General features: G+C 35.8%; 49 protein-coding genes (2 of these 49 cut by a window edge). 12 read left to right on the forward strand and 37 right to left on the reverse strand.

Annotation, left to right across the window (positions count from 1 at the left end):
• The 6 genes from rbsA to B5P42_RS17100 form a co-directional block, all read right to left on the reverse strand.
• Positions 1-1,132, reverse strand: partial view of a ribose ABC transporter ATP-binding protein RbsA gene (gene rbsA / locus B5P42_RS17075; RefSeq protein WP_113734749.1) — the 5' portion only. 353 nt of this gene lie to the left of the window's left edge; only the first 1,132 of its 1,485 coding nucleotides appear in the window; its start codon is at positions 1,130-1,132; its stop codon lies beyond the left edge, outside the window.
• An 18-nt stretch (positions 1,133-1,150) separates the two neighbouring features.
• A complete protein-coding gene (gene rbsD, locus B5P42_RS17080; protein WP_113734750.1) occupies positions 1,151-1,546 on the reverse strand; it encodes a D-ribose pyranase in 396 nt (131 codons plus the stop codon).
• Positions 1,543-2,439 (reverse strand): ribokinase, encoded by an 897-nt coding sequence (gene rbsK, locus B5P42_RS17085; protein WP_044444496.1) that lies wholly within the window; start codon positions 2,437-2,439, stop codon positions 1,543-1,545. The genes rbsD and rbsK overlap by 4 nt, the downstream gene beginning before the upstream one ends.
• Positions 2,440-2,452: 13 nt before the next feature.
• A complete protein-coding gene (rbsR, locus tag B5P42_RS17090; protein ID WP_113734751.1) occupies positions 2,453-3,424 on the reverse strand; it encodes a ribose operon transcriptional repressor RbsR in 972 nt (323 codons plus the stop codon).
• 138 nt (positions 3,425-3,562) lie between these two features.
• Complete coding sequence (locus B5P42_RS17095) at positions 3,563-5,176, reverse strand: MDR family MFS transporter (RefSeq protein ID WP_044444494.1); 1,614 nt, start codon at positions 5,174-5,176, stop codon at positions 3,563-3,565.
• A gap of 19 nt (positions 5,177-5,195) precedes the next feature.
• On the reverse strand, positions 5,196-5,654 hold the full coding sequence (locus B5P42_RS17100; RefSeq protein WP_002125240.1) for a MarR family winged helix-turn-helix transcriptional regulator: 459 nt from the start codon (positions 5,652-5,654) through the stop codon (positions 5,196-5,198).
• A 271-nt stretch (positions 5,655-5,925) separates the two neighbouring features.
• Between B5P42_RS17100 and glpT the strand changes: the two genes are divergently transcribed.
• Positions 5,926-7,275, forward strand: a complete 1,350-nt coding sequence (gene glpT / locus B5P42_RS17105) for a glycerol-3-phosphate transporter (RefSeq protein ID WP_044444493.1) — start codon at positions 5,926-5,928, stop codon at positions 7,273-7,275.
• A gap of 130 nt (positions 7,276-7,405) precedes the next feature.
• Here the strand turns inward: glpT and B5P42_RS17110 are convergent, their stop codons facing one another.
• From B5P42_RS17110 to B5P42_RS17125, 4 genes are all read right to left on the reverse strand, one after another.
• The gene (locus B5P42_RS17110) at positions 7,406-7,522 is read right to left on the reverse strand and encodes a DUF4027 family protein (RefSeq protein WP_002125236.1); all 117 of its coding nucleotides are present in this window, start codon (positions 7,520-7,522) and stop codon (positions 7,406-7,408) included.
• 319 nt (positions 7,523-7,841) lie between these two features.
• A complete protein-coding gene (locus tag B5P42_RS17115; protein WP_044444492.1) occupies positions 7,842-8,264 on the reverse strand; it encodes a universal stress protein in 423 nt (140 codons plus the stop codon).
• A 65-nt stretch (positions 8,265-8,329) separates the two neighbouring features.
• Positions 8,330-9,781, reverse strand: a complete 1,452-nt coding sequence (locus B5P42_RS17120) for a SulP family inorganic anion transporter (protein ID WP_113734752.1) — start codon at positions 9,779-9,781, stop codon at positions 8,330-8,332.
• Between the two features lie 155 nt (positions 9,782-9,936).
• Complete coding sequence (locus B5P42_RS17125; RefSeq protein ID WP_113734753.1) at positions 9,937-11,184, reverse strand: cell wall-binding repeat-containing protein; 1,248 nt, start codon at positions 11,182-11,184, stop codon at positions 9,937-9,939.
• A 174-nt stretch (positions 11,185-11,358) separates the two neighbouring features.
• On the opposite strand from B5P42_RS17125, the gene B5P42_RS17130 reads away from it, so the two are divergent.
• Together B5P42_RS17130 and B5P42_RS17135 are read left to right on the forward strand one after the other, a co-directional pair.
• Positions 11,359-12,036 carry a response regulator transcription factor gene (locus B5P42_RS17130; RefSeq protein WP_113734754.1) on the forward strand — a complete coding sequence of 226 codons (678 nt, stop codon included), beginning with the start codon at positions 11,359-11,361 and terminating at the stop codon, positions 12,034-12,036.
• An 11-nt stretch (positions 12,037-12,047) separates the two neighbouring features.
• The gene (locus B5P42_RS17135) at positions 12,048-13,418 is read left to right on the forward strand and encodes a sensor histidine kinase (RefSeq protein ID WP_107887579.1); all 1,371 of its coding nucleotides are present in this window, start codon (positions 12,048-12,050) and stop codon (positions 13,416-13,418) included.
• A 38-nt stretch (positions 13,419-13,456) separates the two neighbouring features.
• Here the strand turns inward: B5P42_RS17135 and B5P42_RS17140 are convergent, their stop codons facing one another.
• A complete protein-coding gene (locus B5P42_RS17140; protein ID WP_107887580.1) occupies positions 13,457-13,981 on the reverse strand; it encodes a dihydrofolate reductase family protein in 525 nt (174 codons plus the stop codon).
• 65 nt (positions 13,982-14,046) lie between these two features.
• Here B5P42_RS17140 and B5P42_RS17145 point away from each other — a divergent pair, with 65 nt between their 5' ends.
• Entirely contained in the window at positions 14,047-15,042 is a 996-nt protein-coding gene (locus B5P42_RS17145) for a helix-turn-helix transcriptional regulator (protein ID WP_181458806.1), read from the forward strand.
• A gap of 41 nt (positions 15,043-15,083) precedes the next feature.
• Here the strand turns inward: B5P42_RS17145 and B5P42_RS17150 are convergent, their stop codons facing one another.
• The 16 genes from B5P42_RS17150 to B5P42_RS17225 all read right to left on the reverse strand — a co-directional run bounded on the left by B5P42_RS17150 (position 15,084) and on the right by B5P42_RS17225 (position 34,240).
• Positions 15,084-16,508, reverse strand: a complete 1,425-nt coding sequence (locus B5P42_RS17150; RefSeq protein WP_113734756.1) for a DUF4367 domain-containing protein — start codon at positions 16,506-16,508, stop codon at positions 15,084-15,086.
• Positions 16,474-17,031 carry an RNA polymerase sigma factor gene (locus B5P42_RS17155; RefSeq protein WP_002090957.1) on the reverse strand — a complete coding sequence of 186 codons (558 nt, stop codon included), beginning with the start codon at positions 17,029-17,031 and terminating at the stop codon, positions 16,474-16,476. The genes B5P42_RS17150 and B5P42_RS17155 overlap by 35 nt, the downstream gene beginning before the upstream one ends.
• Before the next feature lie 179 nt (positions 17,032-17,210).
• Complete coding sequence (locus B5P42_RS17160; protein WP_060751664.1) at positions 17,211-17,645, reverse strand: HIT family protein; 435 nt, start codon at positions 17,643-17,645, stop codon at positions 17,211-17,213.
• Positions 17,646-17,707: 62 nt separating this feature from the next.
• Entirely contained in the window at positions 17,708-18,085 is a 378-nt protein-coding gene (locus B5P42_RS17165; protein WP_113734757.1) for an OsmC family protein, read from the reverse strand.
• The gene (locus B5P42_RS17170; RefSeq protein ID WP_002029755.1) at positions 18,069-19,487 is read right to left on the reverse strand and encodes an amino acid permease; all 1,419 of its coding nucleotides are present in this window, start codon (positions 19,485-19,487) and stop codon (positions 18,069-18,071) included. The genes B5P42_RS17165 and B5P42_RS17170 overlap by 17 nt, the downstream gene beginning before the upstream one ends.
• Before the next feature lie 204 nt (positions 19,488-19,691).
• The gene (locus tag B5P42_RS17175) at positions 19,692-20,336 is read right to left on the reverse strand and encodes an amino acid ABC transporter permease (protein ID WP_002188305.1); all 645 of its coding nucleotides are present in this window, start codon (positions 20,334-20,336) and stop codon (positions 19,692-19,694) included.
• A complete protein-coding gene (locus B5P42_RS17180; RefSeq protein WP_002188304.1) occupies positions 20,337-20,993 on the reverse strand; it encodes an amino acid ABC transporter permease in 657 nt (218 codons plus the stop codon).
• A gap of 62 nt (positions 20,994-21,055) precedes the next feature.
• Positions 21,056-21,886 carry a glutamine ABC transporter substrate-binding protein GlnH gene (gene glnH, locus B5P42_RS17185; RefSeq protein ID WP_113734758.1) on the reverse strand — a complete coding sequence of 277 codons (831 nt, stop codon included), beginning with the start codon at positions 21,884-21,886 and terminating at the stop codon, positions 21,056-21,058.
• A 12-nt stretch (positions 21,887-21,898) separates the two neighbouring features.
• Entirely contained in the window at positions 21,899-22,753 is an 855-nt protein-coding gene (locus tag B5P42_RS17190; RefSeq protein WP_309251503.1) for an amino acid ABC transporter ATP-binding protein, read from the reverse strand.
• Between the two features lie 10 nt (positions 22,754-22,763).
• Complete coding sequence (locus B5P42_RS17195; protein WP_002029764.1) at positions 22,764-24,224, reverse strand: alanine/glycine:cation symporter family protein; 1,461 nt, start codon at positions 24,222-24,224, stop codon at positions 22,764-22,766.
• Between the two features lie 159 nt (positions 24,225-24,383).
• A complete protein-coding gene (locus B5P42_RS17200) occupies positions 24,384-25,355 on the reverse strand; it encodes a phosphotransferase enzyme family protein (protein WP_113734759.1) in 972 nt (323 codons plus the stop codon).
• 23 nt (positions 25,356-25,378) lie between these two features.
• Positions 25,379-26,065 carry a CPBP family intramembrane glutamic endopeptidase gene (locus tag B5P42_RS17205; protein WP_113734760.1) on the reverse strand — a complete coding sequence of 229 codons (687 nt, stop codon included), beginning with the start codon at positions 26,063-26,065 and terminating at the stop codon, positions 25,379-25,381.
• A 198-nt stretch (positions 26,066-26,263) separates the two neighbouring features.
• A complete protein-coding gene (locus tag B5P42_RS17210) occupies positions 26,264-26,863 on the reverse strand; it encodes a TasA family protein (RefSeq protein WP_113734761.1) in 600 nt (199 codons plus the stop codon).
• Positions 26,864-27,121: 258 nt separating this feature from the next.
• Positions 27,122-31,363, reverse strand: coding sequence for a S8 family serine peptidase (locus tag B5P42_RS17215; RefSeq protein ID WP_113734762.1), 4,242 nt, complete (start codon positions 31,361-31,363; stop codon positions 27,122-27,124).
• A gap of 401 nt (positions 31,364-31,764) precedes the next feature.
• Positions 31,765-32,406: a response regulator gene (locus B5P42_RS17220; RefSeq protein WP_044444480.1), complete on the reverse strand. Its 642-nt coding sequence runs from the start codon at positions 32,404-32,406 to the stop codon at positions 31,765-31,767.
• 1 nt (position 32,407) lies between these two features.
• A complete protein-coding gene (locus tag B5P42_RS17225; protein WP_107887591.1) occupies positions 32,408-34,240 on the reverse strand; it encodes a GAF domain-containing sensor histidine kinase in 1,833 nt (610 codons plus the stop codon).
• A 408-nt stretch (positions 34,241-34,648) separates the two neighbouring features.
• On the opposite strand from B5P42_RS17225, the gene gerKA reads away from it, so the two are divergent.
• Genes gerKA through gerKC form a run of 3 tightly spaced genes read left to right on the forward strand, consistent with a single transcriptional unit; the run spans position 34,649 to position 38,343 of the window.
• Entirely contained in the window at positions 34,649-36,151 is a 1,503-nt protein-coding gene (gerKA, locus tag B5P42_RS17230; protein ID WP_113734763.1) for a spore germination protein GerKA, read from the forward strand.
• A complete protein-coding gene (locus B5P42_RS17235; RefSeq protein WP_044444477.1) occupies positions 36,132-37,238 on the forward strand; it encodes a GerAB/ArcD/ProY family transporter in 1,107 nt (368 codons plus the stop codon). The genes gerKA and B5P42_RS17235 overlap by 20 nt, the downstream gene beginning before the upstream one ends.
• On the forward strand, positions 37,219-38,343 hold the full coding sequence (gene gerKC / locus B5P42_RS17240; protein WP_113734764.1) for a spore germination protein GerKC: 1,125 nt from the start codon (positions 37,219-37,221) through the stop codon (positions 38,341-38,343). Before B5P42_RS17235 ends, gerKC begins: the two co-directional genes overlap by 20 nt.
• Positions 38,344-38,375: 32 nt before the next feature.
• Here the strand turns inward: gerKC and treC are convergent, their stop codons facing one another.
• The 3 genes from treC to treR form a co-directional block, all read right to left on the reverse strand.
• The gene (gene treC, locus B5P42_RS17245) at positions 38,376-40,037 is read right to left on the reverse strand and encodes an alpha,alpha-phosphotrehalase (protein WP_113734765.1); all 1,662 of its coding nucleotides are present in this window, start codon (positions 40,035-40,037) and stop codon (positions 38,376-38,378) included.
• Between the two features lie 13 nt (positions 40,038-40,050).
• Positions 40,051-41,478 (reverse strand): PTS system trehalose-specific EIIBC component, encoded by a 1,428-nt coding sequence (treP, locus tag B5P42_RS17250; protein WP_002010521.1) that lies wholly within the window; start codon positions 41,476-41,478, stop codon positions 40,051-40,053.
• 294 nt (positions 41,479-41,772) lie between these two features.
• Positions 41,773-42,483 carry a trehalose operon repressor gene (gene treR, locus B5P42_RS17255; RefSeq protein ID WP_061689221.1) on the reverse strand — a complete coding sequence of 237 codons (711 nt, stop codon included), beginning with the start codon at positions 42,481-42,483 and terminating at the stop codon, positions 41,773-41,775.
• 438 nt (positions 42,484-42,921) lie between these two features.
• Between treR and B5P42_RS17260 the strand changes: the two genes are divergently transcribed.
• Positions 42,922-44,319 (forward strand): amino acid permease, encoded by a 1,398-nt coding sequence (locus tag B5P42_RS17260; RefSeq protein WP_002010500.1) that lies wholly within the window; start codon positions 42,922-42,924, stop codon positions 44,317-44,319.
• 31 nt (positions 44,320-44,350) lie between these two features.
• On the opposite strand, the gene B5P42_RS17265 is transcribed toward B5P42_RS17260, so the two are convergent.
• Entirely contained in the window at positions 44,351-46,054 is a 1,704-nt protein-coding gene (locus B5P42_RS17265; protein ID WP_113734766.1) for a putative bifunctional diguanylate cyclase/phosphodiesterase, read from the reverse strand.
• Between the two features lie 824 nt (positions 46,055-46,878).
• A complete protein-coding gene (locus B5P42_RS17270) occupies positions 46,879-47,178 on the reverse strand; it encodes a cobalt transporter (protein WP_113734767.1) in 300 nt (99 codons plus the stop codon).
• A gap of 343 nt (positions 47,179-47,521) precedes the next feature.
• Here B5P42_RS17270 and B5P42_RS17275 point away from each other — a divergent pair, with 343 nt between their 5' ends.
• From B5P42_RS17275 to B5P42_RS17285, 3 genes are all read left to right on the forward strand, one after another.
• Positions 47,522-49,051: a cardiolipin synthase gene (locus tag B5P42_RS17275; protein WP_113734768.1), complete on the forward strand. Its 1,530-nt coding sequence runs from the start codon at positions 47,522-47,524 to the stop codon at positions 49,049-49,051.
• 127 nt (positions 49,052-49,178) lie between these two features.
• Positions 49,179-50,072 carry an ATP-binding protein gene (locus B5P42_RS17280; protein WP_000892986.1) on the forward strand — a complete coding sequence of 298 codons (894 nt, stop codon included), beginning with the start codon at positions 49,179-49,181 and terminating at the stop codon, positions 50,070-50,072.
• Positions 50,073-50,075: 3 nt separating this feature from the next.
• Positions 50,076-51,959, forward strand: a complete 1,884-nt coding sequence (locus B5P42_RS17285) for a vWA domain-containing protein (RefSeq protein WP_002029726.1) — start codon at positions 50,076-50,078, stop codon at positions 51,957-51,959.
• Positions 51,960-51,999: 40 nt separating this feature from the next.
• Here the strand turns inward: B5P42_RS17285 and B5P42_RS17290 are convergent, their stop codons facing one another.
• Genes B5P42_RS17290 through B5P42_RS17300 form a run of 3 tightly spaced genes read right to left on the reverse strand, consistent with a single transcriptional unit; the run spans position 52,000 to position 54,683 of the window.
• Entirely contained in the window at positions 52,000-52,422 is a 423-nt protein-coding gene (locus tag B5P42_RS17290; protein ID WP_113734769.1) for an NUDIX hydrolase, read from the reverse strand.
• Positions 52,423-52,482: 60 nt separating this feature from the next.
• Positions 52,483-53,448 carry an L-threonine 3-dehydrogenase gene (locus B5P42_RS17295; protein WP_002125175.1) on the reverse strand — a complete coding sequence of 322 codons (966 nt, stop codon included), beginning with the start codon at positions 53,446-53,448 and terminating at the stop codon, positions 52,483-52,485.
• A 44-nt stretch (positions 53,449-53,492) separates the two neighbouring features.
• Entirely contained in the window at positions 53,493-54,683 is a 1,191-nt protein-coding gene (locus B5P42_RS17300) for a glycine C-acetyltransferase (protein WP_000095918.1), read from the reverse strand.
• 212 nt (positions 54,684-54,895) lie between these two features.
• Between B5P42_RS17300 and B5P42_RS17305 the strand changes: the two genes are divergently transcribed.
• Positions 54,896-55,627: a class I SAM-dependent methyltransferase gene (locus B5P42_RS17305; protein ID WP_113734770.1), complete on the forward strand. Its 732-nt coding sequence runs from the start codon at positions 54,896-54,898 to the stop codon at positions 55,625-55,627.
• 184 nt (positions 55,628-55,811) lie between these two features.
• On the opposite strand, the gene B5P42_RS17310 is transcribed toward B5P42_RS17305, so the two are convergent.
• Positions 55,812-56,633: an ABC transporter ATP-binding protein gene (locus B5P42_RS17310; protein ID WP_002167083.1), complete on the reverse strand. Its 822-nt coding sequence runs from the start codon at positions 56,631-56,633 to the stop codon at positions 55,812-55,814.
• 12 nt (positions 56,634-56,645) lie between these two features.
• Positions 56,646-57,671 carry the 3' portion of a FecCD family ABC transporter permease gene (locus B5P42_RS17315; RefSeq protein ID WP_113734771.1) on the reverse strand. It continues 33 nt past the right edge of the window, so 1,026 of the gene's 1,059 nt are visible here — the last part of the coding sequence; its start codon lies beyond the right edge, outside the window; the stop codon is at positions 56,646-56,648.

The raw sequence follows: 57,671 nt of genomic DNA on the forward strand, positions 1-57,671 counted from the left end.
TCATATCCTCTGTAAATTGCCGTTCTAAACCTTTATTAACAACGCTTCCCTTTGAAAGACTTTCTAAATTTGGTAAAGCTAAATTTTCACGAATCGAAAAATCTAACACAAGCCCTTCAGATTTTCTATCCTCTGTAATAAAGGCAATTCGTTGTCTAATCGCATCAATTGGACTATCAATTTTTACTTCTTGTCCATTCATAAAAATTTTTCCTGAATCGAGCGGTTCATATCCAAATATTGCTTTCATAATATCCGTGCGACCAGCTCCCATCAAGCCCGCAACACCAAGGATTTCACCTTTTCTAACTTGAAACGAAACATTTTCAAATTCCCCCTTTTTCGTTCCGTTTCGCATTTCAAAAATCACTTCGCCAATTTGACTATTTCGTTCTGGATAACGTTCACCAATACTGCGGCCCACCATCATGCTAACTACTTCATCAAATGACGTTTCTGGAATTAATCTTTTCCCTACATATTCTCCATCACGCAAAATCGTAATAGCATCACATATTGAAAAAATTTCTTCCATCCGGTGTGAAATATAAACGAATGAAACGCCCTCTTTACGTAATTTATTAATAACAATAAACAGCGTTTCAATTTCGCGATCTGTTAATGCTGCTGTAGGTTCATCCATAATAATAACGCTCGCCTTTGTCATTAATGCTTTAGCAATTTCAATAATTTGCTGTTGTCCAACTGATAATTCACCTGCTAGCATAGCACCTCTCACATGTAGACCAAGATCTGCTAATTGTTGCTGGGCAATCGCATTCATTTGACACGTACGTAAAATGCCCGTTTTCCCATACATTAACTCTTTTCCAAGAAACATATTTTCAGCTACCGTTAAATTCGGTAATATGTTCAACTCTTGATGGATAAATGCAATACCATACTCTTCAGCTTCTTTCGCATTTTTAAAAGTTCGTTCTTTCCCATCAATCATGACTGTTCCACTGTCCTTTTTATATACACCTGTTAAAATCTTCATGAGCGTCGATTTCCCCGCTCCATTTTCCCCCATCAATGCATGGACTTCTCCTGTTTCAATCATAAACTGTGCGTTTTTTAGAACAGGATTACCACTGAACGCTTTTGAAATGTTCTTCATTTCAATATGCATTCTCATCACATCCCTTTATTAAAAAATCACGCCTGCATGTAAAATAACATTCGCATAAGGCGTTGCTTCTCCTGTACGAATAATCGCCTTCGCTCTCTTTGTATGCTCTTTAAATTCCTTATGAGACACATATTCAAATGCTGGCTCTATTAATCGCATCTCAACTTCTTTATTTACCTCTGCATTATTTATAATAACTTCTTCTGCTAACGTCACTTTTTCAATTGCCATATCATCAGCAACTACTTGTAATACGTCTAAAAAGCTAGGCTTTCCGATTTCAACTGCTAAATCAATTCGTTTTACTCCATCAGGAATAGGTAACCCACAATCAGCAATTACAATCGTATCTGTATGTCCAAGTGAAGCAAGGACTGCCGCGATTTCGCTATTTAATACACCGTGCTTTTTCATCCGACAATCACCTGCACTTCACGTACTCTATCTCTCGTTGGCATACCGCCCTGTGCCCCAAGTTTCGTTACAGAAAGACCACCAGCAATATTTGCAAAACGAATTGCCTTTTGAAGTGTTGCTCCTTCAGAAAGCGCAACTGCTAACGCACCGTTAAATGTATCACCTGCTCCAGTCGTATCTACTACATCTACAGCAATACTTGGAACTTGAACAACTTCCGTTCCATTATGGAAACGAACACCATTAGACCCTTCTGTCATCAATAGCTTATTTGGATATTTAGCCAGTAACTCTTCAATTGGTGATGTGAAATCATTTAATACGATGCGACATTCATGTTCATTCGGCGTAATATAAGTCGCTTTTTCTAAAATATCTTCTGATAAAAATTGTGCTGGAGCCGGATTCAACATAACTGGAATTTTATGTTCCTCACAAATAGCCAGAACGTATTTTACTGTTTCAAGCGGAATCTCTAGTTGAAGAACAACCATATCTGCTTTTACAAGAAGGTCTTTTGAACGATCTACAACCGACTCATTTACAAGAGCATTTGCTCCTTGTACGACAACAATACTGTTATCCTCTTCTGCTAAAACGATATGAGCGATTCCTGTCGTCCTATCTGTAACCGGTACCACATAGTCGATAAAAATGCGTTCGTTCTCCAAGTTTTTTCTAACTACTGTTCCGTAATCATCATTTCCTACTGCACCAACCATCGCTACATTTGCTCCTAATCTAGCTGCAGCAACTGCTTGGTTTGCCCCTTTTCCTCCTGGTATCGTATGAAACGCTTCACCAATTACTGTTTCTCCTGCTTTCGGCCGTATTTTTGAAACAGCCACTAAGTCCATTGAAATGCTACCTACTACTGCAATATTTGGCATCTGTCTCATCTCCTTACTTCGTTGTATTTCGTTCTATAATTTCAATCGGTAAACGATAGTGTTTCTCTTCTAATGGATTTCCTTCCATCTGCTCTAACAACAATTCTGTTGCAATTTTCCCCATTTCATAAATTGGCTGTGCAACAGTCGTAATAGATGGATACATCATTTCAGTTAAAGAAATCCCATCGAATCCAATAATTTGTAAATCGTCTGGAATAGAAATTCCCTTTTGAAGTGCAGCCTTTACAATACCAATTGCAATTAAATCATTCCCAGCAACAATTCCATCAATATGCGGATATTCTTCTAATAATTCCACCGCTACCCGTTCACTATTAGCTGGATCGAATGTACTCTCTGCAATCATATAAGAAAGATTATTTTGCGTAATAACGTCTACAAAACCTTCAAAACGTTCATTAGCTGCGCTCACATCACGCGGTCCACGAATATGTGCAATATGTTTACACCCTTTGTCTATTAATAACTTTGTCGCCGCCTGGCCCCCTGCATAGTTATCTGCATATACAGTAGGAATGCGCTCATTAAATATACGGTCAATCGCAACAACTGGAATAGACAAATTCATGTAATTAACACTATTTTGTGGATTCGTTGCTACAATAAATCCGTCCACATTATTTTGTCTAAGCACATCAATGTATTGCTTCTCTTTTTCTAAATTTTCATCAGAGTTACAAAGTACAACTGTGTATCCTTGCTTATGTGCTACATCTTCTACAGCACGTGCAACTTCCGGAAAGAATGGATTCACGATATTTGGAACAACTAAGCCAATTAAACGAGATTTTTTATTATATAAAGAACGCGCTACTGTACTAGGCTTATAATCTAGCATTTCAATTGCTCGCTCTACTTTCTTTAATGTATCCTCATGGACATATCCATTTTTATTTAACACTCTGGAAACGGTCGCAACAGATACCCCTGCTAATTTTGCAACGTCTTTAATCGTACTCATTCTCTTTTCTCCTCATTTCATGTAACCGTTTACATAAAATAATATAACGCATTTATAAAAATACGTCAATCATTTCTAACTAAAAAGCTTTTAAGGTTATACTCAAAAAAAGCATCGCCATAAGGCGATGCTTTTTTATTACGAATATGATACAGTTTTTTCCTTTTCTTCTACAGCAGGCTCTTCAGCATCTTTTTTACGATCAGACAGTTTAATTTTCTGTAAGAAAATCGTAAAGATAGCACCTACTACGATAAATACCAATCCTGTTAAGAATACAGTATGAAGTGAGTCCACTAAAGAGCTTTTCAAAATTGGTACGATGCTATTAGAAAATGCTTCTGGCATTTGTTTTAATGCCTCTGGACTAAATAGCATAGAATATAAACTTTGTGGATCTGTATGAATCATATCTTTAAATTTTGTTACCATTTGTCCCGCTTCTTTTGGGAATGTGTCTAATACAGGTACTAATTTATTTGTTAACGTTGTGCCTGAAGTATTATTCATAATTGATCCTAAAATTGTAATCCCAAACGTTCCACCGATTTGACGGAAGAATTGACTTGATGATGTTACAACGCCAAGATCTTTTTTCGGGAAGCTTTCTTGTAATGCTAATGTTAATATCGGCATAACAAGACCCATTCCTAAACCGATAACCATCATATAAGAAGTAGCGGTAAGCTTAGTTGTGTGCATATCCATCGTTGTTAATAACCAGAAACCACTAGCCATAATAAGCATCCCTGTAATAATTTGTGGTTTCACACCAATTTTTAATACAAGCTGACCACCAATAATACTCATAACGATCATTGTAATCATCATCGGTGTCATAATCGTTCCTGATTCAGCAGCACTTACGCCTACAATTCCTTGCATAAAGAACGGTACGAACATAATTGCTCCAAACATTCCGATACTCATAAAGAAACCGATCGCATTCAGTAGTGTAAATGTGCGGTTTTTAAAGAAGTGCATCGGTAAAATTGGTTCTTCAGCCTTCGTTTCAACGATAACAAAGCTAACAATACCAATGGCAGCTAGTGCAAATAACCCGATAATTTGCCAAGAACCCCATGCATAATCTTTTCCGCCAAACGTTAACGCAAGTAATAAACTTACAACACCGAGAATCATCGTGAAGATTCCAGCGATATCAATTTTAATTGGTCCTGTTTGTTTATGTGCTTTTAATCCCATTGCAATGAAGATTGTCGCTAAAATACCAACTGGTAAGTTAATATAGAATACCCATCTCCAGTTCACTGCGTCTACAATCCAACCACCAACTTGTGGTCCAATTACAGAGGCAAGACCGTATAGAGCTCCAAAAATACCTTGCCATTTAGCACGTTCTTTTCCCGTGAACATATCTCCTATAATAATCATAGCCATTGGCATCATAATACCGCCACCAAGACCTTGAATACCACGGAAAATAATTAATTCTGTCATACCGTTTGCCATACCACATAACGCTGAACCAACCATAAAGATAATTAATCCTGCTATATATACGTTACGACGCCCAAGTAAATCCGCTAATTTACCTGCAATCGGTACAACCGTTGTTGATGTTAACATGTAAGCTGTTGTTAACCATGTCATTAAACTTAATCCACCTAGTTCACCGACGATACGCGGCATTGCTGTACCAACGATTGTTCCGTCCAATGCAGCAAATAGCATTGCGATTACTAAACCGATTAACAACAACTTTCTATTCTGATTTTCTTGTTGCTCCATGTAATCTCCTCAATTCCTCTTAGTTTTTCTCTTTTTTCTCTGGTTTCCCGCAAATAATTGTTTCTAGCTTTTCAAAGAGGCGCAACAAATCTTCCCTCTCTTGTAATTCTAAGTGTGAGAAGTATTTTGCAATATGCTCATTACGAGCCGCCATCGCTTCTTCTACTGTAGCTTTCCCCTTCTTCGTTAGCTCAATGACAACAACGCGGCGATCATTATCGTCGTGATAGCGCTCTACTAACCCATGATCAATTAAACGATCAGTCATTACTGTAATCGCACTCGGTTTCACGTACATTTTCTCCGCCAATTGTGTCGCTCTTGAAGCTCCGTAATGATCTAAAATCTTTAAAATATAAAACTGCGGTGGTGTAAGTCCTGATGCTTGCATTTGTTCTAATAGCTCTGTTTGCATTTTCTTTCCTATAGCGAATGTAAGAGCTTGAATCTTATCAATATGAGTCATATCATTTGGCATGTTATCCACCTCTTATTTAAGCAATAAAATATTTAACGTATTTAAATATTAATCCCACAAACAAAATACGTCAACAACTTTCTTTATAAAAACGTTTACATTCTTGTCACAAAGTTGTATAATTTTCGTCGAAGTTAATATTGACAGTCACGGAGAATCGGAGTATATGGCTATGAATCATAAAAAAGGGAACTTTTTTATATTTCATAGCCTTTTTGTATTCTCTCTGTCTTAAAACGCTTTCAATTAATTAGGGGAGGATTTTCATTTTATGTTTTTCACACAATTATTTAAACCTGCGCCCCACGCAGAACGCTTACCAGCTGATCGCACTGATAGCGAATACCGCAAATTGCGTTTGCAAGTATTCTTAGGCATCTTCATCGGTTATGCGGGTTACTACTTTGTTCGAAAAAACTTTTCACTCGCAATGCCATACTTAATCGAACAAGGCTTTAGTAAAGGGGAACTTGGGGTTATCCTTTCAGCAGTATCTATCGCTTACGGATTAAGTAAATTTCTTATGGGTATCGTATCCGATCGTTGTAATCCTCGCTACTTTTTAGCAGCTGGGCTATTTTTATCCGGTATCATTAATATTATTTTCGGCTCATTTTCTTTCATTACAACGAGCATTATACTTATGTTTGTACTTCAGTTTTTAAATGGATGGGTACAAGGTATGGGATGGCCTCCTTGTGGTCGTACGATGGTTCACTGGTTCTCCGTTAGTGAACGTGGTACAAAAATGTCTATTTGGAACGTCGCTCATAATGTCGGCGGCGCGCTTATGCCCTCTCTCGTTACATTAGGCTTATATTTCTTTGCAAATGACTGGAAAAGTATATTTTACTTCCCAGGTATTCTTTCAATTTTGGTGGGGATTTATGTATTAATTACGATGAGAGATACACCTCAATCTTGCGGATTACCTTCTATTGAAGAACATACTGGGGAATATCCATCAGATGAAAAAGTAGCGGACCGTGAACGCGAACTTTCGGTAAAGGAAATTTTATTTACATACGTATTAAACAATAAGTTTTTATGGTACATCGCTATCGCTAATGTCTTTGTTTATTTCGTTCGTTACGGCGTTGTAGACTGGGCTCCTACTTATTTAGTAGAAGAAAAAAGCTTTACTCACAGTAGCTCACGTACAGCTTATGCTCTATACGAATGGGCTGGTATTCCAGGTACACTTCTTTGCGGATGGATGAGTGATAAACTATTTAAAGGGCGCCGCGCACCTGCTGGCATTCTATTTATGGTCGGTGTATTCATTGCCGTTCTTGTTTACTGGCTAAATCCTGCTGGGCATCCAATCATTGATAGTATCGCACTTGTTTCCATTGGATTTTTAATTTACGGACCTGTTATGCTAATTGGTCTTCACGCGCTTGACTTAGCACCCAAAAAAGCTGCTGGAACTGCCGCTGGGTTAACTGGGTTCTTCGGTTACCTAGGGGGAGCTACTTTTGCTAGCGCAGCTATGGGCTTTATTGTAGATGGATTCGGATGGGACGGCGGATTCATTTTGCTCCTTGCTTCTTGTGTGCTTGCAATGTTCTTCCTTGCTCTTACTTTAAATACAGGATCTGCTAAATCAAAAGAAGTTTAAACAAAATATAATGTGTAGAAAAATAAACATAAAAATAGCTCTTAGCATTTACTTACATGCTAAGAGCTATTTTTTATTTATCGTTCTTCTCTTGCTATTTATATTAATCATTTCCCTTCTATTCATACGATTAAAACATTTGCTGAAACATCTTTATTAAAACAGCTAACATAACAGATCCAGCAAATCCACCTAAACAAATTAAACTTACCCCTTGGCTATAAGACAAATTTTGAAATGATTTCATACCTTCCATCCTCCCCATATCCCCTTTGATATTCTTATTGTATCAATGGGAAAAATTTCATAACATCGATTTCGCTGACAGCTAACTTACAAATTTGTAAGTTAACATTTTTTTAAACTTATATATATTCTGTCCACATTCTCCCTCTTAATACATCAAAAAAGACCTCGAATTATATCAAGGTCCTGCTTACACTACATAATATCTCACTCAACTTATTTTATCCCGCTATTCGCCGGGCAGTAAGACCCCCACCTCAAAATTCAGTGAAAGCAAAGAAGTTAGGTGGGGATGAACAAAACCCCCACTGATTAAAGTTTCACTTTATAATCATCACCGGGCATTTCACACGCTTTGCTATTTTATGACTTACACTACCAAGCACCATCTCTTGCAGTGTATTTAGCCCTCTACTCCCAGCAATAATAAGATCTATATCTCCTGTATTTACATATTGAACAATCGTATCTCCTGGATCGCCATGTAGAATCGTAATTTTGTAGGGAATGTTCTCTTTCTTTAATAAACCCTCAATCTCTTTTAATTTATCTTTTCGACTAGCTGATATTGTTTCTAAATCCGTTTGTCCTTGTATAATATCTGACTTTGCCGTTCTATTATCTACTACGTACACAACTTCAACATGTGTTTCTTCGTTAAATTTCGCAATATATGTTGCATGCTCGGCTGCTCGAAGTGCATGTTCAGAACCATCGCATGCTAATAAAATTTGTTTGTACATATGCTGAATCCCCTTTTCGTTATCCTACCCGTATTATATAATAAAGCCCCCTAAAAAGGAGGCTTCTAACTAGCAATTCTCTTATTATAAGTAGCTAAATTCGCAACGAGCTTCGAGCTACGTTCATTTAACCCTGTGATCCTTACTTTCACACCGTTCTGTTCATACTTCATTATAACTTTATCAATTGCCGCTACTGCTGAATCATCCCATACGTGTGCGTTAGTAAAGTTCATCTCAATTTCTTTCACATCTTCATTGTATGAAAAAGCATTTATATACTCTGCCGTAGATGCGAAGAATAGTTGGCCGTGAATTTCGTATATTTTCTTATTTTCAATATACAAATGTTTCACGTGAATCTTTGCCATATTGAATGCAAATAAAACTGCACTAATTATCGTTCCGATAATTACACCTAATCCTAAATTATGTGTAATTAGGACAATCACAACTGTTACGATCATAACAAATGCGTTTCCTTTTGGTACTTTATGAATCGTCGCTACAGAGTTCCAATCAAACGTCCCAATCGAAACCATAATCATAACTGCAACTAAAGCTGCCATCGGAATATGAACAACGTAATCACCTAAAACAAATAGCAATACGATTAAAAAACCACCGGCTACAAACGTCGATAATCTCCCGCGACCACCTGATTTAATGTTAATAACAGATTGTCCAATCATTGCACATCCTGCCATTCCTCCGAAGAAACCAGCAACAACGTTCGCAATCCCTTGTCCACGTGCCTCTTTATGCTTATTACTTTCCGTATGTGTCATATCGTCTAAAACCGACGCCGTTAATAATGACTCTAGTAAACCTATAACCGCTAGCATAACTGAATACGGTAAAATAATTGCTAATGTCTCAAGTGTAAATGGAACATCAGGAATACTAAAAAACGGTAATTCTTTCGGTAAGCTTCCCATATCCCCTACTGTTTTTAACTGTAATCCGCTCATAAGTGCAATGCTTGTCACAATAATAATTGAAATAAGTGTAGACGGAACAGCCGTCGTAATACGTGGAAATAAATATATAATTGCAAGTCCTAATGCGACAAGTGCATACATTTGCCAAGTTGCATTTTTAAAATGCGGCAATTGCGCTGTAAAAACTAAAATTCCAAGTGAATTTAAAAAACCACTCATAACGGATTTAGGAACAAACTTCATAAATGAGCTCAGCTTGAACACTCCAAAAATAATTTGAACAATACCTGTTACTATTGTCACAGCAAATAAATATTGTAAACCGTGATCCTTCACAAGAGTGACCATTAATAATGCCATCGCACCCGTTGCCGCCGAGATCATCCCTGGTCTTCCGCCGACAAACGAAATTGTAACCGCAATACAAAAGGCCGCGTACAATCCAACCGTCGGATCTACACCTGCAATAATAGAAAAAGCTATCGCTTCAGGAATTAATGCTAAAGCAACGACAATTCCTGATAGTACGTCCCCTTTCACATTAGAAAACCATTCATTTTTTATCTTTTGAAACAAGCTACCACCCTCTACTCTTTTATCATTTGATTTTCTCCGTAAGAAAATCTAGGCCGACTGCACGAAGGCTATTATATAACGAGCAAAGGATGTTGTGCTATGTAAAAGTTTCCTAAAGAAAAGACGCTACCTTAGCAGCGTCTTTTCTCATTTCATTAATGTCCACCGTGACCTTGACCACTTTCCTGAACAATTTCTAACCTCTCATCCAATATACCTTGTGTTTCAAATGAAATATCACTACTACTTCCTAATAGGAAACCATGGTTATACGGTCCAAGTGTTGGATCATCTTTAAACTTCGGCTGAATAGTAGCAAGGAAGTCATACACTGGTTGTTTTGCTTTTCCTTCCTCAAGCAAAACAACAGGGGCATGTTTACCCATATGTGAAAACGGTGCTCCCGCAATTGCTAAGTCTGGTGTTTTGCTTGAAACAAATGACAAACCGTGACCTGGTTTTGTGAGTCCCCAGCCAAATTTCGTTTTTTCATCTTTAAATTTCGCAAATGCAACCGAATTTTCTGTTGGAGTCTCCCCACTAATACGCGTTACTTTCCCGTATTTACTTAACTCTTTTTCTACTTTTTTCGAAACGATTTTTTCTGGTCCTAACACATATATATTCGCTTTATCTTTTCTCGTCTTTAATGCCTCTACTGTCGCTTCTGGCACTTTATTTTTTTCAGTATATAGAAGAGGTTCTGGCATATGAGAAATCCAATTTACAGCTGGTATTGTATATAAACGTCCTTCTTCTTCAGACGAACCGATAATAACGCTATTTGGATAATTTCCTGTTATATCGGCATATTCTTTATCAACATCTTTAGCAAATTTAGCTGGGTCCGTTTCTTTTATTTGCTTTACTTTATATTCTTTTAATTGCTCTAGGCTAGATGCACCTACATCCCCCATCACCATAATTTGCGTTCCATCTTTCGTTCCGAGCGGATTTAATCGTTTTATTTCTTTTAACGTCATTTCGGGTACCTTTTCTTTTTCTATAAATAAAATCGGTCCGTTATTCGGGTGATGAATAAGATCCGCACTTGCAATACCTAATTGCCACTCGTTCACTGGCACTAAAATAATAGCGCCTGGCTGATTCTCTTTATGCGTTGCTGGCCATATCGTTTGCGAAGTTAATACTGCCATTTGCAGAGGATCATTTGTATTTAATCTCGTTACATTTTTTAAACTTGTCGTTAATAAATCATTCGATGCACCTTGATTCATTTCTTTCGGCGCAGTTACCTCCTGATTCATTTTCATTTCCTTTTGCTCTGTTTTCTTCTCTTCTGTAGATTCATGATTTTTATGATCTGTACTCGTTTGTCCGCATGCCGCAAGACCGACTGCTGCAATTATTGTTATCCCCAAAATTCGGATCATCTTTTTCACTATATCGCCTCCGTATTATTCGTTTTCGAGCCAATATTATTACCTAAAATGGAATTTCAACTTTACAATAACAAGCAATTCTGAAGAAATTATGCAGATGCATTATAATCTGCACCATTTCTTCATGATTTTGACTTACAATTTAAGTAATAACTACAAATGCGGAGGTACTCTATGATCGATATACTACTCGTAGATGATGAACCGAGAATGCTTGAATTATTAACGCTTTATCTTACTCCAATCGGATATAACTGCGTATGTGCAGTATCCGGAGAAGAAGCTATTTCACATATAGAAAATCGAAACTTCAAATTTGTTTTACTCGATATTATGATGCCAAAGATGGATGGGTGGGAAACTTGCAAAAGAATTCGATCATTTAGTAACGTTCCTATCATTATGGTAACTGCTCGTGATCAAACGGTAGATGTCGTTCAAGGGTTAAAACTTGGAGCAGATGATTACGTGACGAAACCATTCCACGAAGAGGAGCTCTTCGCAAGAATTGAAGCTGTTTTACGCCGAACCAATCAACATGCACAAATCCAATATCACGGCATTTTATGGGATGAGGCCAAGCATTTCATTTCTGTCGATAATGAAGAACTTCTTCTCACCCCAATCGAATTCTCTTTACTCGGATTATTTTTACGTCATGTGAACTACGTATTAAGCCGTGATCAGCTCATTGAACGAATTTGGGGATTAAATACAAATACAGAAGATAGAACAGTCGATTCACATATTCGTAATTTACGTGATAAATTACGAAAAGTAAATTTCCCCATTGATCACCATTTAAAAACTGTTTATGGAGTAGGATATCGATGGATTGATATTGAAAACTAAGGAGCAAAACGATGAAGCGAATTTCTATTCAACTCGGATTTTATTTTCTAATTGTTACACTTTTAATCGAAAGTGTTCTATTTGTCTTGCTCTATTATAGCCTTGTAAACAATAGAGTGAATGAAGAAATGACTGCTTTATTAAAGCGTGGAAATAGTCACCGAGATGTCCTTGAAAAATATTTTGACAGGCAAACAATCTCCCATGTTGCTTTAATGGAATCCGAAGCTGAAACAACTGTTATTATTACAAATGCAAATAAGGAAATACTAGCTAAATCCAATGAAATAAATACTACTATAAAAAAACATATTGAAGGAATGCAAACACGAACAGATCATGATGGAGCAATTATAGAGAATCATTGGAAAACATCTAATTATATATGTACAGTTAGCCCAATTGTAGTGGCAGGAAAAACGGAAGGCTATGTATATATGTTTCTCGGGACGGAATCAATCGAAGAAATGGTTAACGGGCTCACACGGCAATTCATTATCGCTGGAGTCATTACTTTCCTATTAACAGCCATCACCATTTTTCTATTATCACGTTTGTTAACAAAACCATTGTTACACATGAAACAAGCGACTGAAAAAATGAGTAAGGGCGATTTATCCGTTTCATTAACAACTACTCGAAATGACGAAATTGGTGAACTAGCACAATCTATCCAAACTCTCGCAAATGATTTACATTATATGAAAACGGAGCGAAGTGAATTTCTAGCAAGTGTTGCTCACGAATTACGAACACCATTAACGTACGTAAGAGGTTATGCTGACATTGCATCAAAAGAAAACACACCCCCAGAGCAACGTTTACGATACTTATCCATTATAAAAGACGAGTCTGATTATATTACAAACTTAGTCCAAGATTTATTTTCACTCGCTCAAATGGAAAAGCATAACTTTTTCATTCAAGTACAGGAAGTGCATTTACACACCTTCCTTACTCGCATCACTGAAAAAATAAATGTGATGTACGGAGAAAAACAAATTAAAGTTGTTTTCACATGTCCTTCCTCACTCTTAGTAAAGCTAGATGAGCAACGCTTTGAACAAGTTATGGCTAACATTTTAAATAACGCGTATAGACATTCAAAAGAACATTCTCATATAAATATTTCTGTTACAGAAGAACATAAACGTATTTCCATTACAATTGAAGATGAAGGCGAAGGTATTCCGCCTGAAGACCTCCCTCACATTTTCGATCGCTTTTACCGTGTTGATAAAGCGCGCTCTAGAGCTACAGGAGGCACTGGTTTAGGGCTCTCCATCGTAAAAGAAATCGTAGAACTACACGGCGGGAATATTACTGTCACAAGTGAAATTAATCACGGATCTTGCTTTACAATTTCATTGCCATCTATATAGAAACACGACTATCATCAATAGTCGTGTTTTCTTATCCTTTAGGACTTTACTTTATAATATAAATTTACGAATTGGCCAAAACGTTTCGTATCCGTTAAAGTTAAATGAATTTCCGGGTTCTTTTCTTTAAATAACGGAACTCCAGAACCTAATATGTGAGGTGTAATCGTAACAACATATTCATCAATTAAATTATTCTTAAAGAACTCTCTCAGTAGACTCCCTCCACCGACCATCCATATTTTGGATCCTCCCTGCTCTTTCAACCTTTTTGTAAACTCTAATACATCTTCATTTACAAACTCTACATGTTCGTTTGAACCTTTTTCTGAATTAGAAAAAACATAACATTTTTTATCTAGGTACGGGAATGTTTCCGTATGCTCTACCACATAATCGTACGTTCTCTTTCCCATAATTATCGTATCAATTGTTTCGTACATTTCTGTATAACCGTTGTCTCCCTCACCTTCTGTTTCCATTAACCACTCTAAATCATCATCTTCTTTCGCGATAAATCCATCTAAGCTCGCTGCAATAAATAAAACAATTTCACGTGACATATCTTTTCCTCCTTACAGCTTCTATTGATAAAATCATCTTATAAGCACTATACTAACCATAAAACATGACAACTTATGTCATGTTAAAAAAGAAAAAGGTGATATCCTTGTCAAAAGCAAAACGTTTACTAGACATTCTTATATTTGCTTCTACGAAAAAAACATTTACAGCTCAAGAAATAGCTGATGAATTTAATATTTCCGTTCGTACGGTCCATAGATATATTTTAGATTTAAGTGATATGGGATTACCCATTTACGCTGAACAAGGTCGTAACGGAGGATATAAAGTATTAACGAATAAAGTCATTCCCCCTATTTTATTTACCGAAGAAGAAGCAGTATCCATCTTTTTTGCTTTTCAGTCTTTAAGCTACTACAGAGACTTGCCTTTTAACACAGAAATCAATTCCGTTACGCATAAACTGTATAGCTCCCTACAACATGATGCGAAAGCGAAAGTTGATAAAATACGATCTTATATCTCTTTTTGGAATCCGAAGAGAACAATTGATACACCTCTTTTAAACGAAGTATTAACCGCGGCTATTGAAAATAAAAATTTACACTTTCAATACGAATCTAAATCAGGGATAAAAATAAAATATGTTCATCCTATCGGTGTATATGCTCATGATGGGCTATGGTACTTACCATCCTATGACTTCAGCAGCAAAAAAATATTACTGTATCGCGTTGATCGTATTCTTTCTATATTATCAACAGAAGAAAATAAAGATACGTTCATGAATTTAGAAGAATGGTTTGCCTCTAGCTCTAACGTAGTGCATATTCCTACCCAGTTACATGTTTTATTAACGACTGAAGGCGTGCGCCAATGTAAAAGCGTTCCTTACCTTGAAGAATTCGTGGTAGTAAACGAAGACGGGACAGGTTATATACATTCAACAATTGATAAAGGTGAAATTAACTTTATTACCCCTTTATTTTATAGACTTGGAAAAGATGCACGAGTTTTAGAACCGAAAGAATTAATAGATGGTTTACGTATACGTGCGAAAGAAGTTTTAAATATGTATGAAGACGAAAAAAGCTGCTAAATATAAGCAGCTTTTTTCGTCCCGTTGTTCCGATTGTTTTATTATTGACGAATGTCAAAACACCAACGATTTTTCGAATTCATATTCTCAGTTCCACTAAAACCACTGTAACGGAAAGCATTAAGGAAAATTGAATCTAGTTTATCCTCATCCACAAAATAACCCAAGTTAACTTTCATCGTTTGGCCAGATCGGATACTGCCAATATTATAAAAGCTTTTTCCATCTCCATGAGGTTCTAGATAATCGACTTCGCCCGTCATAATATTTTTTTCCGCAATTCCATCTCTTTCAGCGTAATGCCATACATTACCTTTACCTTTAAGCACTTGTATGGATGGAGTCATATAGATTTCTTCTGTCGCCTGTTTACCTATATTTTTCACTGTTGTTGTCAGGTAGACAAATTTAGGATGAACTAATTTCGACTCTACTAATTTATCAATTGAATCTTTACCATTTCCAACTTTATATTCATCCCGTCTGTATGGTATCAATTGTCCCGCTTGATCCAAAGCCTGATTCTCACTTAATATTCCTAAGACAAGTTCATTAAAGTTCTCTTGTTTAAAATCTTTAATCGAATCAAAAACTTCAACTTTTTCTATCACATATTCAATTTGGCTGTCATCCATAGTTATCGTTACTGGAACCTTTTGCCCTATATGAAATAGTCGTTTGCTATCTTTTTTCAAAGGAATCACCTTAGTTTTTTTAGGTTCATCTGCTTGGCTAAAATACTTTTTATCATAATCTGCTATATGTGATGCCTTTTCTTTTGATGTGGGCTCAAGTGAAATGTTCCCTAACACATCCATCATTTGTTGTTCGTTTATATCTGATCCAATAAAACTTTCTAACATAATCCCTTCTTTCTCAAAAAAGAGAAAGACCTTCCTATCAAACATTACATTGTTGTTTCCAGTTTCTTTATGAACAATTACTGCTTTCCTGCCATTTATCTCTTTTTCTTCATAGCTTTTTGAATATAAAGTTTGAAAATCCGCATTTTCCCCCACTCTCCAAAGAGCGAATGAAAATCCACCCATTGCGTAGTTATCTTTAAATGAATATTTCATAGCAGAGTCATCGATTGCTTCCATATTTTCTGGTAATTTACCAACCTTCAACTTATACCACTTATCAATATTTTTCGATTCCTTATTCGTTACTGAAACATTTACTTCGTAATTTTGTTTTTGAACAATCATATTATAGACTTTTACTGCACCAAAAACGGTTGTCGGCATACCAATCAATAAGCAAGCAGCAGCGATTAACATACGATGTTTTTTACGCTTTTTCTGCGGTTGTCCATCTTTCAGCTTCATTTCCTCCATAAACAATTTCTTTTTGCGCGTATATGTATGTGAAAATTCATGTTGTTCATCCAGTTTATCAAAATCATCTAAAGCAATTTTTTCAGCAAGGTCATACATTTCTTTGGAGTTCTTTGAATTCGTCATTTTGTATACCTCCTATAATACTTTGTACTCGTTTTCGAGCGCGCTCAAATTGCTTGCGGACATTAGCCTCGGTTATCCCCATTACACTTGAAATTTCTTGATACGTTAAGTTATAGAAGACTTTGTACTTAAACACTTGTCTGTTAGATTCATTTAGCTCTTTTAGCAATGTATCAATCTGAACCTCAGACATTATACGTTTTTCCCACTCTTCAATATTTTCATCTACTACCTCTGTTGATTCTCGTTGATATTCTTCTAAAAATGTTTCATGTCGTTTATTTTTCCGGTAGCTATCAATCGCTTTGTTTTTCGCAATCCTCAAAATATACCGTTTAAGCTCTTGAGTGTTCAAACTATGGAGCTTTTCCAAATTCTTATAAAGTGTAATAAACGTCTCTTGAACCGCATCTTCAGCTTGCTGAATATTATTTAAAATAGAATAAGCTACATAATAAATTTTTTGCTCATACAACTCGTATAGCTCTTCCATCTTTTCGTAATCTTTGTTTGTAACTTTCATATAATTCCTCCTCTCATTCTATATAACGAATGAGCGATATACTTTGTGACACTGCAGAATTCTTTAATAGATAAAATTGAATAACAGAATAAAGAAAAGCCCAATTTCTCTATTTTAACTGAGAAATTGGGCTTTTTAATATTAGAATTTTCCTGACTGTCCCCTTAAGAAAACCCCTCTTACGCCTTTTCGCTATGTATTATTTTCTCTATTGCTTCTTTTAATAAATTCTTTGTCTCTTCAAAGTTATGATTCTGCTGTTCTCCTGGCTGCACCGTATAAAACTCAGCAAACGAACGCTCTTTATATCTCGGCACAACATGCATGTGATAATGAGTTAACTCGTTAAAGATTCCACCATTTTGACAAATTGTAATTCCATCTGGTTTATACAGTAATTTAATAGCCTTTGAAATAAGCTTAGAAGCATCCATAATCGCTTTTGCTACACAATCATCTAATTCGTCCACTTCTACAACATGCTGCTTTGGAACGATTAAAGTATGCCCTGTATAGAAAGGCGCATGATCTAAAAAACAAGTTACATAATCATCTTCATACACTTTATATATAATTTCTTCTTCATTTGCTAATTTACAACCTAAACATTCCATCACACTTTCCCCTCTCTCTAAAACATAAAAACGTGAGAGCTATATTCTCACGCTTTTATATTTCACTTTATTAGTTCAATTGTTTCCGTAACTTTTATACTATCTTTTACCGATTGAACAATCGTGCAATTTTTCACTGCAAGTTGTAGCGCCTTGTCCAATTGCTCTTCTGTAATGTTTCGCGCTTTAATTTTATAGTGCAAATGAACACTTTCAACTGGTTTTGATAAAGCTTCACTTCTACCAATTTCAGTTTCAATTGTAAACGTATCGTATGTAATACGTTTCTTTTCTAAAATTGTTTGAAAGACAATTGCACTACATCCTGCGATAGAAGAAACGAGTAATTGTAACGGTGAATACCCATTTTCTTTTCCAATCGCTAATGGACCATACGATAAATCTGCCTCTATATCATCATGCTTAATTTTTATTTTCATACTTCGCTTCCATCTCCACTTTCATCGGCTTCTTCCGTTTCTTACTCATATAATAATATATATAGCAGAAAATGATAAATGGAATACCACAATATAACGCCATTCGTTGTTCTGGAATAAACGCTAAACTAATAACAACGATGCTATTTGTAATTAAAGCTAAAATTGGAACAAGCGGGTATAGTGGTGTTCTATACTTTAAGTCCTCTAATTTTCCTCCGCCTTTTAAATACTGACTTCTAAAGCGAAGTTGTGATAAAGCAATAATGATCCAACTTGAAACAGCCGATAAACCAGCTATAGATAATAAATACATATATACTGTATCTTCTGCAAGGAAACTTGTTAATAAAGATAACGCCGCTACAGCAATCGTTACGACTAACGCTGTAATCGGAATACCACGTTTATTTACTTTCTTGAAAGAAGTTGGTGCCATTCCTTCATTTGCAAGTGACCATAGTATACGCGTTGCTGCATATAACCCTGAGTTCGCTACAGATAGAAGAGCTGTAATAATAACGAAGTTCATAATATCAGCTGCATATGGAATACCGATTTTATCAAATACAACTACGAATGGGCTTTCAATTATCCCTGCTTCTTTCCAAGAAATTAACCCTACTAAAATTGTCATTGTTAAAATGAAGAATAACATAATGCGCCATACTGTATTACGAATCGCACGTGGAATTGTTTTTTCAGGATTCTGACTCTCTCCTGCTGCAATCCCGATTAACTCTGTTCCTTGGAAGGAAAAGTTAACTGTAATCATCGTAAGAAGCACTGCAGCTAGTCCATTTGGGAATAGCCCACCATCACTTACAAAGTTAGAGAAAAGAGGCGCTGCTTCTTTTCCATCGTATGGTAAGAATCCTAGTAATGCGCTACCACCAAGTAAAATGAATGCAATAATTGTAACTACTTTAATACTAGAGAACCAAAACTCTAATTCAGCATAACTCTTCGCTGATATTGCATTTGAAGCATATAAAATAACTCCGAATACGAGACACCATACCCAAACATCAACATTCGGAAACCATCTTTTCATCATTAAACCGATCGATGTTAATTCTAATCCTACTGTTACTGCCCATCCAATCCAGTATAGCCAACCGATCATAAATCCAGTTCCTGGTCCAATAAACTTCGTCGCATACTTTTGGAAAGATCCTGAAACTGGCATTGCTACCGTTAGCTCTCCAAGACAAAGCATTGTTAAATACATAATAAATCCGCCCACTAAATATGAAAGGATGGCTCCCCCTGGTCCAGCCTGATTAATGGTGTAACCTGAACCTAGAAAAAAACCAGTTCCGATTACACCACCTAGTGCGATCATAAATAAATGTCTACTCTTCATCGTACGATGTAATTGCTCATTCGTTGTTTGCTGCATCTTAATCCTCCCCCTACAAGTACCCCTATCTCTTTTTAAAATTTTCTGATAATAAAAATATACACGAAAGCGATTACAATTTCTATATAAAATTAAAACTTTTCTGATAAAACAATATAAAAAATCGAATTATCGCGAGATTCAGATTATAATTAAAGGAAAATAAGGATAAACAAGGAAAAACCTTTACATATATTGTAAAGGTTAACGGATTTCTAATCTTCTCGATAAAATTGACAAACTATAATTTATGATAAAGTACATACAAGCTACTACTATAAACGTTGGAATCATATAATTCACATTCTGTCCGCTAATAATTTGAGCATTATGCATAAGCTCTGGCAGTGATATAACAACTGCTAATGATGTATCTTTCAGCAATGAAATAAACTGACTAACAAGCGGCGGGACCATTCTTCTTAATGCTTGTGGTAAAATAATGTGCCAAAGCGCTTGAACATACGTTAATCCTGAAGATCTTGCAGCCTCAATCTGTCCTTTTTCAATCGATAATAAACCACTTCGAACAATTTCAGATATCATTGCTGCTTCAAATATTGTTAAAGCAACAATTACAGCTGTTATAATTTCTAATTTCAAGCCTGCTTCTGGAAGTGCAAAATATGTGAAAAATATAATTAATAGTAGTGGTAAGTTTCGAATTACTTCAACGACAATTCCTAATATTTGTGAGACGACAGGTATTTTCATGTAGCGCAATATCCCTATTACACTACCAATAATAAAGCTAAGTACAATTGCTACGAGCGCTACCTCTAGCGTTATAAGTAATCCTTTTAATAAAAACAGAATATGATCTCCTGTAATTGCTCCCTTAAAATCCATTTACACCGCCTCCTTTGCTAAGCGTTTTTCTAAATAACGCACTAGCATACTGAGCGGAATTGTTAATATTAAATAAAACATCCCGACAAATATATAGACGTCGAACGTAACCAATGTCTTCGTTGAAATTAAGTCTCCTTGATACATTAAATCCGTACCAGCGATAATTCCGAGTATGGAAGAGTTTTTTACTAAATTGAGAAATTGATTTCCTAGAGGAGGGATTACGATTTTCATCGCTTGAGGTAAAACGACATGGTACATTGCTTGCGTATACGTCAATCCTGAGGAACGTGCTGCTTCCATCTGACCTTTCGCGACTGATAAAATACCAGCGCGAATAACTTCCGCAATAAACGCTGCCGTATATACGGTAAGCGTAACTGTTCCTGCTACAAACCCATTTAAAGTAATTCCTATTACAGGTAAAGCGAAATAAAATATAAATGCAATTAATACGAGTGGAATATTTCTTACAAACTCCACAAAAGCTGATCCTATCCAATTTAAAATACGAATCGGTGCAATACGCATTACAGCCAAAATTACTCCCAAGATAAAGCTTCCAATTAATGCAATTACACTAGACATCACTGTATATTTAAATCCTTCTACATACATATCAATATTATTCGTTAATATAGAAAAATCAGGCACATATTCTCCCCTCTTTCTTTACAAGAAGAGGATGAGTACTCTCATCCTCTCACTTTTACTATCTACTTCTCTGGTTTTTGTCCAATCCATTTCTCATACAATTTATCGTATTCCCCATTCGCTTTCATATCTTTTAGTAAGCTATTAATCTCTTTCGTCAAATCATCTGCACCTTTTTGCACTGCAATTCCGTACGGTTCATCCGTAAAAATTTTCCCTACAACTTCATAATTTGAATCTTGTTTTGCCATGCCGTAAAGAATTGCATTATCTGTCGTTAAAACATCGCCTTTCCCCGCTTTTAACGCCGTAAATGCCTCACTGTAATTTTCAAATTCTAATACAGTCGCTTCTGGTGACTTTTGACGAATATTATTTGTAGACGTTGAACCTTTTACAGCTAACACTTTCACACCCTTTTTCACATCATCAATACTTTTAATATCGCTCCCTTTTTTCACAAGTAACGATTGCCCCGCTTTAAAATATACATCTGAAAAATCCACTTCTTTTTTACGTTCTTCTGTAATTGTCATTGTTGCGATAATTGCATCAATATCACCGTTTTTCAATAGTGGAATACGCGTTTTAGATGTTACTTCTTTTAATTCTAGTTTCTTTTCATCTCCGAGAATTTTTTTCGCAAACGCCTTTGCAACATCAACATCGAATCCTTCTACTTGCCCTGTTGAAGGGTTTTTCAATCCGAATAAGTTCGTATCATTCTTCACTCCAACTACTAATTTCCCGCGCTTCTTAATTTGCTCCACAGCCCCGCCTTGCTTCGTATTCGTTTCTTTCGCCTCATCTTTTTTACTTCCGCACCCGGCAACGACAATTACGAATAAACATGAAAATACGATTAACGTAAACAACTTTTTCATTTTAAGCATGAAATTCCTCCTTTAATGGTTTAACACTCGGCTTAAAAATAGACGCGCTCTTTCTTGTTCAGGATTTGCAAAAAATTGTGATGGTGTTGTATCTTCGATAATCTGACCGTCATCCATAAATAAAATTCTATCTGCTACCTCACGTGCAAATCCCATCTCATGTGTGACGACGACCATCGTCATCCCTTCTTTAGCTAGCGTTTTCATAACATCAAGTACTTCCCCGATCATCTCTGGATCAAGAGCAGACGTAGGCTCATCGAATAGCATAATTTCCGGCTGCATTGCCAGTCCCCTAGCAATAGCTACCCTTTGCTGTTGACCTCCGGATAATTGATGAGGATATACACCTGCCTTCTCCGGGATTCCTACTTTCTCTAAATAAACCATCGCTGTTTTTTCTGCTTCTTCTTTTGAAGTTTTATTTACTTTAATTGGTGCTAGTGTAATATTTTGCAGAACTGTTTTATGTGGGTATAAGTAAAAATGCTGGAAGACCATACCAATATTTCGGCGTAATTCATTCATATCTGTTTTTTTATTGTGTACGTCTGTATTTTGTACGATTAATTCTCCATCGGTAATCGCCTCTAACTGATTTATACACCGAAGCAATGTACTTTTTCCTGATCCTGAAGGACCAACAACTACTACCACTTCACCTTTTTTCACTTGCATATTAATATTTTTCAAAACTTGGAAGTTACCATAATATTTATTTACATTACGAAACTCTATCACCATACTCCCCCCTCCCCTAAACAAAGCATGTACATTCTTTTTATATTCAAAAATAGGCAAAAAAATAACTTTCATCTTCATTTTGTCCATAAAAAAGAGCAAAGGGATTTCCCTTTGCTCCTTCATTTCTATTCTCTTAAGATACTTCTTCTTTCTTGTCTTTCCCGTATTCATGCTCCCAGAAATCAGCATTTTTAATTCCTAATTTCTGCGGATCGAACACTGGATCTTTTCCTTCTTTTTTCTGCTTTTCATAATCCTTTAATGCGATCAATGCCGGTTTTTGTAATAATAGAATCGCAATAATGTTAACCCATGCCATAATTCCTACACCAATATCTCCTAAAGCCCATGCTGTTTCTGCTGTTTTTACACAACCGTAGAATACAACTCCTAAGAATACAAACTTTAGTACGATAGACATCCAAGGACGGTCTTTATCACGATTTAAGTAGGCTATATTCGTTTCTGCAATGTAGTAATAAGCCATAATTGTTGTAAATGCGAAGAATAGTAAAGAGATTGCTACGAAACCGTTTCCAAATCCAGGGAAAACAGATTCTACTGCTGCCTGTGTATAACCAGGACCTGGCTGTGCACCATTTAATTTATTGACGATAAAGTTTTTTCCGCTTGCATCAAATACGTTATACATGCCTGTAATAATCATCATAAATGCTGTTGCTGAACAAACAAATAATGTATCAATGTAAACGGAAAATGCTTGTACTAACCCTTGTTTAGCTGGATGCGATACTTCAGCAGCTGCTGCTGCATGGGCCCCAGTTCCTTGCCCTGCTTCGTTTGAATAAATACCACGTTTTACACCCCAAGAAATTGCTAAACCGATAATCCCGCCAAAAGCTGCTTCTAATGCAAATGCACTTTTTAAAATTAACATGAAAGCGTCTGGTAATTTTTCAATATTCATACCTACAATTACACAAGCTACTAAAATATAGCCAAGCGCCATAAACGGTACTACAACTTGCGCTACGTTAACAATTCTCTTAACTCCACCAAAAATAATAAGTGCTAATGCCGCTACTAATACCGCCCCTGATACAGAAGTATTAATACCAAAAGCTGTTTCTAGACTTACAGCAATACTATTCGCTTGAACACCTGGAAGCAGCATTCCTGTTGCAAGAATTGTCGCTGCGACGAACACTAATGCGTACCATTTAACACCTAGTCCTTTTTCAATGTAATAAGCCGGACCACCGCGGAATTGCCCTTGATGCTTCGTCTTATATATTTGTGCAAGCGTCGATTCTACATATGCAGAACCAGCTCCTAGAAAGGCTACCGCCCACATCCAAAATACAGCGCCTGGACCACCAAAGGCAACAGCCGTTGCAACACCGGCAATATTTCCGGTTCCAACGCGCCCTGATAACGAAAGTGCTAACGCTTGGAACGAAGAAACACCCGCATCAGACTTTTCTCCCTTAAATGTAAGCTTCACCATTTCTCCTACATGTCTTACTTGTAAAAACCTCGTTCGAATGGAAAAATATAAGCCTACTCCTAAACATAAATAGACAAGTGCGGGACTCCAAACAATATTATTTATCCAACTTACGATAGCTTCCAACTTTCCCCCTCCTTCTTTATAAAGAATATTCAGAATATATATAAAATTATAAGTGTATACCGAATCTATAACAATATTATTTTAATAAAACAAACATATTTTTGTATAAAAAAACAAAGTATACATTTATTTTGTATACTTTGTTTCGATATGAATGTATTATATATTCACAATTGCTTCCTTCTTTATAATTCTTTCATAGAGTTGTTCCGCTAATTCTATGAAATGATTTGGCATATCTTTCCCTTTAAACTTCTTTTGAAGCGTACCGTATAAACCAATATCACGTAGACGCAAAAATAACGGTAACGATTCATACCAACTATCCGCCAGTCTGTGCTCATATTCATAACCTTTTCGTAACACTTGTAACTGTTTGCAAGCAAATTCTTTCCTCTCTTCTGTAGTCCACGGTGTAAATAGAACAGAGTAATAGAGAACCATTGCTAAATCATGTATAAAGTAATTATAAGCTGCGTCATCAAAATCAAAGATTGTTAGCCCTTTTCCATCATAATGAAAATTACCTGGATGAATATCGCCATGCATAAGGCCAAACGTTTCTCTTTCGATTGGAAGAGCCTTTATTTCATCCATTAATACAGTGGCAATCCCTTTCACCTTCTCATCTTCTAATCCATTAACAATGCCACTTTCATCCTCTTCCCACGTATCACGGTAGTCTGTTTTAGGATAATCCATTGTAAGGCGGTGCAGTTGTCCAATCGCTTTTCCCCACGCTTCAAAGTAAGCATCTCCCCAATAAGGCGATTCTTCTCCTTTTACTTGCTCACCTTGTGCATATGTAAATAAAGACGCGAAAAAGAAAGTGCCATCTTCCGCTCCAATTTCTTCTACAAGGTTTTGAGATATTGAATTACGAGGTCCCGCCACTTTTGCCCCATGCTCTGCAACATACCGTAAAAAATCTAGTTCGGCCTCTACCTCTTTTTTAGACCGATGAGAAGAATGGGTTAAGCGTAATACGTAATCTTCATTATTTTTATCCTTCGCCTTAAAAATATAATTTTCAAAATCACCAAGTGGCTTTTCTTCCACCGTTACATGATATGCCTTTGCTGCTCTTGCTAAAATCTCTTGTGTAAAAACACGTTCTACAGCTATTTCCATATGTATCCCTCCTATATCTCTTCTTAATTCGACATAAATGTGAGAAGTACTGCTATGAAGTTAAATAGTGCGTGGGCAATCATAGCCGATAAAATAGAATTTGTTTTCTCATATAACCACGCAAATGCTACTCCGCTTAAAAAATTCACCGGTAATGTGTTATATGTTGGAATATGAACAACTGTAAATATTATGGAACTTATAAGTATGCCGCCCCATATGCCATATCTCTCACGAAAAAACGTATAAAAAGCACCTCGATATAAAATCTCTTCGTAGATTGGAGATATAACCGCCGCTCCAATTACCGCGATACAAAATGCGTAGATTGATTTATTATTTTGGACCGTCTCCGTTTTACTATTTTCGAAAGAAATCCCCAGTTTCTCCATTATCATTAATACTCCAACACTCACTACAATCAAAGAAATAACCGCTACAAATGTCCACAATAAATCTTTCCATGAAAGCTTCCGAATTCCAATATCTTTCCACGACAGTTTATATCTTTTTATGCAAAAAAGATAAACTAAAAATGTAAATATCAATGCCATTATAAGTCCCATTAACACTCCAGCATATAATGAGTTCCCTATTATTTTTAAAGCATAATCATAAAAAAGAGATTCAACTGTTACTGGAACAATAATGAATACAAATCCAAATAAATATAAGATTTCTTCCCATCCCCACATATACCTCAAAGTCATCTATACCATCCCCTATATCCTATTTTCTTCAGTATAAAAGATGACGTAACGTAACTTTCAAGCTACTTTTTTCAAATAATTCAAGCGTAATTTTCTCGCAAAATAAAAAAAGGTTGATTCACTCAATCAACCTTTACACTATTAAAAATTCTATTCCTCAATTCCTCATCAATTCATTCTCATATATAACATTTATCTTTATTTCTCTTCACCTTTTGTCTGCATTGAATTGAAGGTCCAATTTAATTTTAATGAATCTCCTTGAAATACATTTTGTTCTTCATCGTTATCTACAAATGTGAACATTACGTAGAAAGTATCATCATCACCAGGAGCAAGTCCATTTCCTTCTCGGTCTACAACACCTTTTTGCACAAGATCAGGAATACTTCCATTTTGCGTAGCTACCTTTAATTCTGACAATGTAGTAGACCATATTGGAACCTCATTTTTATCCAAATTCCATAAGAAATCAACACGGATATGATCACCAAAATCAGCATTTCCATTATCTCCTTTAGCATCGATTACACTATAATCTGTAAGAAGTTTCACGTCTCCTATCGCTAAGGTTCCTTTGTTAACTAATTGAAAACCGCGCTCCATTTCATCACCTGGTTTAATATTGTCGACATTAATAACAACTTCAGGATTAACACTCAAATCTAAAGTACCCGCTGCGAACGTGTTTTGTGACACTTCTTTATCACTAAAATACGCATATGTGCCTCCACCAATTAAAGATAGACCAAGAGCTGCAGTTACAACACTCATACCAAGTTTTTTCTTAATACTCATTTCACAAGTCCCCCTATTTTTAAAGTTTAAACTACAAACCTTATTTCCATCCCACAAACAATAATAATTAAGCAACTACCTTGTCCCACAACGAAAGCGAACTAACTTTAAACTAGTTACTTCATGTACCCAAACGACTATTACTTTTAAAATAACCGGTAATGTTACCGTAAATCATTACCGGTTATTTGTTAGCCAATCTCATTTAATTTTATATTCATTGTCTTATTGCTTTATTTACTCTAGAAGTTTGTCCACTTATTTTTTTGGTTCTAAACCAATAGAGCGTAAGATTTTATCTAACGTCACTGGCCCTACATTTTCTTTCGGCTTCTGATTTTCTTTAGCATCTCGACCCTTTTTCAAGAAATTCTTCTCGATAAAACGAATATCTATTTCATTTACAACACCATCTTGATTGACATCTCCATCTTTTGCAGCCACTTTTCCTTTTTCATATGAAAGAGCTGCTATTCTAGCATCTTGAATATCCACCATTTTATCGCCGTTTACATCACCTGCAAGGTTGTCATCCATATCGGCTCTAAAGTTTTGTCCCACTAATTCTCCATCTTGCATTTTCCCTATTTTTGTAGTTAATTTACTATTTAAATGACCCGGCATTTCTACGAAAATATCATATTCTTTATCGCTTACAGGAACACTATGAATTTCAAATTGCCCATTATCATTAACCGTTCCTGTATATTTCTTTCCATCCTTGCCAACTGCGTACACTTTTGCTCCTAGTTTTGTGTAATCATTCTTACCTAAATACCCCTCTTCATTCAAGAAAGCTTCTGGACCAATATATCCTGTAACTGTTGAATGTTTCGAAACAATAGCAAAAGATTTATCTTTAAACACAGGAATCTCAGTACCTTCTGATGCACCAGCTTTTGTATAAGAGAACTTATTTGCTCCAAATGCAGTTAAATCATTAAAATATTCATCGCTCGTCATTTCGAATGTAACATCTAAAAATGGTGTATCTCCATCTAATCCTTTAAATTCTTTTCCTTCCAATGATGCGCCAACTTTCACCTTGTTTTCCCAAGTTCCTTCTGTATTTATAGCCGGATCTTCTAATGTCAAGTTTAATCCATGTTGTTTTGCATATTCCGTAAGCGCTGAATTTGGTTTCACATCTGTAAATTTAAATAGCTGCTTATCATAAGGGATTTCAAATGTACCTGCCGTAAGTTGTTTTACATTATTGAGATTTAAAGTTAACGTAATTTTTTCTCCTAATTTTATTTTATCTTTGTCATAACTTGGAACAGCGTATTCTGTCCCTTCTTTTACAAAGACATAATCTTTATATCCAGTTGCCATATTCCCTGCAGTTGCGAGGTCATATCCAAATAATTTTAAATTTAACGGTTCATTTATTTCTTCTGGAAGTACTCCAAATTTAAAGTCACCATTGGCCTGAATTGTATTCAGCCAACCTGATGGAAAGGCCGAGTTCTGATAATATACAATTTGATTAGCTTTTTGGTCATACTGCAGGCCTTTTGCCTTTAATGCATCCACTGTAGAATCATAGACATTACCATGCACCCATAATGCCCGCTGGCCATCTTCTTCTTTGAACATAGAATCATTTACTTCATGAATACCAGGTTGTACATCCTTAAATTTCATTTCAGGTATTACATTATCAATGATAATGCTGTCGCCTTTTGTATAAGCTTTTCCTTCTTTATCATATCCAACGAAGTTCAATTCGTAATCTCCATCAGGCAACATAACAGGTTTATCCCCAATTGGATGAGCTGGATCTCCTGTGAATGGAAGTACATACCCTCCCATACCAGAAAACATCATATATTCGACATTCGGTGTTAGACTACTTGCATTAAGTGTACCAATGACTCCTAATGCCTTCCCTGTCTTTCGATCCTTCACAACTGCATCAATGGTTTCAAGAGGACTATTTAATTTAAATACCAACGGCGAACTTGGTCTTTCCATAAATGGATGGAATTTAGATGCATCTGTTGCCATTGCGTCTCTCAGCAAATCTACAGATTCAATCCCTTTTTCTGTGAACTTCACTGCAAACGGCACTTGATATACTTCTTTTTCATTGTTTTTATTTGAAATATGAATATATCCCTCATATCTACCGAATTCAGCGTTTTCTGGAATGATAATTTCAGGGCTAATTTCCCCTGATGTACCAGGAGCCACTTTAATAGAATCTTGTACGTTTAGCTTCACACCATTCTTCGCTGCATCTTGCACACCTACACTTGTAGATGAAAACTCTACTTCTAAATTAAACTCTTTCCCATCTGTTTTACTGCTGTTCTTAATTAAGACTTTTCGACTATCTTTAATAGGCCCATTTTCAAGTTGATTTTTATACCCAAATGCAATAGAACCTGTTTTTTCTTCAATTTCTACTTCTTCATCATCTACAACGTTTGATGTTTTATCGATAACCTCGATAGATGTATCTGCATGAACTGCACGATATGCATCAATTCGTCCTGAGCCCACCTCAAATACAGAACGCTCTTCTTTTAAGTCAACTGCGGTATTCATAAGTGCTTCTTTTACTTCAAATGGACTATAGTTTGGATGTTCTTGCAAAATGAGTGCAGCTACCCCCGCAGTATGAGGAGTTGCCATAGATGTACCTGACATACGTCCATACGCTACCGGATAATTTTCTCCATCCTTTGAATCATTAATATATTCAGGAACAGTTGAGAAAATAGACACACCTGGTGCTACAATATCTGGCTTAATATCATCTGTTTTAGTTGCAGGACCACGGGAGCTGAAATCAGCTAAGTGATCTCCCTCTGTTTTTATATTACTAAGTTCTCCAAACGCTAAAGACACATCTCCTTGTGCAGCTTTTGCTTGTAATTTCTCACCATCTACTTTTGTTAAGCGGAACGATGGAATAGATGACGTACTTTCCCCGAGATAACTTGTAATTTCACCATCTACATTGTTGTATACAATTACCGCCTTTGCGCCTGCTTCCTTAGCATTTTTAATTTTTTCATCAAATGTAATCTCACCGCGTTGGATAAGAGCTAACTTCCCTTTAACATCTTTCCCTGTAAAATCATCTGATTTCCCAAGCCCTGCATATACAACCGATAAGGATTGACCTTTCAAATCTTCAATCTTATCAGTAAAGCTTTTTCCAAGTAGCATCATCTTATCCACATGTAAATCACCTGCATTGGCGGAAAACGTTGGGATAGTCATCGCAGCATCACTTGCTCCAACTGTAATCGGAAGTGCCGCTGCACTAGGTGATCCAAGGGTACCTTCTCCCGGACCACTATTACCTGCTGCTACTACTGTAACAACACCAGCTAACATCGCATTGTTCACTGCGACAGAAGTAGGATATAAAGGATCATTGATAGACGCACCTAGTGATAAATTGATAACATCCATATCGTCTTTCACTGCTTTATCAATCGCAGCAAGAATACCGCTTGTTTGTCCACTTCCATATGGACCTAATACACGATATGAATATAAGTCTACATCTGGGGCAACGCCCTTAACTGCATAATCCACATTATTCTTTTTGTCTGCAGCAATTGTTCCAGCTACATGAGTACCATGGGATGTATAATATGCACTTCCATCATAAATCTCAGGATATCCTCCAGAGTTTTGCCAATCCTTATACGTTGTCTCCATTGGATCAGCATCATTATTAACAAAGTCCCATCCTTTTATTGAGTTCGGATCTATTTTGCTTGGATCTTCACCTTGCTTTGCACGATATCCTTTATATGCATCTTTCAAATCCGGGTGGTTGTAATCAATACCTGTGTCCAGTACACCTACCTTAATTCCTTTACCTGTTATTTTTTCATCATGCAGCTTGTCCACACCAATTTGTGGTACACTATCAGCCATTTTTGGTTCGACAGCCGTTTTAGCTGTTTCTTTCGGTAAATCAATTTTGACCTCACTATCTTCCCATATGCGCTTAACAATACCAGTGCGAACTAAGTCTTCAATCATATTCGCAGGTAACGAAATTGCTACACCATTAAAAACATTCTTATATTCTCTTGTTATTTTGGCAGATTTAAAATTCGTCCCTTTATCTTTATTCTTTTGAAGCTGTTCAAACTCTGATTTAAATTCTTTATGAGATGCTTCTACCTTTTGTTCCGCAGTTGAAAGAGCTATTTTTTTCCCTTTAGCTGCTTGTTTTAACATCTCGATTTTGCTAGGTGCTTGCTTAAACTCTACAATCACATTCACATTATCAGGACTTGCTGTATTGATGCCTGGTGAAATAACAAAACCTTGTTTTGTATCTAACGTTTTTAAGGCATTACGTTGTTCCTTTGTAAGACCTTTCAATATAGCGTTTGCATCATCAATCCCAGTTAAAGTAGTTGTATTTACCTCTTCGGCCAATACGTTATATGGAACCCCTTGAGACAATAACATTCCAACTGTTAGCGTTCCAATAAGAATCTTTCCAAATTTCCCTCGTTTCATATTGCATCTCCCCATTACTAAAATTATTTTTCTAAACAAATTGATTCTTAAATTCCTATTTATCATTGAAAATTCTATTAATCTTAAACTTTTATTTTGTATCATTAAGAATTTCCAACACTACTACCATCCCCATATAGCTAATCAGTCCCTTTAATCTTTCTATAGAAGCCCCCCATAATTTATTTTCACTAAAAGATTTTCACAAAATGAATTATTAATAGGATTAAAATCTAATTCCATATTTATTATTACACGTTCTGATTTTTCTGAAAATTAATCAAAAGGAGTATCTTTTTTCTAATGATTCTATGCCCAAATAGTACAAAAGAACTACCTTGCCCTTTATTCTTTGTAATATAGAATAAAGAAACACGATAGTTCTTTTAAACATCTCTTATTTAATCCAACGGAACCAATTGATTTCGAACAGCATAAATCACCGCTTGCGATCGACTTTTTACATTTAGTTTTTTAAAAATTTTATTGATGTGAATTTTAACTGTTTTATCACTAATATATAGAGCTTCAGCAATTTCTTTATTACTAAGTCCTTTTACTAATTCAAAGAGAATTTCCTTTTCACGTTCCGTCAGTTCATTTTCATTTGATTCTAATTTCATTTTTTGCTGATGATATGTAATTAATTTTTTAGTCATACGCGGATGAATAACTGAATCGCCTTGATATAACATTCGAATTGCTGCCACTACCTGCTCCGATGATGAATCCTTCAATAAATAACCATCAGCACCAGCTTGGAGTGCATCCATTAAGTACTCATCATGCTCATACATTGTAAACACAAGTACTCGGCAATTTGGATAATTTTTTTTTACTAACTCTGTGGCTTCAATCCCATTTTTCCCTGGAAGATTAATATCCATCAAAATACAATCTGGTCTGCATTCTTCTACTTTTCCCAATACTCCGTCCCCAGAGCTAGCTTCTCCAACCACTTTCATATCAGATTCATCCTCTAGTATGTTCCGAATTGCGTCTCGTAAAAAAGCATGATCATCCACTACTAATATTTTAATCATTTTACGCACCCCTTGTTTGTGAATCTGGAATTAATAGTGTAATTTCTGTCCCTTTCCCTACAGAACTATCAATCTGTAAAGTAGCCCCTAATTGTTCAGCTTGTTCATTCATATGTAATATACCATAATGTGGCTCATTCTTCGTTTTAACCATAGACTCAAATAGTGAAAAGCCAACTCCATTATCCTTAACCCTTAAAAGCACGTGCTCACTTTGATAGCTAAGTAAAACATCAGTCTTTTCTGCCTGTGCATGTTTTACAATGTTTTGCAAACTCTCTTGTAATGTATCAAAAATAACTCTTTCTTTTGAAAAGCTAAGCGCACGTGCATGACCTCTTTCATGATATGTAATATCTAGTTCATATTCTTGTTTTAAAGATTTTATTTTACTTGCTATCGCCTGCTTAAGCCCTAATTGTTGTGTCGGATATGGTTTTAAAGCATAAATAGAATAACGAACTTCTCCTAGGCTTCCTCTTAAATCTTTTATACTTTTCTCTACTATTTGCTGCATATCTATTGGTTTATCACGGTATTTTTTTTGCGCGGATTCTAGTTGGTATATCACCCCGGCCAATGTTTGTGCAATACCATCGTGAATTTCGCGTGCGATTCTATTTCTTTCTTCTAAAATCATTCTTTTTTCCTGTTCAGAAATCAATATCCTTGTTTTAACTACGTTAGCTAATTGGTTTGAAAACGTAGCTAACGACTGTACATCTTCCGGAAAAAAACCCGCAGTTCTACTTTTCCCTGCAACAAACATTCCGACTAGTTCATCATTTACAATAAGAGGAAAATATACAAGCGAGCGTATGATGCTATCAAATATTTCATCTCCAGGAGCCGTACCATTTTTCCAATCATTAAACACAAGATTTTTAGAGATTCCCTCAAACGCCTCTGATATTTCTGAATGATCAGAAATATCAAGACGAACTTTCCCATCTTTTAATAGAAGATTCCAGTTCCCATCATCTTTTGTCCATATTACATATGCTTGTATGCCAAAAAAGCCTTTAAGTGCTTGTTTAATATGTTTCAAGTTTCCTCCGGTTAGTCCACGACTAATTTCTGTCGTAATAAGAAACAGCTCATATAATCGTTCCTTCTCCATCCTTATCCGTACAGAAAAAGAACTAATAACTGAAATTGCTACAAGTGGAAAAAAGAAAAACAGTACTGTAATCTCGTTTATTTCCACACTATATGTACTAATTAATACATGCATCAGGGCCGCATAAGAGAAACCAAAAGTTTCGCAAAGAAATACCGTTACAGTTTTTTTATACCACTGATAGATTGAATATGGCTGCGGAAGAATTATCATTAACAAATCGTAAAAGCGGTTGTTGAAGAAACCAAAAAACACGCAAAATAACAACAAAGATATTAAATTTTCATATAGAACTGACATATCTATCTTGTTAATTAATAAAGACATACATTTATTTGAAAACCATTCGGCCAAGATCAAACTAAGCGCATGCTGAGTACTATTAAATAACATTCTTTGTATCGGTGAACGACGATGCAGGTGAATAATTAGCGTTACGAGTACAATAGCAATAATAGTTATATGGATTCCAAACTGCCAACTCATAGCGTAAATTATCGGAAAGGTAAGCGAGCTAGTTCCTCTCCAAAATCGTACAGGAAAATACTCTGCAATCCCCATAAATATTAATAACAATATTAGTATTGTTGGATGAGAAGGGATTTTAATTTCAAGTAAAGATATAGTTATAGTAATCAAACCAAGAAAAGAAATAAAATAAAGATAAAAACTAGCAATCTTTTCTCTCATAAAGATAGAATTTACTTCTTTCAAAACAACCCCTTCTTTCTTTATTAAACTTCATTTTCTCTATTATCCAATAAAAAACCGGCACTGGCAAAATGGAAGAACCTCCACTAGCCAATCACCGGCTGTGTACTACACCTAAAAAGGCAAGACACAATACTTGTAGTATAAATCGCTTTTCTTAAATTTCCTATTCATCGAATGATGTAATTATGCATACAGCTAGGCTTACCCTCCTATAGTACAAAAGATATATATTAATATCGCCAATCTAACTATACGCTTTCTTTCGATTCCCCTAATTTTCATTTTCTTTAAGTATAGAAGATAACGTAACAGAACTTTCAAGCTACTTTTTCAAATAATCCAAGCATAAATTCCTTATAAAAAACAAAAATTAACAGAAGGAATTTTATTCTAAAAGAGGTGGAATTTATGACACAACACGAAGAACAGCAAGAAAGCAAGAACCAAAAGCATATGTTTCCATCACTTCCGGAAAATATTAATTACATTGAAAATAAGCTCTGTCATTCAGATGATATAAAAAAATTAGATGTCCCTTTCCAAAATGGAAAAGGAACAATCTTATATATCGAATCTTTAGCAGACCCAAATTTAATTCATCAATTAGCTCTTGAGCCTCTATTAACTCGATCAGAGTTGTCTTTAGATAAAGCTTTTTCTACTTTGAATATGAAAAAAGAAACGAATTTAGATTATGGTGTGCAACTTTTATTACAAGGAAAATCATTATATTTTCATGAACAAGTCGACAGTTTTTGTATTTTCGAAACAGCTCTATCTTTAAAGAGAGATATAACAGAACCTGATAATGAAGGGATTGTACGTGGGCCGCATACTGGTTTCGTAGAAGATTTAGCAACCAATTTAGCTTCTATTCGTAAACTCATAAAAAGTCCAAATGTCGTCGTTAAATATTTCACACTTGGTGAAGAAATGCACACGAAAGTGGCAATTGCTTATATGCAAAACATAGCGAATGACGATTTAGTTATAGAAGTAAAAAGAAGGTTAGAAATGATTAAGACAGATGCACTTATGCCTCCAGGATATATACAAGAATTTATAGAAGATACATCTTTCGCACCATTTCCGCAGCAATTAAATACAGAGCGTCCAGATAGAGTCGCAGCAAATTTAATGGAAGGACGAGTTGCTATTTTATCTGACGGAGATCCAACAGCGCTCATCGTACCTGTTACGTTATTCGCTTTCTATCAATCACCAGATGATTATAATAACCGCTGGATTGTCGGTTCTTTCGTCCGAATGATTCGTTTAGTAAGTTTTTTAATTGCCTTTCTCTTACCAGCTTTATATATTGCAACTGTCGCTTTTCATCCTGATGTGCTGCCGCTCGAACTTGTGTATACAATTAAAGCTTCATTAGAGAAAGTGCCACTTCCTCCTATTTTTGAAGCTCTCTTAATGGAGTTAATTTTCGAATTATTACGGGAAGCTGGTATTCGTCTGCCGAGCCGCGTTGGACAAACAATCGGTATTGTAGGTGGTTTAGTAATTGGTGATGCAATTGTAAAAGCCGGACTCGTTTCTTACACAATGATTATCGTTGTAGCTTTAACTGCAATCTCATCTTTTCTCGTTCCATCAAACGATATGAGTTCAGCAGTTCGAATTCTTCGTTTTCCATTAATGATTCTTGCTGCTATATTCGGGTACGTAGGAATATCATTTGGTCTAATTATAACTTTCGTTCATTTATGCCAGCTACATTCATTTCATACACCATATCTTTCTCCTATTGCACCGATGCGAATAAAAGATATGAAAGATTCTTTTGTAAGACTTCCAATTTGGTCGTTTTGGGAACGACCTCATGATCCAAAGCCGAAAAAAATGCAACGACAACATGTAACGAGAGAGGATGAGAACGGTGACAAACACGCAAAGTAAAATTTCACTTGTTCAATTTACCTTTTTCGTTATTCAATGCCAAATCGGGGTTGGTATACTTTCTCTACCAAACCGTCTTCACCCAATAGCGAAAGGTGGTGGGTGGATTTCTGCTCTCATCGCTGGGCTTGCGATTCAACTTATTATTTTACTTATGTGGCTTTTCTTAAAACGATTTCCTGATGCTGATATGTATGAAAGTGTTTGTATGCTATTTGGTAATAAGTTTGGAAAACTACTAGGTTTTGCTTATGTTTTTTATTTTACCCTTATCGGTATGACGGTTATGTTAAATGCTTGTAATGTCATTAAAGTATGGGTCTTACAAGCCACCCCTTGGTCTGCAATTCTCATACTATTTACAATAGCTTGTTGCTACGTAGCCTATAATACATTTAAAGTGATTGTACGATTTTATGTCATGGCCTCTATTCTCATTTTACCTATGGCGCTTTTAATTGCCCTAGGGCTTTCCCGAGCTGATTTTTCTTATATTTTCCCCATTACAGAAGCCGGATGGTGGAATATAATTCAAGCATCCAAGGAAACAATTACAGCCATGTATGGTTTTGAAATTATTCTTATCGCTTTTCCAAAAGTAAATGGCAGTTCTGTGGCAAAACTGAAGGCCATTTCTATCGCTAATGGATTTGTAACGCTTTTTTATACTTTTACTGTTTGGATTTGCTTTATCGTATTTAGTCCAAAACAAGTTGAACTTATTCCAGAGCCAGTTGCTTACTTATTACGCTCCTTGCATATCGGGATTATAGACCGAACTGATTTACTATTCATACCAATATGGATGATAACAGTTGTCGCTTCTATTGCTAGTTATTACTGTGCTGCCTCAATAGGAATTGGACATATATTCAACCTTGCTAATCATAAAAAGGCCGTTCCAATCGTTGGTATTATTGCTTTTAGTGTAGCCTTATTTATAGATACACCTGAAGAATTAAAAGTAATTTCAACTTTCACTGATAAGTTCACCTATATTTTCATAGTTGTTCTCCCTCTTTTATTTCTACTTTATTCAGTAATAAGAAATAAGAAAGGAGAACAGTATGTTCAAAAAAAGAGTTAAACTACTTTGTATATTATGTGCTAGTTCATTCCTTTCTGGCTGTTGGGATCAAGAACCATTAAGAGAAGCCAGATTAGCTTATAGCATTGGATCTGATATTACGGAAGAGAATAAACTCCAGCAAACAGTCGAGCTCGTAAAAAGTTCAAGCGGAGAGCAATCTTCATTCGAGAATGAAATACATTCAGCAACCGGGCATAACATAAGGGATACAAGCGATGCCCTAAAAAAAAATGTGACCGGTAATATTCGCTATTTCAAATATGGTGTTCAATTACTAGGAACCAAAATTCTAAAAAAAGGTATACTACCCTATTTAGATGTTAGCTTTCGGGATCCAACAAACCCAACTGCTTTAGTAAAACTTATTGCAGTAGATGGTGAAACATCCGAGATACTCGAAAAAAAGAAAGTAGGAAATTTACTAATTGGAGATTTTCTAAAGAAAAAAGTGAAAAGCTTAGAAGATATGAGTGTATTTCCAAAAGAAACTTTAGAAACAGCCGCTACAAAAATGTTAGATCCCGGTAAAGACTTTACCCTCCCTTCTATAAAAATAAAAGGAAAAGAAGTAATTACAAACGGGTTAGCTTTATTTAACAACGATAAATTAACTGGGCATTTACCTTTGCAACAATCTGTTCTATTCGTGTTATTAACCGGAAAAATGGGAACAAGTGCCCGTATAACCCAAAAACTTACTAGTGATGAGTCTGAGAAGACATCTGATTATTTAACAATGGCAATCAGCAATCGAAAGTTAAAACGAGACTTAAAAATAACAACTGACAAAAAAGGAAATGTTTACGCCCATCTAAAACTGAAACTGCAAGTAATCGCCCTTGAAGCTCCAAGAGATAATCTTTACAAGATGGATGCAAGAAAAAAACTAAATAAAGAACTGTCTAAACAGCTTACGAAAGAAGCTCAAAAGATAACGAAAAAGTTACAAAAAGCAAATTGTGATGCTTTAGGGATTGGCAGACATCTTATCGCTTATCATCCTGATTTATGGAAGAAAAAAAATTGGAATAAAGATTATGCAAAAGTGAAGTTCAAACCAGAAGTAGAAGTAAATATTTTATATAGCGGTGTCTTAAAATAAAAGGTTGTATGCCCCGCGGGCATACAACCTTTTTATTTTGTATATAGATATACAATTGATTCATAAGGTCTTAAGTTAAGATTTGTAATATCTCTGCTTGGATCTTTATAATTTGATACTACTACTTCTTGTTTCATTCCATCCAATTGAACATTCACTGGTGCAGAATACGTTATTTCTTCTCCGTAGAAGTTATTGATAACAAGTAATACTTCATTATTTACAGTACGTGTATACGCCCAAATGCTAGGATGATTTCCATCTAAAATAGCATATTTCCCTTCTGTAAGGACATCGTATTTTTTTCTAAGTTCAATTAGCTTTTTATAATGATAAAATACAGATTCTCTATCTTCTAATGCCTTCTCTACGTTTATTTCTTTAAAGTTTTCAGCCACAGAAATCCAAGGTGTACTTGTTGTAAAACCACTATTCACCTCTTCATTCCACTGCATCGGAGTACGGGAATTGTCACGAGATTTTTGTTTTAAAATCCCGATAATCTCTGTTTTTGATAATCCTTCTTCTAGCTTTATATCATATATATTTAACGATTCTACATCACGATATTGCTCGATGGACTCGAATTTAGGATTCGTCATACCGATTTCTTCACCTTGGTAAATGTAAGGCGTTCCTTGCAACATATGCATAGCTGTCGCTAACATTTTCGCAGATTCATTCCGGTACTTCTCATCATCACCAAACCGTGAAACGATACGGGGCTGGTCATGATTACACCAGAATAACGCATTCCATCCTCCGCCCTTTTGCATTTCAATTTGCCAATTAGACATAATCTCTTTTAATTTAATGAAATCAAAATCAGCTTTCATCCACTTATCACCATTCGGATAATCTACTTTTAAATGATGGAAACTAAACGTCATGCTTAGTTCATTGCGCTCAGGATTCGAATATTTAATACAATTATCAATTGTCGTAGATGACATTTCTCCAACTGTAATTACATCTTTCCCTTCAAAAACATTTTGGCTCATCTCTTGTAAATATTCATGGACGCGTGGACCATCTGTGTAATATTTACGCCCATCACTTGTAGCCGTGGTGCCTTCATCACTTAAAAATCTTTGATCTTTTGAAATTAAGTTAATAACATCAAGGCGGAATCCTTTTACACCTTTCTCCAACCAAAAGCGCATCATATCGTACACTTCTTCACGAAGCTTTTCATTTTCCCAGTTTAAATCAGCTTGCGTCTCATCAAATAGATGTAAAAAATATTGCCCTGTTTTCTCATCATATTTCCAAGCAGATCCTCCAAATTTAGACTGCCAATTATTCTTTTCATCACGCCAAATATAATAATTTCGATACGGACTATTCTTATCTTCTTTTGCTTCTTTAAACCACTTATGCTCCGTTGAACTATGATTTACAACGATATCAAGCATGATTTCAATGTCACGTACTTTCGCTTCTTTTAAAAGCTCTTCAAACTCTTCCATCGTCCCGTAAGATGGATCAATGCTGTAATAATCACTTACATCGTATCCATTGTCATTTTGTGGTGATCGGTATATCGGTGTTAACCAAATATAGTCCACTCCAAGTTCCTTTAAATAATCTAATTTCTCTGTAACTCCCTTTATATCACCGGTTTCTTTATTATAGTAACTATTAAAGCTCTTCGGATAAATTTGATAGACTACACTTTTATGCCAATCTTTCATGCTTAATTTCCTCCTACTTCTGTTTTACTCGTTTCGCAAATAACCATGTTAATGTAAATGGAATTACTACTGCGATTATCATCCCTACAATAAACATCGGAATCGATTTCGGAATGATAGAAATAAATGCTGGCAATCCGCCAATTCCAATTGCTGGTGCTAATACACCATTTAATGTAATAAATATCGCTGCTATAGCAGACCCAATAATCGCTGCATAGAACGGGAATTTATTTCTTAAATTCACACCGAACATCGCTGGCTCTGTAATACCGAAGTACGCTGAGATTGCTGATGTTGATGCCATACTTTTATCATTTTGATTTTTAGAAATCCAGAACATCGCTAGTGCCGCACTACCTTGTGCAATGTTAGAAAGAGCAATCATCGGCCAAATAAATGTACCGCCGTGCTGTGCAATTAGCTGTAAATCAATTGCAATAAACATATGATGCATTCCTGTAATTACGAGCGGTGCATATAATGCTCCAAATAATACTGCTCCAAGTACTGGTACCGTTTCATATACGCCAACTAATCCAGCCGTTAATAAATCACCAATATGACGTGTAACTGGACCGATAATTCCTAACGCTAACACACCCGTTACAACGATTGTTGTAATTGGTACAACTAATAATTGAATTGCGTTTGGCACATGTTTCTTTAAGAAGATTTCAACTTTACTTAATACGAATGCTGCTACTAAAATGGGTAAAATTTGGCCTTGATATCCTACCTTTTCAATTTGGAATAGCCCTAAAATATCGAAGTACTCAATCTTTTGTCCCTCTAAACCAGTCGCTGCTTTTCCATAATCCCACGCGTTTAATAAGGCCGGATGCACAAGCATTAATCCCATAACAATCCCTAGTATTGGACTACCACCAAAGCGCTTCGTTGCTGACCAACCAACAAGTGCCGGTAAGAATACGAATGCTGTATTGGCCATCATATTAATTAAATCCCAAAGCCCACCTAAGTTCGGATATACTTCTAATAAATTTTTCCCATCAAAAAATAAGTCCTTTGCCCCTAACAGGTTATTAATCCCCATTAGTAAACCTGCCGTAATAATTGCTGGCAAAATCGGCATAAATACATCTGAAAATACTTTTACAAACTTTTGAACTGGATTTAATTTTTTATCCCCTGAACCTTTTACGTCAGCTACTGTCGATTCTTCCATACCTGCAAGCGTTATCAATTCAGCGTATACTCGATCGACATCACCTGGACCAATTACAATTTGAAATACCCCAGCGTTATGAAACGCTCCCTTTACTAATGAAACAGACTGTAATTTATCATTATCTATTTTATTTTCATCTTTTAAAGCGATACGTAGCCTCGTTACACAGTGCGCAGCTTGTTCAATATTGTCTTTCCCACCAATATACTGCAACACTTCTTTTGCTGTTTTACGATAGTCTTTCCCCATATTCCCGTCCCTCTTTTCTTTTTTTGATACCGTTTACACTTACATATTAACTCGTATATATAAGTTAGTCAACACTCGTATATATAAGTTGGTGATTTTTTTATAAAGTGAAACTTTAATCAGTGGGGGTTTTGTTCATCCCCCACTGACTATTAGCCTTCACCAATCGGGCGTTTACAGGCAGTTGATCTCCCACCTAATTTCTTTGCTCCAGCTGAATTTTGAGGTGGGAGTTTTACTGCCCGTTAATGCGGGATAAATAAAGAGATGGAACGATTATTTCGCTCCATCTCTTTATTTTCTTCGCGCCACATCCGAAAAGTGAAAAATATCTAAACGGTGACGTGATTCCGTATATTCGAACTGACTCCCATCGTATAAATGAGTAAAGTTTTTTACAACGACAACATAGTCTGTTCCATTTAAATCCAAATACTTTCGGTCATCCTCTGTACATGGTTGCACTTCAATTACCCGCTGTGAATAGCTAATATGTAGCCCTAATTCTTTCTCAATGTATTTATAAATCGATGCAGTTGCAATTTCTCTCGTTAATCCTGGAATATATTCCGATACAAAATGGTTTATATCTAAAATTACTTTTTCTCCATCAATATTTCGTACACGTTTAATATGATTTATTTCCGTTTTTTCTTTCACGTTTAATAACTTTGCTACATCTTGTGTCGCTTTCATTTTCTCTATTTCCACGACTTCTGTAATACAATGACGTCCTAAACGTTCATTTTCTTCTTGAAAACTTACAATACCACCAAAGTTAAATTCAATGTTTTTGCGCTTTAATACAAAAACACCTTTTCCGTGTATTTTTTGAACATATCCACGCTCTTGCAATAAATCTACAGCTTTTCTTACAGTACCCCTACTTGCCTCATACAGCTTCATTAATTCCGTTTCTGATGGGATTTTACATCCTTCTTTTAATTGTTTATTATCAATAGACTTGCTGATTTCTGTATAAATTTGTTCATACTTACTCATCATCTACAATAGCCCCTTGTCACCTTCTAGTTCTATATATATTATACCACGCTATACTCTTCTGCCAATCTCTCACTTATTTTCCAGTACAAGAAAACTATAGGTAAATATTTAGTCTCTAAAACGTATTTTTATAAATTTTTCTTTTCATTCAAAAAAACATGTAGTATACTAACTTCAAAATCAGAGGAGAAAGGGAGCAAAGAACTATGCTTACTTATACAACTGTAGTTACATTTGCACAAAAACATCATCATCATACTTAACCCTTGAAACCTAGCGGAAAAATTACGCGTAGGTACAAGGGTTATTCCCGTTGTACCTACGCTTTGGCAAAGAGCCATGTAGGTATTTTTTATCTACATGGCTCTTTTTTTATTGCCAAAAATGCTAGTAAAAAATGATGTTTAAGCAAAACTTACTACAAAGGAGTTAACAAAAATGGAAACGAAAAAATGGGGATTATGGATTTTAACAGCTTTTGTTATCGGGAATATGGTTGGCGGTGGCGTATTTATGCTCCCAGCAAATTTAGCACACGTATCAGGTCCAATGGGATCTACACTGGCATGGAGTATTACAGGACTTGGTGTATTTATGATTGCACTCGTATTTGGAAATTTAGCAATTCGTAAACCAGAATTAAAAGCAGGACCACAAAGTTACGCCCAAGCAATGTTTACTTCTCAAAAGACAGGTAAAGTTGCAGGATATAGTATGGCTTGGGGATACTGGGCTGCTAACTGGGCTGCTACAGCATCTGTAATTATTTCCTTTGCAGGATATTTATCAACATTCTTCCCAGTTTTACAAAGTAAGCAAATTCTCTTTTCAACAAACGGATTTTCATTAGAACTTGGAAAAGCTTTAACCTTCATAGTATGTAGTATGATGCTATGGGGAATTCAATATATTCTTTCTCAAAATATTGATAGAGCCGGAAATATGAACCTTCTTGCAACAATCGCAAAAATCATCGGATTTACAATGTTTATTGTAATCACATTATTCATTTTCAATGCCTCTAATTTCGGGGACGGTCAAACATTTATGAATGAAGCTGGACAACCTATTTCGTTGGGTGGACAAATAAATTCCGCTGCTATTGCAACACTTTGGGCGTTTATCGGTATTGAGTCAGCAGTTATGCTCTCTAACCGTGCAAAATCTCAGCACGATGTTAAGAAAGCTACGATTTTCGGATTAATCATCGCTCTTCTTATTTACATGGCAATTACTCTACTAACAATGGGCGCTCTTCCACAAGACGCTTTAAAAGAGTCTCAAAAACCATTAGTAGATGCATTAAATTTAGCAATTGGTACTAAAGGTGCTTATATAATGGCCTTACTTGCACTCGTATCTTTATTCGGCTCTACTGTAGGATGGATCGTTGTTAGCTCAGAAGTACCTTACCAGGCTGCTAAAAATGGACTTTTCCCTAAGTTTTTCAGTAAAACAAATAAAAAAGGTAGTCCTTCAAAATCATTATTTATTACAAATGTGATGACGCAAATTTTCTTATTCTCAACGATTTCTGGTACTGTTTCAGAAGCATATAATTTCGCTATTGTTGTAGCGACATTAGCATATTTAATCCCGTACCTTGTTTCTACCTTGTATCAGTTAAAATTAGTTATTACGGGGGAAACGTATGATATAATGCCGGGATCTCGAATAAAAGATGGAATCATTACTGCATTAGCATTTTTATATTCCATATGGGTTATTAAAACGGGAACTGCTGATTTAAAAACATTCTTCTTAGGCATTGGTTTGTTTGTATTAGGTCTTATTCTTTATCCAGTTTTAATGAAAGATTCACAAAAAAAACAATAAAAAAGAGAAGCTTTTCGCTTCTCTTTTTTTATTAAAAATCAGTTAATAACTTTTCTTTTAGTTCCCCTATATCTAACGGTTTCGCATAATAAAAACCTTGTACAAAGTCGCAACTCATTGATTTTAATAAACTTTCTTGTTCTACCGTTTCTACCCCTTCAGCAACCACTAATAAATTTAAACTATGGGCAATTTCAATAACCGATTTTACAATCGTTCGCTCTGGTTGTGCATGATCATAATGAAACTCACGAATAAAATTACGATCAATTTTCACAATATCAAGTGGTAGTTGTTTTAAATAATATAATGAGGAATACCCTGTTCCGAAATCGTCTAAAGCGATTAAAATTCCCATACTTCTTAATTCTTGTAATGTAGCAATAATATAATCAAAATGACGTACAGCTATACTTTCTGTTATTTCTAATATTAAACGATTTGGCGGAAACCCTGTTCGCTTCAATATACTACGAACAGATAAAATAAATCGCTTTTGCATCAATTGTTGTATTGATAAATTAACAGATAACTTCAGTCCCTCTTGATAATCTGGTAAAGTTTTAAACAGTCGACATGACTTTTCTAGTACCCAGTCTCCTAGTTTTATAATAAGTCCACACTCTTCAGCTACAGGGATAAATTCACTTGGTGAAATAGGACCTTCTTCTGTCTTACAGCGTACTAAAGCCTCAATACCAGTACATTTCTTTGTTTTCAAATCAATAATGGGTTGTAATGCCACTTTTAATTCTTCGTCACGAATCGCTTTTTGCAAAGCAAATTCTATTTTCATTCTACGGTTTATTTTCGCACGTAATTCATCTGTAAAGAAGCACGCCGCATTTCTTCCTTGCTCTTTCGCACTATACATGGCTAAATCCGAATTTTTTAATAACGTTTCAACGTCTTTTCCATCTTGCGGATAGGAACAAAGTCCTAGACTAGCTGAAATATATACTTCATGACCTTCAAGCATAAATGGCGCTTGAAAGCATGACAACACGGATGTCGCTAACTGCCTCATCTCATCATGTGTATGAGTTTTTGTTAACAGCACAAATTCGTCGCCACCAAGCCTAGCCAGAACATCTTTCTCTCCTAGCACATAATGCAACCGTGAAGCAACTTCGCTTAAAAGTAAATCTCCTATCATATGACCTAACGTATCATTCACTAATTTAAAACGATCTAAATCAAAGTAAATCATGCCAAACTCTATTTTCTCTGCAATCATCTTATTTACAGTCGTAATTAACTGTAAACGGTTCGGTAAACTTGTTAACGCATCATGATAAGCAAGTTCCCTATAACGACTTTCGCTTAATCGTAATCTTTGTTCTGCTTCTTTCCTACTACTTATATCATTTCGAATTGCAATAAATTGATAAGGTTCTCCCTTTTCATTTAAAAATGGAACAATTGTTGTTTTAACCCAATAATACGTACCATCTTTTGCTTGATTTCGAATTTCCCCCGTCCAGACTTTTCCACTCAAAATACGCTTCCATAGGATTTGAAAAAATGCTTTCGGATGATATCCGGAATTTAAAATACGGTGATCTTTTCCTATTAACTCTTCTCTTTTATATTTTGAGATTTTACAAAATTTATCATTCACATATGTAATAAGACCATTTCGGTCTGTAATAGCAACAATTGAAGACTCATCTAATGCTAATTTTAAATATTGCAATGAAGAGTCATATAATGCATGACCTCTTTGTTCTAGCATGCGCACCTCTCCTTGCTTCCTATCTGACTAAAACACAACTCGTTTCTCTTCATAGAAATAGAGATATTTCATTTTCTAACAATACGCCTTTACATAAAATGAAACTTTAATCAGTGGGGGGGGTTGTCCATCCCCCACTGATTATTAGCCTTCACCAATCGGGCTTTTATCTCCCACCTAAATTCCTCACATTCACCGAATTTTGAGGTGGGAGTCTTACTGCCCGTTAATGCGGGATAAATCACAATTTTTTTCTAAATAGGCCGATTAAAATAACATAATATTATTTATAAAAAAAAGCAATATGGTGCTGTTTTAATTATAGTAGAAGCTTCTCATCTCTCTACTTATCTAAGCTTATTATACAGTATTCCCTTACATTCTTTGAATTTGTAAAGTGACAATTTCATCACTATTAGCCTCTGCTCCCTACTAATACGACCTCACATCTAACCTCTTTTATTTCATTAAATGTTAAGATGTAAATCTAACTGCCGATACATAATGAAATAGAGATTAATATACAAAATGCAACGATTCACGAATAATAATATAAAGTGAAACTTTAATCAGTGGGGGTTTTGTTCATCCCAACTGATCACCAATCGGGCTTTTACGGGTAGCAGGGCTTCCACCTAACTTCTTTGTTCCAGCTGAATTTTGAGGTGGGGGTTTTACTGCCCACAAATAGCGGGATAAAGCCAAAATTTGCATTTAACATATTGAATTATAATAACAAAATATTAACATATTTTCACCTTGTTTTTGGAAATATTTTATAAATAAATTATTAAACTAAAAAAGAGGATATCCTCTTTTTTAGTTTAATACTGATATGGTATTTGCTGATAACCCGGGTATGGCATTGGATATGTTACTGGGTACGGTGCTGGATAGTAGCCTCCACCTGCCGCACCCGTTAATGCGCCAGCTGTAAGCCCACCTAACATGCCTCCAGCAAAACTTCCTGGGAAAAATCCTCCGCCCCACGAGCCGCCACCCCAGCCCCATCCACCACCGTGATGATGATGATTGTGCCCACCATGGTGATTATGTCCGCCATTATGATGGTGCCCTCCATGATTATGACGATAATACAATCCGTTATTTTCTATATAATTCATTATTTCCCTCTCCTTTCCATTTCCTCACCTTAATAAGAAGAATTCGCGTAATATGGATAACCATATCCTGGGCTTCATAATGCACCTGCTACAATTCCAGGAAAGAAACCTCATTCCCTTTCCTATATAAGGGGCAAGGTTTTTTCCCTCCTACACTGATCATTAACCAGCAAATAGCGGGATAACAACGTAACAATATACTGTATGTAGGACAAATGCGGAAAGTATAGGACAAATGTGTATATTTTGTAAAAAAAACAAAACACTTTATAATAAGGATGTCAGATTATATCTTCTATTTAAGAAGTCTATATTTAAGAAAGATTAGAGGAATTATATAGAAATGAAGAAACCTATCGTTCAATTATTATTAATATTTACAATCGTATCTATCGTTCTTTTCCTATTAAATACATCGGTTATTTCGTTATATACGTTTGTTGGTGCTCTATGGTCCATCACAATCGTAGGAATTTCATTCGTTATTTTTATCGAAAATAGATCACCCCAAAGCACCTTAGCGTGGTTTTTAGTATTAGCACTTCTTCCTGTTGTAGGTGTACTTTTATACTCTATTTTCGGGCGTAGCCGTTGGAGAAGAAAAAAACATCTTCATCGTTCAGAAGAACAAAGAAAATTATTCCGCGAAATATTAGAAGGAAGACGACTAGAATTATCACTCACAGTCCCATTACATGAACGTTCTATACATTTAACAGAAGTCGTACAAAAATTCGGAGGCGGGCCTGCCGCAGATAGAACGACAACAAAACTTTTAACAAACGGTGATCAAACCTTTTCAGAAATTTTGAACGCAATCGAGAATGCAAAACATCACATACATATTCAATACTATATTTATAAATCTGATGAGATTGGTAAAAAAGTACGCGATGCTTTAATACAAAAAGCAAAAGATGGTGTTATTGTACGCTTCCTTTATGATGGACTCGGAAGTAATACGTTAAGACGACGATTTTTACAACCTATGAAAAAAGCTGGAATTGAAATTGTCGAATTTGACCCTATTTTTTCAGCTTGGTTACTCGAGACAGTTAATTATCGTAATCACCGTAAAATCGTCATTGTAGATGGAGAAATTGGTTTTACCGGAGGGCTCAACGTCGGTGATGAATATCTTGGTCGCTCAAAAAAATTCCCGGTTTGGCGTGATAGTCATTTAAAAATAGAAGGAAAAGCATTGTATAAATTACAAGCCATCTTTCTAGAAGATTGGCTTTATGCGTCTAGTGGATTGAATACTTATTCTTGGGATCAATTTATGAATAGACACTACTTCCCAGGAAAAGAAATTCCGGATGCAGAAGGTGCGGTGCAAATTGTAGCAAGTGGGCCAAGCTCAGATGATAAAAGTATTCGTAATACATTACTAGCTGTTATGGGCTCAGCCAAAAAATCTATTTGGATCGCTACACCATACTTTATTCCGGATCAAGAAACTTTAACATTATTACGCTTAAGTGCAATATCTGGCATAGATGTACGCATTTTATATCCTGGTAAGAGTGATAGTATTATTAGCGATCAAGCATCTCAATCCTATTTCACTCCACTTTTAAAAGCTGGTGCTTCTATTTACAGTTATAAAGATGGATTTATGCACGCAAAGATTGTACTCGTTGACGATAAAATTGCAACAATCGGAACAGCAAATATGGATGTACGTAGCTTTGAATTGAATTATGAAATTATTAGCGTACTATATGAATCAGAAACCGTTCATGATATTAAACATGATTTTGAAGAAGACTTTAAACACTCCACTGAAATTAAATGGAACTCGTTCCAAAAAAGAAGTATCAAAAAAAGAATATTAGAGTCCTTTATGCGACTCATTTCTCCTTTACTATAAGCAATCAATGTGATATTGATTGCTTTTTCTTTTATATTTCCCCCTTCTCCTTTTCTTTGCATACCATATTAAAACAAGTTATCATAAGATGTATTACTTTATGAAAATAATGTTAGGTGGGAAATACATGTTAGAACAATTTCATATACATTCTGATTTAAAACAGCAGCTTTCTACAATTCATGAAAAGAATAAACAAGAAGCTGGTGAAAATGCACATTTAATTGGCAAGAAAATATATAAAGCATCTGATAATAGCATTATTGAAGATGCCATTACAGCACTTTTACTTGGTAAAAACATTCTATTAAAAGGACCAACTGGTAGTGGTAAAACAGTACTAGCGGAAACTCTTTCTTCTTTATTCCAAAAACCAATGCATAGCATTAACTGTTCTGTCGACTTAGATGTAGAAGGTATTTTAGGATACAACACATTACAAACAAAGGACGGCGCATCTGAAGTTACGTTCGTTAACGGTCCTCTTATGAAGGCAATGAAAAACGGTCATTTCCTTTATATTGATGAAATCAATATGGCAAAACCTGAAACGTTACCACTTCTTCATGGTGCGTTAGATTACCGTAAAATGATTACAAACCCATTTACACAAGAAGTTGTATACGGTGATGACGAATATCGCGTAATTGCTGCGATTAACGAAGGTTATGTTGGGACAAGTGAACTAAACGAAGCGTTAAAAAACCGTTTCGTTATTATTGAAGTTCCTTACATTCAAGGTGATACATTAAAAGAACTATTACTATCTGAATCAAAATTAAATGATGTTGCAACAATTGAAAAGTTCGTTGCATTCGCAAGCGATCTTATGCCTTTAGCTCGTGATGGGCGCGTAAGTGAAGAAGCAGCTAGTATTCGTGGCATTATCGATGCATGTGATTTAGGTGTATATATTCCTGTTATGCGTGCAATTGAACGTAGTATTATCGCAAAATTAAACGATGAAACAGAACAAATGACTGTCCGTGAATTAGCAGAAAGTTATTTCTTTGAGGGATAATTCATGAGACAAATTTTTAGTGACAAAAAAATTGATGCGTCGCTGTTTCTACAAATGGAAAACTTAATGTATGCTCTTCTAAAAGAAGACGATGCCTATCTTGAGTATGGCTATAAAGCATACTACGACGAAATTGAAAAAAAGGTTGTCATTAGTCACTTTTGGGATGATCGAAAAGAAGAGGATACAGTAATCGGATTAAAAAGCGAAGTGTTCTTAAAGGCACTTGGTAATAAACATTACTCGGACATGACTTTAATTCGTTCTTATGCGATTGAGTTACAAGAATCGCCTCTAAAAAAGTTTTTAACACAATTATTTGTTCTATTAGAAGATTTACGTGTTGAGGAAATCGTCAAAAATTTACGTCCTGGCACAAAACATATTTTTAAACGCCGAAAAGAAATGTATCGCAATTACTTTGGCTCACAAAATGAAATAAATCGTGTTCGTAACTATCACGGTGATCGTCTATTTTGTCTATGCTATCTTTCATTAACGAGTGATAAATATGAAATGTTTAATAATGAATATTTCGAGCAAATTGAATCAATTTTGCATGAAACATTCCAAGCTCGTAATACGGAAGATATTATGTATATTGTTGAGAAAATTCGCTATCGTTTAGAAGGACTTCTTGAAAGTGATATGCTTAATAATTATTTCGGACATGCACCGCTTTATTTATCTGTGATTGCAGATGAGAAAGACAGTCGCGCTGAAAAATTAGCAAATGATGATACGCAACTCCTAGATGACGATGATAACAAAAACAAAATGGATGAAAGCTTCTCGACATGGCACCGTGAAAATAAAAACAATGAAAACGAGAACTTTTTACGCTTTGATTTAGAAAGCGGAACAAAAACAAATATGATGGGTGATACTGCTCGTGAATCAGAAGATGGTGACCAAGCACTTGGTTCTGTACAAGGTACTTCCCAAAAAAGTACACAATCTAACTTTGATGGTGCTGATACAGAGGAAGCAAGAGCGTCTCATGCTTCTAGCCAAAACGACGGTGCATACGGCAAGTATAATGTGGGAGCTTCTCATACATTTAAAGAAGCTCGCAAATCGAATCCTGATGAGAAAAAAGATTACCAAGCTATCAAATCAGTCGTTAATAAAGATGTAAAAGAATTAAAGAAAATTATCGAAAAAACAATTGAAAACAAAACGAATGCAAACAGTGATAAATATTACGGAAGGCTTCGTAAGAAATTCCTTCGTATTTATACTGAAAAGCAGCCGCGTATGTTTTATAAAAAAGGACAAGAATCACAAGAGCTCGACGTTGCATTCCAACTATTAGTGGACTGCTCTGGTTCTATGTATAACAAAATGGAAGAAACGAAGAAGAGTGTGGTCCTATTCCATGAAGCTTTAAAATCTTTAAAAATCCCGCACGCTATTAGTGGATTTTGGGAAGATGCTTCTAGTGCTAAACCTGAAGATAAACCGAACGTTATCCATGAAGTTGTTACGTATAAAAACTCAACGTTACCAAACGTCGGTCCAGAAATTATGCAACTTCGCGAAGAAGAAGATAACCGCGACGGGTATATTATTCGTATCGTTTCCGAAAAGCTTGCGAAAAGACCAGAAAAACATAAATTCTTACTTGTCTTTACAGACGGTGAACCTTCTGCACTAGACTATCAACAAGACGGAATTTTAGATACGCACGAAGCAGTCAAACTTGCTCGCAAAAGTGGTATGGAAGTAATCGGCATCTTTATCGAAGAAGGCGAAGCGAAAGAAGCGACTTATCAACTAATGAAAAACATTTATAACCATCACTTCTTAGTTGCAAATCATGCTGAAGATTTACGCCTGAAGATTAAACCATTGTTGAAGAAACTATTACTGAAGACGATTGAATAGAAAAACAGGAGCCACGAGGCTCCTGTTTTTCTTCGTTAACTTACTTTGTTTCTGGTTGAAACTTGTATGGAATGGAAACTTCTAATAATAATTCGAACCCTCCATCGTAGTATGGGAATCGCTCATTCGCAATTTTTCTATCTACCCACTCGATTGCGGAAATTTCTCCTTCATCTTCTGCACGAAGTTCACCTGTTACTACATTTGCTCGGAATGTAAAAAATAATGCATGATGTCCTTTCTCTTCAAAAAACTTCTCATTTAATGCGACAAGTCCACTGAGTGCGGCAGTTAAACCTGTCTCTTCTTTCACTTCTCTTACTAGTGCTTTCTCTAATATTTCACCTTTTTCAACAGCCCCGCCTGGCAATGACCAAACGTTTTGTTCTATATTATGTACCATTAATATTTTATCTTTTTCGCTATCGTGTATTAATGCATATACAACATCAACTCTTTGCATGTTGCTTTTCTCCCTTCCTAAAATAATTAAGAGCCAATTCCTAAGAATCGGCTCTTCTTATTAATTCATTACTAACTCAGATGCGAGCTTTTTTTTTAACTTAGCCAGCATATCAGTTGTCATTCTGTCTAAATCATATTCTGCTTTAAAGCCCCACTCTTTCATTGCTGCTGTTGCATCAATAGAGTTCGGCCAGCTATCAGCGATTGTTTGACGAGCTGGATCTACTGCGTAATCCATTGTAAAGTTCGGAATGTGTTTACGGATTGATGCTGCAATTTGCTCTGGTTCAAAGCTCATTGCTGTAATGTTAAACGCATTTCTATGAACTAGTTTATTTGGATCAGCTTCCATTAATGAGATGATTGCTTGTAAAGCATCTGGCATATACATCATGTCCATGTATGTTCCTTCTGCAATGTATGAGGTGTATGTACCTTTTTTAATCGCCTCATAATAAATTTCAACTGCATAGTCAGTTGTTCCGCCTCCTGGAGGAGCTACGTAAGAAATTAAGCCTGGGAAACGTACACCGCGCGTATCAACGCCAAACTTTTGATGATAATAATCACATAGTAATTCTCCTGCTACTTTGTTTACCCCATACATCGTAGTAGGACGCTGAATTGTATCTTGTGGTGTATTATCTTTTGGCGTTGATGGACCAAATGCACCGATAGAACTTGGCGTGAAAAACTTACAGTTTAATTCACGTGCTGCTTCTAATGCATTTACAAGTCCGCCCATATTTAAATTCCAAGCAAATAACGGATTTTTTTCTGCAGTTGCTGAAAGTAAAGCCGCTAAATGAATAATTGTATCTACTTCATTACGCTTTGCAATATCATGTAATTTTTGTCCATCCGTTACATCTAACGTTTCAAATGGACCAGACGTTACTACTTCACTGTCTGTTTCACGAATATCTGTTGCAATAACATTTGATGCGCCGTATACATCACGAAGTTTCATTACTAGTTCAGAACCAATTTGCCCTAAAGAACCGGTTACTAGAATTTTTTTCATTTTTCCCACTCCCCATTTGCAAGCTATTCAAAAGATGTCGTTACTTAAATGATACCCATTTCTTTCCCTACTTTTTCATACTTACGAATTGCTTCATCTAGCATTTCTTTCGTATGAGCTGCTGTAGGCATATTACGAACGCGTCCCATTCCTTTTGCTACGGTTGGGAATACGATAGATTTTGCGTAAACGCCTTCTTCATTTAGACGTTTACTAAATTCTTGTGTTAATACTTCATCACCAATAATACAAGGTGTAATTGGTGTTTCACTTTCTCCAATGTTAAAGCCAAGTTCTTTTAACCCTTGTTTTAAATAGCGACCATTTTCCCATAAACGATCGTGTAACTCTGTGCTTTCCATTAGAATTTCAATTGATCTCATACAAGCAGCTGCATCAGCTGGTGTTAAAGCTGTTGAGAATAAGAATGGACGTGAACGCACTTTTAACCAATCGATTAAGTTTTGTTTCCCAGCTACATATCCACCAATTACCCCAATTGCTTTTGATAATGTACCGATTTGGAAATCAACTTTATCAGAAAGGCCGAAATGTTTTACAGTACCTGCACCTTTGCCAAGTACACCTGAACCGTGTGCATCATCTACATATGTCATTAAATCCAGCTCTTCTGCAATTTCAACAATCTCTGGTAATTTTGCAATATCTCCATCCATTGAGAAAACACCGTCTGTAATAACCATTAATTTATTATAAAGACCTGATTCTTTTGCCTCGATTGCTTTTTTGCGTAAATCTTCCATATCAGAATGCTTATAAACGATGATTTTCGCTCTTGATAGACGACTACCATCAATAATAGATGCATGGTTTAATTCATCTGAAAGAATCGCATCATTTTTATCCATAACAGCTGAAATCGCTGCCATATTACAGTTAAATCCTGATTGATAAGCAATTGCTGCTTCTGTATGTTTAAACTTTGCAATTGTTTCTTCTAATTTAATATGCAAATCTAAAGTACCGTTAATTGTACGAACAGCTCCTGCTCCAACACCGTACTTATGAATTGCACCAATTGCTGCTTCTTGTAAGCGATTATCAGTCGCTAATCCAAGGTAGTTGTTTGAAGATAAGTTAATATATTCTTTTCCGCCAATTGTAATAATCGGTCCATTTGGACTTTCAAGCGGATCAATTACGTTATAAAGCCCCTTTGATTTTAAATCCTCTAAATTTTCTTCTAAAAAGTTTGCAAGTGTTTTACTAGACATCGTGAAGCCTCCCATCGTTCATGTAAGCGGATTATTATCTTAATAGTTCTAATAATCCCTCTACTAGCTTAACACGTTTTCAGAATTTATTATAGAAAAATAGTTTAAAGAAACCGCTTACAATTTAAGATTATAAATGATTCATTACAAGAAATCTATCATTTACTTTTCATATTTGATAGAATTAAAAAAATATTTAGGAGGCTTTTAAAATGGCATTTACTGAATCTGATGTATATAATAACGAATCGTTTTTAGAGCAATATATGCAGCGAAGATATCGAGAAAATAGTCCAAACGAATCCCTTGAAAAACCAGCATTCTTTCAGCTCATTGGCAATGTAACAGGAAAACAAATCCTCGATTTAGGTTGTGGTGATGCTAAATTCGGCCAAGAATTATTAGAACATGGATGCCACTCTTACACTGGTATTGAAGGCTCCGAGCTTATGTATGAAAAAGCTAAAAAACAACTAGAAAATAAAAATGGCACCGTTCATTTTTTAAACCTCAAAGACTACACATACCCTCCTTCTACTTTTGATTTAGTAACATCTAGACTCGCCCTACATTATATTGAACACCTTGATATCATTTTTCAAAATGTGTTTCAAACTTTAAAAACAAACGGAACCTTCACCTTTAGCGTTCAACATCCCGTTATTACCTCTTCATTTGAAAGCTTGCAAACGAGTGGTAAAAGAACTAGTTGGCTCGTCGATGATTATTTCGAAACAGGAAAACGAGTTGAGCCATGGATTGATCAAGAAGTTATTAAATATCACCGGACTGCGGAAGAATATTTTACATTATTACAACAAGCCGGATTTACGATTACAAGCTTAAAAGAAGCTACACCAAATCGAAACTGTTTTCAAGATGAAGAAGAATATGAACGACGTTTACGTATTCCCCTTTTTCTATTATTTTCTTGCCGAAAATAAAGTGAAACTTTAATCAGTGGGGGAGGTTCATCCCCCACTGATTATTAGCCCGCACCAATCGGGCTTTTACGGGCAGTTGATCCCCCAACCAGCTTCTTTGCTTTCGCTGGATTTTGAGATGGGGATCTTACTGCCCACAAATAGCGGGGTAAAAAAGACGATGAATCCTCATCGTCTTTTTTCGTTATCTCATCGCCTGAACAGCCTCTTTAAGTACACGTCTTCCTCTTCCATGCGGGATACAGAGCGGTGTCCCAAATAACGGATCAGCGCTTATTTGACACTCCATACGGAATACATCCCGAACTAACTTCTGGTCAATAACTTCTTCTGGTTTACCTTGCGCATATATTTGTTTATCTTGAATAGCTACAATGTTGTCTGCATAACGACATGCCAAATTTAAATCGTGCAATACCATAACAATCGTTCTTTGCTCTGTTTCATTTAATTCGAATAATAAATCTAACACTTCAATTTGGTGCGTCATATCTAAATATGTAGTCGGCTCATCAAGCAAAATAATATCTGTATCTTGTGCAAGGGTCATTGCAATCCAAGCACGTTGACGTTGTCCACCTGAAAGGGCATGAACATCACGCTCAGCAAATTCTGTCATACCCGTTGCAGCAAGCGCTTTTTGTACCATTTCCTCATCTTTTTCGGACCATTGCTTCAGCCATGTTTGATATGGATAACGTCCTTGCTTTACAAGTTGTAATACCGTAAGTCCTTCCGGTGCTTGTGGCCCTTGCGGTAAAATCGCCATTTGACGAGCGATTTGCTTCGTTTGCATACTTTGAATTGCTTGATTATCTAACAAAATGTCACCGGTTGTTGGCTTTAATAATCTAGCTAGTGAACGTAATAAAGTTGATTTCCCACAACCGTTAGAACCGATGAAGATTGTAATTTCCCCTTTTGGAATTTCTAAATTCAGCTCATCAATAATAATCGTTTCACCATACGACAGCGTCAAGCGTTTCGTCTCCAATGCTTTTTGCATATTCATCTCCCTTTATGAATTCCGACTTTTATAAAGTAAATAAATAAAATAAGGTGCACCAATTGCTGATGTAAATACCCCTGCTGGAATTTCGAGTGGTGTGAAAACTGTACGCCCAATTAAATCTGCAGCGAGTACTAGAATTGCACCGATAATCGCCGCAACTGGGAGCAATGCACCGTAGAAAGAGCCAACTAATCTTCGCGAAATATGAGGTGCCATTAAACCAACAAATCCAATTCCTCCTGCAAAGGCAACTGCCCCGCCAATTAAAGCTGTACTAAGTAACAACATAAATACACGCGACTTCGTTAAAGGAACACCAAGTCCCACTGCTATATCATCCCCTAGCTCTTGTGCATTTAAATGTCTCGCAGCGATAAATGATATTGTCGTTAAAATGAGAACCCACGGCGCAAGTACCATAACATTTTGCCATGAAGAACCGTAAACAGTACCTGTGATCCATACATTCGCTTGACTTGCTTGATAAATTGGCGCTAACAACATAAATAAAGTTGTTGCTGCTTTCGTTATTGCCCAAAATCCAACACCAATTAAAACAAGACTAATCGGTGATAATCCATCATTTTTCCAGGCAAATAAATATACAAAAAACGCTACAATTGTTGCCCCAGTAAAAGCTGCTAGCGGCATATAATGAATGCTTACTGTTAACGCATTGTTTTTATCACTAAATATAGCTAAAAAGAGTACAACTGCAACACTTGCCCCGCCCGTAATTCCGATGATATCAGGAGAAGCAAGCGGGTTTCGAACGAGCCCTTGTAAAATACAGCCCGCTACCGCAAGCGCAATTCCTACGAGGATAGCAATTAAAATACGCGGCATACGAAATTTATTTACAACCATATTTGACATCGTATCACCATTTCCGGTAATCGCTTGCCATACGTCATAAGGAGCAATTTTCATATCCCCCATACCTGCACTCGCAAAAAATAATCCTATTAAAACAACTAGTAAACTCAATAAGACGAGACAAGCTCGTTTATACATTAAAAACGAGAGCTCGCC

This window comes from Bacillus sp. SRB_331, from assembly GCF_003264175.1.
Taxonomy (GTDB): Bacteria; Bacillota; Bacilli; order Bacillales; family Bacillaceae_G; genus Bacillus_A; species Bacillus_A mycoides.

Excerpts from the sequence above, each read along its gene's own strand:
- rbsD (WP_113734750.1), bottom strand. The coding sequence starts at position 1,546 with ATGAAAAAGCACGGTGTATTAAATAGCGAAATCGCGGCAGTCCTTGCT.
- rbsK (WP_044444496.1), bottom strand. The coding sequence starts at position 2,439 with ATGCCAAATATTGCAGTAGTAGGTAGCATTTCAATGGACTTAGTGGCT.
- rbsR (WP_113734751.1), bottom strand. The coding sequence starts at position 3,424 with ATGAGTACGATTAAAGACGTTGCAAAATTAGCAGGGGTATCTGTTGCG.
- B5P42_RS17095 (WP_044444494.1), bottom strand. The coding sequence starts at position 5,176 with ATGGAGCAACAAGAAAATCAGAATAGAAAGTTGTTGTTAATCGGTTTA.
- B5P42_RS17100 (WP_002125240.1), bottom strand. The coding sequence starts at position 5,654 with ATGCCAAATGATATGACTCATATTGATAAGATTCAAGCTCTTACATTC.
- glpT (WP_044444493.1), top strand. The coding sequence starts at position 5,926 with ATGTTTTTCACACAATTATTTAAACCTGCGCCCCACGCAGAACGCTTA.
- B5P42_RS17110 (WP_002125236.1), bottom strand. The coding sequence starts at position 7,522 with ATGAAATCATTTCAAAATTTGTCTTATAGCCAAGGGGTAAGTTTAATT.
- B5P42_RS17115 (WP_044444492.1), bottom strand. The coding sequence starts at position 8,264 with ATGTACAAACAAATTTTATTAGCATGCGATGGTTCTGAACATGCACTT.
- B5P42_RS17130 (WP_113734754.1), top strand. The coding sequence starts at position 11,359 with ATGATCGATATACTACTCGTAGATGATGAACCGAGAATGCTTGAATTA.
- B5P42_RS17135 (WP_107887579.1), top strand. The coding sequence starts at position 12,048 with ATGAAGCGAATTTCTATTCAACTCGGATTTTATTTTCTAATTGTTACA.
- B5P42_RS17140 (WP_107887580.1), bottom strand. The coding sequence starts at position 13,981 with ATGTCACGTGAAATTGTTTTATTTATTGCAGCGAGCTTAGATGGATTT.
- B5P42_RS17145 (WP_181458806.1), top strand. The coding sequence starts at position 14,047 with ATGACAACTTATGTCATGTTAAAAAAGAAAAAGGTGATATCCTTGTCA.
- B5P42_RS17150 (WP_113734756.1), bottom strand. The coding sequence starts at position 16,508 with ATGACGAATTCAAAGAACTCCAAAGAAATGTATGACCTTGCTGAAAAA.
- B5P42_RS17155 (WP_002090957.1), bottom strand. The coding sequence starts at position 17,031 with ATGAAAGTTACAAACAAAGATTACGAAAAGATGGAAGAGCTATACGAG.
- B5P42_RS17160 (WP_060751664.1), bottom strand. The coding sequence starts at position 17,645 with ATGGAATGTTTAGGTTGTAAATTAGCAAATGAAGAAGAAATTATATAT.
- B5P42_RS17165 (WP_113734757.1), bottom strand. The coding sequence starts at position 18,085 with ATGAAAATAAAAATTAAGCATGATGATATAGAGGCAGATTTATCGTAT.
- B5P42_RS17170 (WP_002029755.1), bottom strand. The coding sequence starts at position 19,487 with ATGCAGCAAACAACGAATGAGCAATTACATCGTACGATGAAGAGTAGA.
- B5P42_RS17175 (WP_002188305.1), bottom strand. The coding sequence starts at position 20,336 with ATGGATTTTAAGGGAGCAATTACAGGAGATCATATTCTGTTTTTATTA.
- glnH (WP_113734758.1), bottom strand. The coding sequence starts at position 21,886 with ATGCTTAAAATGAAAAAGTTGTTTACGTTAATCGTATTTTCATGTTTA.
- B5P42_RS17190 (WP_309251503.1), bottom strand. The coding sequence starts at position 22,753 with ATGAAGGAGCAAAGGGAAATCCCTTTGCTCTTTTTTATGGACAAAATG.
- B5P42_RS17200 (WP_113734759.1), bottom strand. The coding sequence starts at position 25,355 with ATGGAAATAGCTGTAGAACGTGTTTTTACACAAGAGATTTTAGCAAGA.
- B5P42_RS17205 (WP_113734760.1), bottom strand. The coding sequence starts at position 26,065 with ATGACTTTGAGGTATATGTGGGGATGGGAAGAAATCTTATATTTATTT.
- B5P42_RS17210 (WP_113734761.1), bottom strand. The coding sequence starts at position 26,863 with ATGAGTATTAAGAAAAAACTTGGTATGAGTGTTGTAACTGCAGCTCTT.
- B5P42_RS17215 (WP_113734762.1), bottom strand. The coding sequence starts at position 31,363 with ATGAAACGAGGGAAATTTGGAAAGATTCTTATTGGAACGCTAACAGTT.
- B5P42_RS17220 (WP_044444480.1), bottom strand. The coding sequence starts at position 32,406 with ATGATTAAAATATTAGTAGTGGATGATCATGCTTTTTTACGAGACGCA.
- gerKA (WP_113734763.1), top strand. The coding sequence starts at position 34,649 with ATGACACAACACGAAGAACAGCAAGAAAGCAAGAACCAAAAGCATATG.
- gerKC (WP_113734764.1), top strand. The coding sequence starts at position 37,219 with ATGTTCAAAAAAAGAGTTAAACTACTTTGTATATTATGTGCTAGTTCA.
- treC (WP_113734765.1), bottom strand. The coding sequence starts at position 40,037 with ATGAAAGATTGGCATAAAAGTGTAGTCTATCAAATTTATCCGAAGAGC.
- treP (WP_002010521.1), bottom strand. The coding sequence starts at position 41,478 with ATGGGGAAAGACTATCGTAAAACAGCAAAAGAAGTGTTGCAGTATATT.
- treR (WP_061689221.1), bottom strand. The coding sequence starts at position 42,483 with ATGATGAGTAAGTATGAACAAATTTATACAGAAATCAGCAAGTCTATT.
- B5P42_RS17260 (WP_002010500.1), top strand. The coding sequence starts at position 42,922 with ATGGAAACGAAAAAATGGGGATTATGGATTTTAACAGCTTTTGTTATC.
- B5P42_RS17265 (WP_113734766.1), bottom strand. The coding sequence starts at position 46,054 with ATGCTAGAACAAAGAGGTCATGCATTATATGACTCTTCATTGCAATAT.
- B5P42_RS17270 (WP_113734767.1), bottom strand. The coding sequence starts at position 47,178 with ATGAATTATATAGAAAATAACGGATTGTATTATCGTCATAATCATGGA.
- B5P42_RS17275 (WP_113734768.1), top strand. The coding sequence starts at position 47,522 with ATGAAGAAACCTATCGTTCAATTATTATTAATATTTACAATCGTATCT.
- B5P42_RS17280 (WP_000892986.1), top strand. The coding sequence starts at position 49,179 with ATGTTAGAACAATTTCATATACATTCTGATTTAAAACAGCAGCTTTCT.
- B5P42_RS17285 (WP_002029726.1), top strand. The coding sequence starts at position 50,076 with ATGAGACAAATTTTTAGTGACAAAAAAATTGATGCGTCGCTGTTTCTA.
- B5P42_RS17290 (WP_113734769.1), bottom strand. The coding sequence starts at position 52,422 with ATGCAAAGAGTTGATGTTGTATATGCATTAATACACGATAGCGAAAAA.
- B5P42_RS17295 (WP_002125175.1), bottom strand. The coding sequence starts at position 53,448 with ATGAAAAAAATTCTAGTAACCGGTTCTTTAGGGCAAATTGGTTCTGAA.
- B5P42_RS17300 (WP_000095918.1), bottom strand. The coding sequence starts at position 54,683 with ATGTCTAGTAAAACACTTGCAAACTTTTTAGAAGAAAATTTAGAGGAT.
- B5P42_RS17305 (WP_113734770.1), top strand. The coding sequence starts at position 54,896 with ATGGCATTTACTGAATCTGATGTATATAATAACGAATCGTTTTTAGAG.
- B5P42_RS17310 (WP_002167083.1), bottom strand. The coding sequence starts at position 56,633 with ATGCAAAAAGCATTGGAGACGAAACGCTTGACGCTGTCGTATGGTGAA.